The 55,181-nt window shown below is 71.9% G+C and carries 55 protein-coding genes (2 of these 55 cut by a window edge); 21 read left to right on the top strand and 34 right to left on the bottom strand.

The genetic code is table 11. The features are described 5' to 3' along the window. The 3 genes from MB828_RS29195 to MB828_RS29185 all read right to left on the bottom strand — a co-directional run. Positions 1-583 carry the 5' portion of an aldo/keto reductase gene (locus MB828_RS29195; protein WP_301650802.1) on the bottom strand. 389 nt of this gene lie to the left of the window's left edge, so only the first 583 of its 972 coding nucleotides appear in the window; its start codon is at positions 581-583; the stop codon falls past the left edge of the window. Between the two features lie 137 nt (positions 584-720). Next, positions 721-2,154, bottom strand: coding sequence for an argininosuccinate lyase (argH, locus tag MB828_RS29190; RefSeq protein ID WP_301650801.1), 1,434 nt, complete (start codon positions 2,152-2,154; stop codon positions 721-723). A gap of 99 nt (positions 2,155-2,253) precedes the next feature. Beyond that, positions 2,254-3,450 (bottom strand): argininosuccinate synthase, encoded by a 1,197-nt coding sequence (locus tag MB828_RS29185; protein WP_301650800.1) that lies wholly within the window; start codon positions 3,448-3,450, stop codon positions 2,254-2,256. 189 nt (positions 3,451-3,639) lie between these two features. Here MB828_RS29185 and MB828_RS29180 point away from each other — a divergent pair, with 189 nt between their 5' ends. The 3 genes from MB828_RS29180 (at position 3,640) to MB828_RS29170 (ending at position 5,921) form a co-directional block, all read left to right on the top strand. Continuing rightward, complete coding sequence (locus MB828_RS29180) at positions 3,640-4,506, top strand: hypothetical protein (protein WP_301650799.1); 867 nt, start codon at positions 3,640-3,642, stop codon at positions 4,504-4,506. Positions 4,507-4,625: 119 nt separating this feature from the next. Continuing rightward, entirely contained in the window at positions 4,626-5,213 is a 588-nt protein-coding gene (locus MB828_RS29175) for a pyridoxamine 5'-phosphate oxidase family protein (protein WP_301650798.1), read from the top strand. A 3-nt stretch (positions 5,214-5,216) separates the two neighbouring features. Beyond that, positions 5,217-5,921 carry a L,D-transpeptidase family protein gene (locus MB828_RS29170; protein ID WP_301650797.1) on the top strand — a complete coding sequence of 235 codons (705 nt, stop codon included), beginning with the start codon at positions 5,217-5,219 and terminating at the stop codon, positions 5,919-5,921. Positions 5,922-6,000: 79 nt separating this feature from the next. Here the strand turns inward: MB828_RS29170 and MB828_RS29165 are convergent, their stop codons facing one another. Both MB828_RS29165 and MB828_RS29160 read right to left on the bottom strand, forming a co-directional pair. Next, positions 6,001-7,506: a sensor histidine kinase gene (locus MB828_RS29165; RefSeq protein ID WP_301650796.1), complete on the bottom strand. Its 1,506-nt coding sequence runs from the start codon at positions 7,504-7,506 to the stop codon at positions 6,001-6,003. Beyond that, a complete protein-coding gene (locus MB828_RS29160; protein ID WP_133025938.1) occupies positions 7,503-8,243 on the bottom strand; it encodes a response regulator transcription factor in 741 nt (246 codons plus the stop codon). Before MB828_RS29160 ends, MB828_RS29165 begins: the two co-directional genes overlap by 4 nt. Before the next feature lie 150 nt (positions 8,244-8,393). Here MB828_RS29160 and MB828_RS29155 point away from each other — a divergent pair, with 150 nt between their 5' ends. The 8 genes from MB828_RS29155 to MB828_RS29120 all read left to right on the top strand — a co-directional run bounded on the left by MB828_RS29155 (position 8,394) and on the right by MB828_RS29120 (position 16,415). Continuing rightward, positions 8,394-9,749 carry a ferredoxin reductase family protein gene (locus tag MB828_RS29155; RefSeq protein WP_301650795.1) on the top strand — a complete coding sequence of 452 codons (1,356 nt, stop codon included), beginning with the start codon at positions 8,394-8,396 and terminating at the stop codon, positions 9,747-9,749. Between the two features lie 10 nt (positions 9,750-9,759). Continuing rightward, positions 9,760-10,263, top strand: a complete 504-nt coding sequence (locus MB828_RS29150; RefSeq protein ID WP_301650794.1) for an FMN-binding protein — start codon at positions 9,760-9,762, stop codon at positions 10,261-10,263. A 59-nt stretch (positions 10,264-10,322) separates the two neighbouring features. After that, positions 10,323-11,705 carry a ferredoxin reductase family protein gene (locus MB828_RS29145; protein WP_301650793.1) on the top strand — a complete coding sequence of 461 codons (1,383 nt, stop codon included), beginning with the start codon at positions 10,323-10,325 and terminating at the stop codon, positions 11,703-11,705. Positions 11,706-11,751: 46 nt separating this feature from the next. Next, the gene (locus MB828_RS29140) at positions 11,752-12,555 is read left to right on the top strand and encodes an FMN-binding protein (RefSeq protein WP_301650792.1); all 804 of its coding nucleotides are present in this window, start codon (positions 11,752-11,754) and stop codon (positions 12,553-12,555) included. Positions 12,556-12,610: 55 nt separating this feature from the next. Then, complete coding sequence (locus MB828_RS29135) at positions 12,611-13,351, top strand: FAD:protein FMN transferase (protein WP_430381445.1); 741 nt, start codon at positions 12,611-12,613, stop codon at positions 13,349-13,351. Between the two features lie 104 nt (positions 13,352-13,455). After that, a complete protein-coding gene (locus MB828_RS29130) occupies positions 13,456-13,644 on the top strand; it encodes a hypothetical protein (protein ID WP_301650790.1) in 189 nt (62 codons plus the stop codon). A gap of 156 nt (positions 13,645-13,800) precedes the next feature. Beyond that, positions 13,801-15,597, top strand: a complete 1,797-nt coding sequence (locus MB828_RS29125; protein ID WP_301650789.1) for an ABC transporter ATP-binding protein — start codon at positions 13,801-13,803, stop codon at positions 15,595-15,597. Next, positions 15,594-16,415 carry a serine/threonine-protein kinase gene (locus MB828_RS29120; RefSeq protein ID WP_301650788.1) on the top strand — a complete coding sequence of 274 codons (822 nt, stop codon included), beginning with the start codon at positions 15,594-15,596 and terminating at the stop codon, positions 16,413-16,415. Before MB828_RS29125 ends, MB828_RS29120 begins: the two co-directional genes overlap by 4 nt. 1 nt (position 16,416) lies before the next feature. Here MB828_RS29120 and MB828_RS29115 read toward each other — a convergent pair whose 3' ends face one another. The 8 genes from MB828_RS29115 to MB828_RS29080 all read right to left on the bottom strand — a co-directional run bounded on the left by MB828_RS29115 (position 16,417) and on the right by MB828_RS29080 (position 23,829). Further along, entirely contained in the window at positions 16,417-17,166 is a 750-nt protein-coding gene (locus tag MB828_RS29115; RefSeq protein WP_301650787.1) for a zf-HC2 domain-containing protein, read from the bottom strand. Then, positions 17,156-17,743, bottom strand: a complete 588-nt coding sequence (locus tag MB828_RS29110) for an RNA polymerase sigma factor (RefSeq protein ID WP_133025932.1) — start codon at positions 17,741-17,743, stop codon at positions 17,156-17,158. The genes MB828_RS29115 and MB828_RS29110 overlap by 11 nt, the downstream gene beginning before the upstream one ends. A 109-nt stretch (positions 17,744-17,852) precedes the next feature. Further along, positions 17,853-18,398, bottom strand: coding sequence for an arginine repressor (locus MB828_RS29105; protein WP_046726675.1), 546 nt, complete (start codon positions 18,396-18,398; stop codon positions 17,853-17,855). A 7-nt stretch (positions 18,399-18,405) separates the two neighbouring features. Beyond that, positions 18,406-19,602 carry an acetylornithine transaminase gene (locus MB828_RS29100; RefSeq protein ID WP_133025931.1) on the bottom strand — a complete coding sequence of 399 codons (1,197 nt, stop codon included), beginning with the start codon at positions 19,600-19,602 and terminating at the stop codon, positions 18,406-18,408. Continuing rightward, the gene (gene argB / locus MB828_RS29095) at positions 19,599-20,501 is read right to left on the bottom strand and encodes an acetylglutamate kinase (RefSeq protein ID WP_301650786.1); all 903 of its coding nucleotides are present in this window, start codon (positions 20,499-20,501) and stop codon (positions 19,599-19,601) included. The genes MB828_RS29100 and argB overlap by 4 nt, the downstream gene beginning before the upstream one ends. Continuing rightward, complete coding sequence (argJ, locus tag MB828_RS29090; RefSeq protein ID WP_301650785.1) at positions 20,498-21,673, bottom strand: bifunctional glutamate N-acetyltransferase/amino-acid acetyltransferase ArgJ; 1,176 nt, start codon at positions 21,671-21,673, stop codon at positions 20,498-20,500. Before argJ ends, argB begins: the two co-directional genes overlap by 4 nt. Then, positions 21,670-22,698, bottom strand: a complete 1,029-nt coding sequence (gene argC / locus MB828_RS29085) for an N-acetyl-gamma-glutamyl-phosphate reductase (protein WP_133025928.1) — start codon at positions 22,696-22,698, stop codon at positions 21,670-21,672. Before argC ends, argJ begins: the two co-directional genes overlap by 4 nt. A 45-nt stretch (positions 22,699-22,743) precedes the next feature. Next, positions 22,744-23,829, bottom strand: a complete 1,086-nt coding sequence (locus MB828_RS29080; protein WP_301650784.1) for a Glu/Leu/Phe/Val dehydrogenase dimerization domain-containing protein — start codon at positions 23,827-23,829, stop codon at positions 22,744-22,746. Positions 23,830-23,909: 80 nt separating this feature from the next. Here MB828_RS29080 and MB828_RS29075 point away from each other — a divergent pair, with 80 nt between their 5' ends. Further along, the gene (locus MB828_RS29075) at positions 23,910-24,368 is read left to right on the top strand and encodes an Lrp/AsnC family transcriptional regulator (protein WP_301650783.1); all 459 of its coding nucleotides are present in this window, start codon (positions 23,910-23,912) and stop codon (positions 24,366-24,368) included. A 13-nt stretch (positions 24,369-24,381) separates the two neighbouring features. On the opposite strand, the gene MB828_RS29070 is transcribed toward MB828_RS29075, so the two are convergent. From MB828_RS29070 to MB828_RS29055, 4 genes are all read right to left on the bottom strand, one after another. Beyond that, entirely contained in the window at positions 24,382-24,801 is a 420-nt protein-coding gene (locus tag MB828_RS29070) for a GtrA family protein (protein WP_301650782.1), read from the bottom strand. Then, on the bottom strand, positions 24,801-25,775 hold the full coding sequence (locus tag MB828_RS29065) for a glycosyltransferase family 2 protein (protein WP_133025923.1): 975 nt from the start codon (positions 25,773-25,775) through the stop codon (positions 24,801-24,803). The genes MB828_RS29070 and MB828_RS29065 overlap by 1 nt, the downstream gene beginning before the upstream one ends. Positions 25,776-25,800: 25 nt before the next feature. Then, positions 25,801-28,437, bottom strand: a complete 2,637-nt coding sequence (locus tag MB828_RS29060) for a YfhO family protein (RefSeq protein ID WP_301650781.1) — start codon at positions 28,435-28,437, stop codon at positions 25,801-25,803. Positions 28,438-28,632: 195 nt separating this feature from the next. Next, complete coding sequence (locus tag MB828_RS29055; RefSeq protein ID WP_301650780.1) at positions 28,633-29,544, bottom strand: DMT family transporter; 912 nt, start codon at positions 29,542-29,544, stop codon at positions 28,633-28,635. An 81-nt stretch (positions 29,545-29,625) separates the two neighbouring features. Between MB828_RS29055 and MB828_RS29050 the strand changes: the two genes are divergently transcribed. After that, entirely contained in the window at positions 29,626-30,534 is a 909-nt protein-coding gene (locus MB828_RS29050; protein WP_301650779.1) for a LysR family transcriptional regulator, read from the top strand. A 144-nt stretch (positions 30,535-30,678) separates the two neighbouring features. After that, the gene (locus tag MB828_RS29045) at positions 30,679-31,113 is read left to right on the top strand and encodes a carboxymuconolactone decarboxylase family protein (protein ID WP_301650778.1); all 435 of its coding nucleotides are present in this window, start codon (positions 30,679-30,681) and stop codon (positions 31,111-31,113) included. On the opposite strand, the gene MB828_RS29040 is transcribed toward MB828_RS29045, so the two are convergent. Further along, a complete protein-coding gene (locus MB828_RS29040) occupies positions 31,100-33,595 on the bottom strand; it encodes an alpha-L-arabinofuranosidase C-terminal domain-containing protein (protein WP_301650777.1) in 2,496 nt (831 codons plus the stop codon). The two genes, MB828_RS29045 and MB828_RS29040, sit on opposite strands and share 14 nt — an antisense overlap. Before the next feature lie 146 nt (positions 33,596-33,741). On the opposite strand from MB828_RS29040, the gene MB828_RS29035 reads away from it, so the two are divergent. Further along, positions 33,742-34,185, top strand: a complete 444-nt coding sequence (locus MB828_RS29035) for a DUF6314 family protein (protein ID WP_301650939.1) — start codon at positions 33,742-33,744, stop codon at positions 34,183-34,185. 70 nt (positions 34,186-34,255) lie between these two features. On the opposite strand, the gene MB828_RS29030 is transcribed toward MB828_RS29035, so the two are convergent. The 3 genes from MB828_RS29030 to MB828_RS29020 all read right to left on the bottom strand — a co-directional run bounded on the left by MB828_RS29030 (position 34,256) and on the right by MB828_RS29020 (position 36,918). Further along, positions 34,256-34,849: a histidine phosphatase family protein gene (locus MB828_RS29030; protein WP_133025916.1), complete on the bottom strand. Its 594-nt coding sequence runs from the start codon at positions 34,847-34,849 to the stop codon at positions 34,256-34,258. Between the two features lie 116 nt (positions 34,850-34,965). Further along, entirely contained in the window at positions 34,966-35,412 is a 447-nt protein-coding gene (locus MB828_RS29025; protein WP_301650776.1) for a GNAT family N-acetyltransferase, read from the bottom strand. Between the two features lie 60 nt (positions 35,413-35,472). Further along, complete coding sequence (locus MB828_RS29020; RefSeq protein WP_301650775.1) at positions 35,473-36,918, bottom strand: PLP-dependent aminotransferase family protein; 1,446 nt, start codon at positions 36,916-36,918, stop codon at positions 35,473-35,475. Between MB828_RS29020 and MB828_RS29015 the strand changes: the two genes are divergently transcribed. Both MB828_RS29015 and MB828_RS29010 read left to right on the top strand, forming a co-directional pair. Further along, the gene (locus tag MB828_RS29015; protein WP_301650774.1) at positions 36,917-37,858 is read left to right on the top strand and encodes a DMT family transporter; all 942 of its coding nucleotides are present in this window, start codon (positions 36,917-36,919) and stop codon (positions 37,856-37,858) included. The two genes, MB828_RS29020 and MB828_RS29015, sit on opposite strands and share 2 nt — an antisense overlap. A gap of 13 nt (positions 37,859-37,871) precedes the next feature. After that, complete coding sequence (locus tag MB828_RS29010) at positions 37,872-38,072, top strand: DUF1918 domain-containing protein (RefSeq protein WP_046726688.1); 201 nt, start codon at positions 37,872-37,874, stop codon at positions 38,070-38,072. A 19-nt stretch (positions 38,073-38,091) separates the two neighbouring features. Here MB828_RS29010 and MB828_RS29005 read toward each other — a convergent pair whose 3' ends face one another. Beyond that, complete coding sequence (locus tag MB828_RS29005; RefSeq protein WP_301650773.1) at positions 38,092-39,321, bottom strand: glycoside hydrolase family 10 protein; 1,230 nt, start codon at positions 39,319-39,321, stop codon at positions 38,092-38,094. A gap of 171 nt (positions 39,322-39,492) precedes the next feature. Between MB828_RS29005 and MB828_RS29000 the strand changes: the two genes are divergently transcribed. Both MB828_RS29000 and MB828_RS28995 read left to right on the top strand, forming a co-directional pair. Further along, positions 39,493-40,353 (top strand): 3-hydroxybutyryl-CoA dehydrogenase, encoded by an 861-nt coding sequence (locus MB828_RS29000; RefSeq protein WP_046726690.1) that lies wholly within the window; start codon positions 39,493-39,495, stop codon positions 40,351-40,353. 219 nt (positions 40,354-40,572) lie between these two features. Continuing rightward, the gene (locus MB828_RS28995; protein ID WP_133025912.1) at positions 40,573-40,830 is read left to right on the top strand and encodes a hypothetical protein; all 258 of its coding nucleotides are present in this window, start codon (positions 40,573-40,575) and stop codon (positions 40,828-40,830) included. On the opposite strand, the gene MB828_RS28990 is transcribed toward MB828_RS28995, so the two are convergent. From MB828_RS28990 to infC, 10 genes are all read right to left on the bottom strand, one after another. After that, positions 40,827-41,372, bottom strand: a complete 546-nt coding sequence (locus tag MB828_RS28990; protein ID WP_301650772.1) for an NUDIX hydrolase — start codon at positions 41,370-41,372, stop codon at positions 40,827-40,829. The genes MB828_RS28995 and MB828_RS28990 overlap by 4 nt on opposite strands. 56 nt (positions 41,373-41,428) lie before the next feature. Beyond that, positions 41,429-42,778, bottom strand: coding sequence for a transcriptional regulator (locus MB828_RS28985; protein ID WP_301650771.1), 1,350 nt, complete (start codon positions 42,776-42,778; stop codon positions 41,429-41,431). 207 nt (positions 42,779-42,985) lie between these two features. Continuing rightward, a complete protein-coding gene (locus tag MB828_RS28980; protein WP_301650770.1) occupies positions 42,986-44,095 on the bottom strand; it encodes a PP2C family protein-serine/threonine phosphatase in 1,110 nt (369 codons plus the stop codon). A gap of 244 nt (positions 44,096-44,339) precedes the next feature. Beyond that, positions 44,340-46,862, bottom strand: a complete 2,523-nt coding sequence (gene pheT, locus MB828_RS28975; protein ID WP_301650769.1) for a phenylalanine--tRNA ligase subunit beta — start codon at positions 46,860-46,862, stop codon at positions 44,340-44,342. After that, complete coding sequence (gene pheS, locus MB828_RS28970) at positions 46,862-47,983, bottom strand: phenylalanine--tRNA ligase subunit alpha (RefSeq protein ID WP_046726695.1); 1,122 nt, start codon at positions 47,981-47,983, stop codon at positions 46,862-46,864. The genes pheT and pheS overlap by 1 nt, the downstream gene beginning before the upstream one ends. A gap of 135 nt (positions 47,984-48,118) precedes the next feature. After that, positions 48,119-49,264, bottom strand: coding sequence for a sensor histidine kinase (locus tag MB828_RS28965; RefSeq protein ID WP_133025908.1), 1,146 nt, complete (start codon positions 49,262-49,264; stop codon positions 48,119-48,121). A gap of 54 nt (positions 49,265-49,318) precedes the next feature. Beyond that, on the bottom strand, positions 49,319-50,173 hold the full coding sequence (locus tag MB828_RS28960; RefSeq protein ID WP_301650768.1) for a TrmH family RNA methyltransferase: 855 nt from the start codon (positions 50,171-50,173) through the stop codon (positions 49,319-49,321). Between the two features lie 208 nt (positions 50,174-50,381). Further along, positions 50,382-50,765, bottom strand: a complete 384-nt coding sequence (gene rplT / locus MB828_RS28955; RefSeq protein ID WP_020938960.1) for a 50S ribosomal protein L20 — start codon at positions 50,763-50,765, stop codon at positions 50,382-50,384. Positions 50,766-50,866: 101 nt separating this feature from the next. Further along, positions 50,867-51,061, bottom strand: coding sequence for a 50S ribosomal protein L35 (rpmI, locus tag MB828_RS28950; protein ID WP_046726698.1), 195 nt, complete (start codon positions 51,059-51,061; stop codon positions 50,867-50,869). 133 nt (positions 51,062-51,194) lie between these two features. Beyond that, positions 51,195-51,902, bottom strand: coding sequence for a translation initiation factor IF-3 (gene infC / locus MB828_RS28945; RefSeq protein ID WP_301650767.1), 708 nt, complete (start codon positions 51,900-51,902; stop codon positions 51,195-51,197). 375 nt (positions 51,903-52,277) lie between these two features. Between infC and MB828_RS28940 the strand changes: the two genes are divergently transcribed. After that, positions 52,278-52,652, top strand: a complete 375-nt coding sequence (locus MB828_RS28940) for a DUF1844 domain-containing protein (RefSeq protein ID WP_133025906.1) — start codon at positions 52,278-52,280, stop codon at positions 52,650-52,652. Positions 52,653-52,659: 7 nt separating this feature from the next. On the opposite strand, the gene MB828_RS28935 is transcribed toward MB828_RS28940, so the two are convergent. Then, entirely contained in the window at positions 52,660-53,391 is a 732-nt protein-coding gene (locus MB828_RS28935; RefSeq protein WP_133025905.1) for an SseB family protein, read from the bottom strand. A gap of 150 nt (positions 53,392-53,541) precedes the next feature. Between MB828_RS28935 and MB828_RS28930 the strand changes: the two genes are divergently transcribed. Further along, positions 53,542-54,597, top strand: a complete 1,056-nt coding sequence (locus MB828_RS28930; RefSeq protein WP_301650766.1) for a serine hydrolase — start codon at positions 53,542-53,544, stop codon at positions 54,595-54,597. 104 nt (positions 54,598-54,701) lie between these two features. On the opposite strand, the gene mycP is transcribed toward MB828_RS28930, so the two are convergent. Continuing rightward, positions 54,702-55,181: the end of a type VII secretion-associated serine protease mycosin gene (mycP, locus tag MB828_RS28925; protein WP_301650765.1), read on the bottom strand. It continues 684 nt past the right edge of the window; only the last 480 of its 1,164 coding nucleotides appear in the window; the start codon falls outside the window, past its right edge; it ends in the stop codon at positions 54,702-54,704.

Here is a 55,181-nt window from a genome sequence, read left to right as displayed (position 1 = left end):
CGCCGTCGACCGTCACGGCGAGGGCGGCGCGGATGGCGTCGGCCTGGGCGGGACCGCTGGTGGAGAAGCCGACGGTGACGCCGGTGGCGGCGGCTTCGGCGAGCCGGGCGTGGAGTTCCTTGTCGGTGAGGGCGGGGCTGTCCGGGGTCACCGAGTGGATCTGGTAGAGGTCGAGGCGGTCGCCGATGAGCTCGGCGGTCTCGGCGCGCTGGCGGTCGTAGGTCTGGACGCTGTGGTCCTTGACCTCGTGCTTCTCGGCGTCCGTGGTCCAGTCGGCGGTGTAGGTGTAGCCCCACTTGCTGCCGACGACCACGTCGTCCACGCCGGGGTTCGCGGTGAGCCAGTCGGCCAGGAACTCCTCGGAGCGGCCGTAGGAGCGGGCCACGTCGAAGTAGCGGACGCCCTGAGCGTAGGCGGCGTCGAGGAGTTCGTGGGTGCGGGTGCGGAGGGCTTCGACGCTGCGGTCCGCGCCGAGGTCCTCCTCGCGGTTGAGGTTGATGTAGCCGGGGCGGCCGACTGCGGCGAGGCCGAGGCCGATGTGGCAGGTGGGGGTGGTCGCTGTTGCCAGTCGGGCGAAGGGCATCGCGGGCTCCGTTGGGTCGGCTCCGGTTCGGCTCCTGACCAACGTAACCCGTGATGACCTTCGCCCATGAGCTCGGGTGGTGCGGTGTGTTGGCGGGTGCGGACGCGATGTGGTCGCTCGCGCAGTTCCCCGCGCCCCTAAAGGGGCGCTTTCGCTGCCGCCCACTCGTGCTGGGTGGCCACGTTCGCCTTCACCTCTGTCAGCTGGACGGCGACCGCGCTCGGGGCCGTGCCGCCGCGGCCGTTGCGGGAGGCCAGGGCGCCGGGGACGTTGAGGACCGTGCGGACCTCGGGGGTCAGGTGGGCGGAGATCTTCGCGAACTGGTCGTCCGTCAGCTCGTCGAGTTCCTTGCCCTCGGCCTCCGCGGCCTTCACGCACTCGCCGGCCACCTCGTGGGCGACGCGGAACGGCACACCCTGCTTGACCAGCCACTCGGCGATGTCGGTGGCGAGGGAGAAGCCGGCCGGGGCCAGTTCCTCCATGCGCTCGCGGTTGACGGTGAGGGTGGCCATCATGCCGGTGAAGGCGGGGAGCAGGACCTCCAGCTGGTCGCAGGAGTCGAAGACCGGCTCCTTGTCCTCCTGGAGGTCGCGGTTGTAGGCGAGGGGCAGCGCCTTGAGGGTGGCGAGGAGTCCGGTGAGGTTGCCGATCAGGCGGCCGGACTTGCCGCGCGCCAGCTCCGCGATGTCCGGGTTCTTCTTCTGCGGCATGATCGACGAGCCCGTGGAGAACGCGTCGTGCAGCGTCACGAAGGAGAACTCCTTCGTGTTCCAGATGATGACCTCCTCGGCGATGCGGGAGAGGTTCACGCCGATCATCGCGGTGATGAAGGCGAACTCGGCGACGAAGTCGCGGGAGGCCGTGCCGTCGATGGAGTTGCCGACGCTGCCGTGCTCGAAGCCGAGGTCCGCCGCCACCGCCTCCGGGTCCAGGCCCAGGGAGGAGCCGGCGAGCGCGCCGGAGCCGTACGGGGAGACGGCCGTGCGGTCGTCCCACTGACGCAGCCGCTCCGCGTCCCGGGACAGGGACTGGACGTGGGCCAGGACATGGTGGGCGAAGAGCACCGGCTGGGCGTGCTGGAGGTGGGTGCGGCCGGGCATCGCCACGTCCGGGTGGGTCTCCGCGAGGCCGATCAGGGCGTCCTGGAGGTCGGCGATCAGGCCGCCGATGACGCGGGCGTGGTCGCGGAGGTACATCCGGAAGAGGGTGGCGACCTGGTCGTTGCGGGAACGGCCGGCGCGCAGCTTGCCGCCGAGGTCGGGGCCGAGGCGCTCCAGGAGGCCGCGCTCCAGGGCGGTGTGCACGTCCTCGTCGGCGATCGTGCCCACGAAGGAGCCGTCGGCGACGTCGGCCTCCAGCTGGTCGAGCCCGGCGATCATGCGCTGGAGCTCGTCCGCTGTGAGCAGGCCCGCCTTGTGCAGCACGCGCGCGTGGGCACGCGAACCGGCGATGTCGTAGGGCGCCAGCCGCCAGTCGAAGTGGACGGACGCGGACAGCTTCGCCAGGGCCTCGGCGGGACCGTCGGCGAAACGGCCGCCCCAGAGCCGTACGTCACCGCTGTTGCTGCTCACTTGCGTTGCTCCTAGAAGAGATACGGATGTGGCACCGCCTCCCCGGCCATGAACGGGGAGGCGGTCGTCACGTTACTGCTCAGGACAGGTCACGCCGGGCTACGCCCGCAGATCACGCCGTGCGGCGATCTTCGACGACAGGCTGTAGATGTCGATGAAGCCCTTGGCCGCGGCCTGGTCGAAGGTGTCGCCGGTGTCGTACGTGGCGAGGTTGAAGTCGTAGAGGGAGGACGCCGAGCGGCGGCCGGTGACGACCGCGCGGCCGCCGTGCAGGGTCATCCGGATGTCGCCGGTGACATGCTGGTTCGCCTCGTTGACGAAGCCGTCCAGGGCGCGCTTGAGCGGGGAGAACCACTGGCCGTCGTAGACGAGTTCGCCCCAGCGCTGTTCCACCTGCCGCTTGTAGCGGGCGAGTTCGCGCTCGACGGTGACGTTCTCCAGCTCCTGGTGGGCGGTGATCAGCGCGATCGCGCCCGGGGCCTCGTACACCTCGCGGGACTTGATGCCGACCAGACGGTCCTCGACCATGTCGATGCGGCCGACGCCCTGGGCGCCCGCGCGCTCGTTGAGTTCCTGGATCGCCTGGAGCACGGTGACCGGCCTGCCGTCGATCGCGACCGGGGCGCCCGCCTCGAAGGTGATGACCACCTCGTCGGCCTCGCGCGGGGTTGCCGGGTTCTGCGTGTACTCGTAGATGTCCTCGATCGGGCCGTTCCAGATGTCTTCCAGGAAGCCGGTCTCGACGGCTCGGCCGAAGACGTTCTGGTCGATGGAGTACGGGGACTTCTTGGTGGTGGCGATCGGGAGGTTCTTCGCCTCGCAGAAGGCGATGGCCCTGTCCCGGGTCATCGCGTAGTCGCGGACCGGGGCGATACAGGTCAGGTCGGGGGCTAGGGCGACGATGCCGGCCTCGAAGCGGACCTGGTCGTTGCCCTTTCCGGTGCAGCCGTGGGCGACCGTGGAGGCGCCGTGCTTGCGGGCGGCGGCCACCAGGTGCTTGACGATCGCCGGCCGGGAGAGCGCGGAGACCAGCGGGTAGCGGTCCATGTAGAGGGCGTTGGCCCTGATCGCCGGGAGGCAGTACTCCTCGGCGAACTCGTCCCTGGCGTCGGCGACCTCGGCCTCGACCGCACCACAGGCGAGGGCCCGCTTGCGGATGACGTCCAGGTTCTCGCCGCCCTGGCCGACGTCCACCGCGACGGCGATGACCTCGGCGTCCGTCTCCTCGGCGATCCAGCCGATGGCGACGGAGGTGTCCAGCCCGCCCGAGTAGGCGAGTACGACGCGCTCGGTCATGGGTCCCTCCTCTCGTACATCCGCTTGCTATGCATGAGTATGCAGAGCTCTGCATGATTCGTCAATCCGTCCCGGCCGCGGACAGGATTCCGAAAGAGGCTTGAACAAACGAAACCGCTTTCCCGTACCCATCCCTGAACGCTGGCGCCGCGTTTGTAAACCCACCTCTGACCCAAGTGAGGCATCCGCATGTCCAGGGCTCTTCCGAAGTACAACAAGCGTCGTGTCGCGCTCATCGGCGGCGCTGCCGCCGTGGCGCTGTCCGGTGCGGTCATCGCCGGTTCGGCCCTCGCCGGAACGCCGGACAAGAGCAGCGACACCAGCAATGCCCGCACCCTCGCCGCCTCGCCCGGCACGATCACCTGCCCGGACGTCGCCTCCAAGCTGCCGGCGATCCCCGCCACCGCGCAGGCCGAGGTCACCCGCAACCTCACACTCCTCCAGACGCAGATCGACGAGGCCAACAAGCGGCTGGTCGACACCGTGGGCCAGGGTGGGCCCAACTTTGTGAACAACGCGATCCTCGGTCCCCTCAAGGACAAGCGCGTCGCCACCATCAACCGGATCGCGACCGCGATCGGCCGCACCGCGGCCAAGCCGACCGGCCTGGACTCGCTGGCGCCGTGCACCCTGAACGCGAGCGGGACCAGCACGAACACCGGCAGCGGTACGGCGACGGGGGCGGCCTCCGCGGCGCCCAGCACGGCGGCCACCCAGCAGCAGTCGACCGGCGGCACCGGCACGAACACGGGCAGCACCGCCGTCGGCACGATCACCTGCCCGGACGTCGCCTCGAAGCTGCCGGCGATCCCCGCGTCCGCGCAGGCCGAGGTCACCCGTAACCTGACGCTCCTCCAGACGCAGATCCAGGAGGCCAACAACCGGCTCCAGAGCACGGTCGGCCAGGGCGGCCCGAACTTCGTGCAGAACGCGATCCTCGGCCCGCTGGCGGACAAGCGGAAGTCGACCATCGACCGGATCGCCATCGCGATCGGCCGCACCTCCACCAAGCCGACCGGCCTCGACTCCCTGGCCGCCTGCACGCTCACCAAGTGACGTGACAGGCAGCCGTGGCCGCCCCGTGTACAGCGCCGGCCGGGGCGGCCACGGTGGACCCTGTCCGGATCCCGGAAACCCTTAGACGGGCGAAGTAACCGCGCGGATAATTTCCGGGTATGGGAAAGACCTACGAACGCATCGACGGCAGGCTCCGCACGTTCATCGAGGAACAGCCCCTGTTCTTCACCGCCACCGCCCCGCTCGCGGGCGACGGCACGGTCAACCTCTCACCCAAGGGGCTCAAGGGCTCCTTCGTCGTACTGGACGAACTCACCTTCGCCTACCTGGACTTCGCCGGCTCCAACGCGGAGACCATCGCCCATCTGCGGGAGAACGGCCGCATCACCCTGATGTGGTGCGCGTTCCAGGGCCCGCCGAACATCGTGCGGGTGCACGGCCGCGGTGAGCCGGTCTTCGGTGACGATCCCCGTTTCGGGGACCTCCTCAGCCGTTTCCCGGACATCGACCCGACCCGGCACGGTCTGCGCGCGGTCATCGTCGTGCACGCCGAACTCATCCGGGACAGCTGTGGTTACGCGGTCCCCTACATGGCCTACGACGCCGACCGCGAGCTGCACGAGAAGCGCTTCGCGCGCGAGGACGACGCCTCGCTGAGCGCGTACTTCGAGAAGAAGGAACACATCGCGCTGAGCCTGGACGGCCTACCCGGGCTGCCGTTGCCGCTGCCTCCGTCTAGCGTCTGAGCCATGCGCCCAGTCCTTGCCGTGACCCTTGTCTCCGCCTCCCTGCTGCTGCTCGGTGCGGCCCGCGGGGACGGGGACGCGTCGCCGCTGCCCGCCCGGATGGCCGACACGGGCGGCGGCAGCCAGCTGATCACCGCCGAGGCGTCCGCGACGAGCTCGACGTCGGGGACGCTGACGTGGTGGGAGCGGCAGGACGGGACGTGGGTGAAGGTGGGGTCCGCCGACGCCCGGTTCGGGGCGAAGGGGCTGGTCGAGGGGGCCGGGCGGCAGCAGGGTACGAACACGACGCCGACGGGGCTGTACGACCTGCCGTTCGGGTTCGGCATCAGGGCGGCGCCGGCGGGGACCTCCGTCGAGTACCGGCCGGTGACGGCGGAGTCGTGGTGGTGCCAGGACAACGACTCGGCGTCCTACAACCGTTGGGTGCAACCGCTGCCGTCCGACTGCCGGGCCGCGGAGTCGGAGAAGCTGTCCTCGTACACGACGCAGTACGGGTACGCGCTGGTGATCGGGTTCAACTACGCGCAGCCCGTGCGGGGGCGGGGGGCCGGGATCTTCCTGCACGTCAACGGGGCGGGGGCGACGGCGGGGTGCGTGTCGGTGCCGGAGGACGCGATGCGGCGGATTCTGGAGTGGGCGGATCCGAAGAAGGGGCCGCATATTGCCATTGGGACGGTGGGCGGGGATACCGCTCTTACCCGGTACTGAGGTTGCGTTGCGCCGTAGGGGTACGGGTGCGTTGGCGGGTGCCGGTGCGTCGTGGCTGGTCGCGCAGTTCCCCGCGCCCCTAGGTGGGTGACCCTAGCGTCAGCCGCACAGTGAACGTCGTTGAGCCCGGGTGGCTCTCCACGGTCACCGTTCCCCCGTGTGCCTCTGTCACCGCTGCCACGATCGACAGGCCCAGGCCCGCTCCCGCGCCCGTCGCGTCCGGGCGGCGGCGGTGTTCGGCTCGGGTGAAGCGTTCGAAGACGCCGGGCTGGATGTCCTCCGGGATGCCCGGGCCGTCGTCGTGGACCCGGAGGACCGCCGCCGCGGCGTCCGTCTCCAGGGTCACCGTCACCTTCGTGCCGGCAGGTGTGTGCAGGCGCGCGTTGGCCAGCAGGTTGGCCAGCACCTGATGGAGGCGGTGGGTGTCGCCGGTCACCGTGACCGGTTCCTCGGGGAGGTCCAGGGTCCAGCGGTGGTCGGGGCCCGCGGCGCGGGCGTCCGTGACCGCGTCCAGGACCAGCCGGGTGAGGTCGACCGGGTGACTCTCCAGGGGACGGCCCGCGTCCAGGCGGGCCAGCAGGAGGAGGTCGTCGACCATCTCGCCCATGCGGGAGGACTCGGCCGCGATGCGCTCCAGGGCCCGGGTGATCTCGGGGGGCACCGGGCCCGGGTGGAACAGGGCCAGCTCCGCGTGGCCGCGGACCGAGGCGACCGGGGTGCGCAGTTCGTGGCTGGCGTCGGCCGCGAAGCTGCGCAGGCGTTCCTCGCTGGCATGGCGCTTGGTGAGGGCGTCCTCGACATGGCCGAGCATGCGGTTGAACGCGGTGGCCATCCGGCCGACCTCGCTGCGGGGGTCGGACTCGGGGGCGCGGGGCGGCAGAGCCACCTCGCCGCTGGCGAGCGGGAGTTCACTGACCCGGGTGGCCGTGTCCGCGACGCGGCTCAGCGGGCGCAGGGACCACCGGACCCAGAGGGCGCCGGCCACCCCGGCCGCGGCGAGGGCGAGGCCGAAGACGGCCGCGGCGACCAGCTCCAGGCGGTGGACGGTGGCGTGTACCGGTTCCAGGGGCAGGCCGGTGATCAGGACGTCGCCGTCCCGGCCCGGCCAGGCCAGCAGCCGGTAGGCGCCGATCGAGGCGAGGCGGACCGTGTGACCGCGGCCGTCCACCGGCAGTCCGGCGAGCACGGCGCGGTCCCGGGCCGTGAGGGCGACGGTGAGGTCCGGGTCGGCTCCGGAGGGGATCAGGGCCGCGTTGGTGACCCGGCCCTTCAGCAGGCGGGCGCCGAAGGTGCCGGAGGCCTGGCGGCGGGTGTCGCCGTGCTCGTCGCCGTCCCGGTCACTGGGCTTGTACTTCCCGTGTTCCAGGGACTGCGGGAAGCTCGGACCGGCCTGCTGGAGCTGCTGGTCCAGGCGCCCCGTGAGGAAGCCGTCCAGTTCGACCACGGCCGCGACACCCACCGCCGCGCAGCTCACCGCGAGCAGCACCACCAGGCCCGCGGTGAGGCGGGCGCGGAGGGTGCGGGGGCGGGGCAGGCGTCGGATCAGGTGCCGAAGCGGGTGCCGGAGCCGTCGTGGCGGGTTCATCGGGTCACCGGTTTGAGGACGTACCCGGCGCCGCGGACCGTGTGGATCATGGGCTCGCGGCCCGCGTCCACCTTCTTGCGCAGGTAGGAGATGTACAGCTCGACAACGTGGGCACGGCCGCCGAAATCGTAGGACCACACCCGGTCGAGTATCTGTGCCTTGCTGAGGACGCGGCGCGGGTTGCGCATCAGGAAGCGGAGGAGTTCGAACTCGGTCGGGGAGAGCTCGATCAGCTCGCCGGCCCGGGTCACCTCGCGGGCCTCCTCGTCCATGGTGAGATCGCCGACGGTCAGCCGGGGGCCGTCCTCCTGCTGGCGGGCCATGCCCGCGCGGCGCAGCAGGCCGCGCAGCCGGGCGACGACCTCCTCCAGGCTGAAGGGCTTGGTGACGTAGTCGTCACCGCCCGCGGTGATGCCGGCGATCCGGTCCTCCACGGCGTCCCGGGCGGTGAGGAAGAGCACACAGACGTCCGGCTTGACCTGGTGGAGAGAGCGCAGGACCGCGAAGCCGTCGGTGTCCGGGAGCATCACGTCCAGGACCACCGCGTCCGGCAGCAGCTCGCGGGCCGCGGCCAGCGCGGCCGCGCCGTCGCCGGCCGCCCGGACCTCCCAGCCCTCGTAGCGCAGGGCGCCGGTGAGCACCTCCGCGAGGTCCGGGTCGTCGTCGACGACGAGGACGCGGAGCGGGGTGCCGTCGGGTCGGGTGAGGGCGGGGCGGCCGGAGCGGGTCGTGTTCATCGCGCCTCCCAGCATCCCTCCTGCCGGGAGCGGGGAGTGACCGCGGGTGCTCTGAGTTTCCTCTGAGCCGGCTCAGCAGGCCCCGTTCAGAAGAGGCTCAGAGGTTCGGGTCGCACAGTGGGCGTTCCGGACGGAGAAAGGACACGACCCATGACGACCGTGGACGAACGGCGCACGGCACCCGCCGTGCCCGTGGCCACGCGCCGCTCCCCCGCGGGCGCCGTGCTCGCCCTGCTGTGGGCCGGTGCGGCGGCCGTGGTGCTGCTCTGGTGGTCGGACACCGGCTCGGTCGTGGGAGCGGCGGGCTGGCTGACCGGGGCGGGGCGGATCGCGGGCCTGCTGTGCGGATACGCCTGCGCGGTGCTCGTCGGCCTGATGGCACGGGTGCCGCTGCTGGAGGTGCGGGTCGGCTCGGACCGGGTCGCCCGGTGGCACGCCATGGCCGGCCGGTACACGGTGTGCCTGCTGGTCGCGCACGTGGTGCTGATCCTCACCGGGTACGCGGCCCAGGACCACGCCTCGATCGTCCACGAGACGCTGGACGTCGTCCTGAACTACCCCGACATGCTCAAGGCGACCGCCGGCACGGTGATCCTCTTCGCCGTCGGCATCACCTCGATGCGCGCGGCGCGCCGCCGGACCAGCTACGAGTTCTGGTACTACGTCCACCTGCTCACCTACGCGGCCGTCTTCCTCGCCTTCTTCCACCAGCTGGCGCTGGGCAACGACCTCAACGGCAAGCCGGTCGCCACCGCCTTCTGGTACGCGCTTTACCTCGGGGTCGCCGCGCTGGTGCTGTGGTTCCGGATCCTGGTGCCCGTGCGGCTCAACCTGCGGCACCGGCTACGGGTGCACTCGGTGCAGAAGGAGGCGCCGGGCGTGTACTCGGTGGTCGTCCAGGGCCGGCGGATCGGGGAGCTGGGCGCGCGGGCCGGGCAGTTCTTCCGCTGGCGGTTCCTCGGCGGTGACGGCATGGGCTGGGCGTCGACCCCGTACTCCCTGTCGGCCCCGCCGCGCGGCGACCTGCTGCGGATCACGGTCAAGGCGCTGGGCGACCACAGCGCGGCCGTGCCACTGCTGCGCCCCGGTACCCGGGTGTGGGCGGAGGGTCCGTACGGCTCCCTCACCGCGGACCGGGCGAGCGGCCACCGCACCCTGCTGATCGCGGCCGGCGTAGGCGTCACCCCGCTGCGGGCGCTCTTCGAGACCCTGCCCGGAGAGGTCACGCTGCTCTACCGGGCACGGACCGCCGAGGACCTGGCGCTGGGCGCCGAGCTGGAGGCCATCGCGCGCTGGCGCGGGGCCGAGGTGCGCTACGCCCTCAACGGCCCGCGGGGCGAGCGCCCCGCGCTGACCGCCGAGTCGCTGCGGGCGGCCTTCCCGGGCCTCGCCGGTTACGACGTGTACCTCTGCGGTCCGCACGGCTTCGCCCAGGAGCTCTACGGGGCGCTGCGCGCCGCCGGGGTGCCCGACCGCCGTATCCACCACGAGTCCTTCGAGCTGTGAGGCCCCTGCCGTGCACGCACTGAACAAGAACCGCCCACTGCGCCGCGTCGTGCTGGCGAGCGCCGCGACCGTCTCCGGAATGGTGATGCTGCTGGCGCTGAAGCCGCACACCGCCCCGACCGTGATCACCGACTCGGCGGCTCCCGCGCCGTCGGCGAGCGCGAGCGCCTCACCGGGCGCGACCAGCGGCTCAAGCGACTCCAGCGGCTCCGGCAAGTCCGGGAGCGGCAGCACCGGCACCAGGACCGTCACCGGGGACACCGTGCAGACCCGCTGGGGACCCGTCCAGGTCAGGGTGACCGTCAAGAACGGCAAGATCACCGACGTCACGGCGGTGCAGTACCCGACGGAGAACCCCCGGGACCAGCAGATCAACAGCTACGCCATCCCGCAGCTGCGCAGCGAGGCGCTGGCGGCGCAGAGCGCGAGCATCGACACCGTCTCCGGGGCCACCTACACCAGCGAGGGTTACCAGCAGTCACTCCAGTCCGCACTGGACTCCGCGGGACTCTGAACGCTCGGGCATCACGGCACGTACCTGTGGGCCAAGGGTCAAGTCCCTACGGAGGAACCGTGACCACCACGCTCGCAGGCGGACGTGCCGCCCGCCGCCAGACGATGCGCCGCATCCGCCCGCGCCGCTCCCCGGCCGTACCGCTGCTGCTCGCCGTGTGGGCGGGCGCGGCGGCCGTGCTCTGGCTGTGGTGGCACAACACCCCGTCCATCGCCGACCAGAACGGCAAGATCCTCAACGCGGGCCGCATCACCGGCCTGCTGGCCGGCTACCTGATGGCACTCGTGGTGCTCCAGATGGCCCGGGTGCCGGCGCTGGAACGGCGGGTCGGCTCCGACCGCGTCGCCCGCTGGCACGCGATGAGCGGCCGCTACACGCTCTGCCTGGTCTTCGCGCACGTCTTCCTCATCATGTGGGGCTACGCGCTCCAGGCGGGCAAGACGCTGAACGACATCGTCCAGCAGACCATCGACTCCGTGAACCAGCTCCCCGACATGGGCAAGGCGGCCATCGGCACCGGCCTGTTCGTCGTCATCGGCCTGACCTCGATCGGCCCGGTCCGGCGCAGGCTGCCGTACGACACCTGGTACCACGTGCACGTGCTCACGTACGCGGCGGTGTTCCTGACGTTCTGGCACCAGATCACCACCGGCAACGACTTCGCCCTCACCCCGATGGCCAAGACCTTCTGGTACGGCCTGTACGGCGCCGTCACCGCGCTGGTCGTCTGGTACCGGATCCTCACCCCGATCCGGCTCAACCTGCGGCACCGGATGCGGGTCGAGGCGGTCATCGAGGAGACGCCGGGCATCGTGTCGGTGCTGATCGGCGGGCGCAAGCTGCACCGGATGGGCGCGGAGGCCGGCCAGTTCTTCCGCTGGCGGTTCCTGGCGCCCGGGATGCGGTTCAGCTCGCACCCGTACTCCCTGTCGGCGGCCCCCCGCCCCGACATGTTGCGGATCACCGTCAAGGCGATCGGCGACCACAGCGCGCGGCTGCGCGAACTGCGGCCCGGAACCAAGGTGTGGGCCGAAGGGCCGTACGGGGCGATGACCGCGTCCCGGCGCAGCCGCGGCAAGGTCCTGCTGGTGGCGGGCGGCGTCGGGATCACGCCCATGCGGGCGCTGTTCGAGACGCTGCCCGGCGCCGCGGGCGACCTGACCCTGCTCTACCGGGCCAACACCACCCAGGACCTGGCGCTCTGGGACGAGCTCGCGAAGATCGCCGACGAGCGCGGGGCCCGGCTGATGTACGCGGTCAACAGCCCGGAGGGCGAGCGTCCTGACATCTCCGCGGAGAACCTCCAGCGGAAGATCCCGGACATCGACGACCACGACGTCTTCATGTGCGGCCCGCCCGGGTTCGCGCAGGGAGTGTACGAAGCGCTGCGCGGCGCGGGGGTCCCCGCCCGCCGCATCCATCACGAGTCGTTCGAGATGTGAGCGACGGGACCACACGGGAATCCAGGGAATCGGGAGTTCGGGAACGATGAGGAAGAGTCACCCCATCAGGCGTGTGGTGCTGGCCACCGCGGCGACCGTGTCCGGTGTCGTGCTGCTGCTGTCGCTGAAGCCGACCTCGGACCCGGCGTCCGCGTCGGCGGCGGGCGCGGCTCCGTCGGCCGCGGCGGCGGGGCAGGAGTCGCCGCAGGGCGGCACCGGTGCGGCCGGGACCACCACGGTGGACGGGGACGCGACGCAGACGCAGTACGGGGTCGTACAGGTCCGGCTGACCGTGGCGAACGGGAAGATCACCCAGGCCCAGGCGATCCAGGCGCCGAAGGGCGGCACCAGCGACCAGAAGACCGCGTTGTCGGTGCCGCAGCTCAACAAGGAGACGGTGGCGGCGCAGAGCGCGAACATCGACTCGGTGTCCGGGGCGACGTACACCAGCACCGGGTACAAGCAGTCACTGCAGTCGGCGCTGGACAAGATGAAGGAGGCGGCGTCCTCGTCGTCCTCATCGGGGTCCTCTTCGTCGGGCTCGTCCTCGGGTTCCTCCTCGTCGGGGTCCGCGCAGGCCAAGACGGTGACCGGGCAGGTCGCGCAGACCCAGTACGGGGCCGTCCAGGTCCGGATCACCGTCGCGGGCGGGAAGATCACCAAGGCGGAGGCGGTACAGGCGCCCAAGGGCGGGCTCAGCGACCAGAAGACCGCGCTGGCGGTGCCGAAGCTCAACCAGGAGGCGGTGGCGGCCGGCAACGCCAACATCGACTCGGTCTCCGGAGCCACCTACACCAGCACCGGCTACAAGCAGTCCCTCCAGTCGGCACTGGACCAGGCAGGTGGCTGAGGCGGTGGCGGAGTCCGCGGAGGCTCCCGCCGCGGTGCGTCACGCGGAGGAGGTCATGGGGACCGTCTTCTCCTTCGACGTCCGCGGCGGGGATCCGGACGCGGTACGCGCGGCCCTCGACGAGGCGGTCGCCGGGCTGCACCGGGTCGACGAGGTGTTCAGCACCTACCGCGAGAACAGCCAGGTGTCCCGCCTGGCGCGGGAGGAGATCGGCGTCGCGGAGTGCGATCCCGAGGTCGCCGAGGTGCTGGAACTGGCCGCCGAGGCGGAGCGGGTGAGCGACGGCTGGTTCAGCACGCGCTACCGGGGGCGGCTCGACCCCACCGGCATCGTCAAGGGCTGGTCGGCGGAGCGGGCGGCGCGGGCGCTGGCGCGGGTGGCCGGGGTGAGCGGCGTCAGCGTGAACGGTGGCGGCGACGTCCAGATGTTCGGCGCGCCGGAGCCGACGCGGGCGTGGCGGGTGGGGATCGCGGATCCGCTGCGGCCGGGCGGGCTGGCGGCGGTGATCTCGGCGGCGGGCGTGGCCGAGCTGTCGGTCGCGACGTCGGGAACGGCGGAACGGGGCGCGCACATCGTCGACCCGCGGACCGGCAAGTCGGCGGTGACGGACCTGGTGGCGGTGACCGTGGTGGGTCCGCGGCTGACGTGGGTGGACTGCTGGGCCACGGCTGCGTTCGCGATGGGGTCGCGGGCCGGGCTGGCCTTCCTGGAGTCGTTGCCCGAGGTGGAAGGGCTGCTGATCACGGCGGGGGACGAGGTGCGGTGCACCGGGGGTCTCGCGTCGCGGCTGGGCTGAGGCGGGGGCCGGACGCGAAGTTTTCCCACTTTTCTCCCCCGGACCGCCATCCAAATTCCCTCCTCCCCCGTATCCCCTGTGAAGCAAGTTTCGGGAGGAACACCATGGCCATCTTCAGCAATCTCCTGCCCGCCATGCATCGCGACCGCGACGACCGTTCGTCCGGCCACGGCGACGACCGGTTCGGGGACCGGCACGGCGACCGGCACGGGCACGACCACGACCACGGCCACTTCGGTGGCGACCACCACGGCCACGGCCACGGCGACCGTCACGGCCACAACGGCTACTGACCGCGGAGGGAAGGGTGAGCGGACCGGCAACCGGAGCGGCCGGTCCGCTCAGCGGTGGCCGGCGGCCGACGGTCGGCCGTCTGGCGGTCGGCCACCGGCTGTCGGCCGTCTGACTGCCGGATGTCGGCCGTCGGCTGTCGGTGAGGAGCCCGTGCCATGGGAGAGGTGCCCGTCGTGGGAGAGGTGCCCGTCGTGGCGGCCGCGCCCCCGGTCTCCCCGCGCGAGGTGTTCCGGCGGTTCTGGCCGTACACCCGCGGGGGCCGCCGCTGGCTCGTGCCCGTCGTGCTGCTGAGCCTCACCGCGCCCGTCGTGGACGCGGCCGAGCTCTGGCTCTTCAAGATCCTCGTCGACGACGTGCTGGTCGCCCGGGAGCTGCGGCCGTTCCTGTGGATCGCGCCCGCCTTCCTGGGCCTCGTCGTCTGTTCCGGCGTGCTCGGCTTCGCCGACGAGGTGACGTCCACCTGGGTCGGCGAACGCTTCCTGCTCGCGCTGCGCTGCGACGTGTTCCGGCATGTCCAGGGGCTGTCGCTCGGCTTCTTCGAGCGCCGCCGGCTCGGCGACGTGCTGTCCCGCGTCACGGGTGACGTCGACGCGGTCGAGACGTTCCTGCTCTCCGGCGTCGCCGACGCCCTCTACTACGTGATCCGGCTCGCCGTCTTCCTCGGTCTGCTGTGCTACCTGCGCTGGGACCTGACGCTGGTCTCCCTCGCCGTCGTACCGCTCTTCTGGGGCTGCGCCCGGCACTTCTCCCGCCTGATCAAGGACGCGTCACGGGAGCGCAGACAGCGCACCGGCTCGCTCAGCGCGATCGCCGAGGAGTCCCTGGGCAACGTCGTGCTGGTGCAGGCGTACAACCGGCAGGGCTGGGAGGCGCACCGGTTCGAGCGGGAGAGCGTCGGCAGGTTCCGGGCGACGATGACCTCCGCGCGGATCCGGGCCGTGTACGCGCCCGTGGTCGAGTTCGTCGAGGTGGCGGGCGGTCTCGCGGTACTGGGCCTGGGCACCTGGGAGCTGGCCAGGGGCCGGCTCACGCTCGGCGGGCTGCTGGTGTTCCTCGCCCTGATCGGCAAGCTGTACGGCCCGGTCCACGGGCTGTCCGGGCTGGGCACCACCTTCTACGCGGCCTCCGCCTCGGCGGAACGGATCATCGAACTGCTCGACCAGCGGCCCCAGGTGGCCGAGGCGCCGCACGCCCGGCGGATCCGGCGGGCGCGCGGCGCGGTGGAGTTCGACGGGGTGTGGTTCGGTTATCCCGGTGCGGCGGCCCCCGCGCTGTCGGACGTGTCCTTCCGGGTGGCGCCCGGCGAGACCCTGGCGCTGGTCGGGGCGAGCGGGGCGGGCAAGTCCACGGTCGCGAAGCTCCAGTTGCGGTTCTACGACCCCGACCGGGGCGCGGTCCGCCTCGACGGGACCGATCTGCGCGAGCTGTGCCTGGCCGACGTGCGCGACAGTGTGGCGGTGCTGCTCCAGGAGACGCTCGTCTTCCACGGCACCGTACGGGAGAACATCGCCTACGGCCGGCCCTCGGCCACCGACGCGGAGATCGTCGCGGCGGCCCGGGCCGCGGACGCGCACGAGTTCGTCGAACGGCTCCCGGAGGGCTACGACACCCTCGTGGGCCAGCGCGGCCGGACGCTCTCCGGCGGCCAGTGCCAGCGGCTGGCGATCGCCCGCGCGATGATCCGGGACGCTCCGGTGCTGCTGCTGGACGAGCCGACCGCCGGGCTCGACGTCCGGTCGGGCCGGCGGATCATGGAGCCGCTGCGCCGGCTGATGGCGGGCCGGACGACCGTGGTCATCTCCCATAACCTGCTGACCGTCCGCGACGCCACCCGGATCGTGGTCCTCGACCACGGCCGGGTCGTGGAGGACGGCGCGCCCGCCGATCTGCTCGCACGCGAGGGGCCGTACGCACGGCTGCACCGGTTGCAGGCGGGAGCGGTGCTGTCATGAGCCCCGCGGTCACGGTGCCGCCGCTGGCGCCGGGCACGGAACCGGTCCCGGGGTACGAGGTGCTGGCGCATCTCACGCGGACCGGGTGGCTGGACGTCCACGACGCCTGGAGCCGGGAGCGGTACTGCCGGTGTGTGATCAAGGTGGTGCGTCCCGACCGGCGGGACGAGCGGGCGCTGGCGGCGCGGCTGCTGCGGGAGGGCCGCTGGCTGCGGGAGTTCAGCCATCCGCATCTGGTCCGCGGGTACGAGGTGTTCGGCTCCCCCGAACCGCTGGTCGTCCTGGAGACGCTGACCGGTGAGACGCTCTCCCACCTGCTGCACCGGCTGCGGCGGCGGCCGGCCGCCGCCGACGTGGCGCTGCTCGGCGTGCAGTTGTGCTCGGCGGTGCACTACCTGCACGGCCGGGGCCTGCTGCACCTGGACCTCAAGCCGGCCAACGTGGTGGTGGACCGCGGGCACGCCAAGGTGTTCGACCTGAGCGTGGCCCGGCGGCCCGGCCCCGCCCCCGCCGGGCTCGGCACCCGCGGCTACCGCGCTCCCGAGCAGGCCCGCGGCGGGACGCTCACGGCCGCCACCGATGTGTGGGGCATCGGCGTCACCCTGTTCGAAGCGGCCTGCAGAGCCGGACCGTTCGGTGACGGCGGGGCCGTCGCGGAGCACCGGGCGCCGCCTCTCTCGTCCCGGCGGCGGCTCCCCCGCGCGCTCGCCGCCGCCGTGGACGGCTGTCTGCGGGAGGATCCCGCGGCCCGTCCCACCGTCGCCGGTCTGGCCGCCGCCCTGGAGGCCGCGCTGCCGGCCCCGGTCCCCGGCCGGTGAGTCACGCCACGGGTGTCACCACCTTGGCCTGCGCCAGCCGGGCGGTGGCGAGCACGGTCCCGTCGGCGCTGGTCAGACGGGTGCTGGAGTACCGGGTGAGGTCGACGGGGACCGCCACCCCCCAGTTGCCGCGTCCGTCCCGTACGGGGAAGTCGCCGACCCTGGTGGTCGTGCCGTCGGCGCGTTGCAGGAGGCAGGTGATCCTGCCGTTGTAGGGGGTGCCGGGAAGGGCGACGGACACGAACATCCAGGCGGGGCTGCCGGGGTGGGCGTAGACCTCGCCGACGGGCTCCCCGCCGCCCGCCGGGATCATGTCCCCGACCAGCACGGGCTCGGACTCGACGGCGGCCGGTGGGGAGGCGGTGGCGCCCTCGACGACGGTGCCGATCCCCCAGCCGGCGAAGCCGACCGCGACGGCGAGGGCGGCGGCCGCCGCCGCGAGCCGCAGCCGGGCCCGCCGGGCGCGGCCGCGCAGGTGCTGGGGGGCACGCCGGGCGGCCCCCTCGGGCCCCGCCGCCTGCTCGCCGAGGCTGCGCGCCACCCGGGTCTCGAAGCCGGGCGGTGGCTCGCACTCCGGCAGCAGGCCGATCAACCGGTCGCCGATGCCGGTCAGTTGACGGACGTACTCCCGGCAGTCCGCGCACCCGTCCAGGTGGGCGACGGCCTCCGCCCGCTCACGGCCGGGCAGCACGCCCAGGGCCAGTTCGGCGCCGGCCTCCCGCAGCTTCTCGCAGTGTGCGTCACCGGACATGGTCGCCTCCCTCCGGAGCCGTGAGTGCGGTGCGGAGCCTCGCCATCGCCGTTCTGATCCGGGTCTTCGCGGTGCCCAGCGGGATCCCTTCAGCGTCGGCGACCTGCTGGGCCGTCATGCCGTGGATGCCCGCCATCAACAGGGCCCGCGCCTGTTCTCTGGGCAGCCGGCCGAGCGCGGCCCGGAGCTGGGTGGAGGCCTCGTCGGCCAGCGCCCACCGTTCGGGCGTCTCGGTGACGGCGTCGAGGAGGGGGTCGAGGTCCTCGGGTGCCATCGGCTCCGTCCGGCGGGCGCGGACGGCGTCGACGGCGAGGTTGTGCGCGATGGTCGTCAGCCAGGTGGTGACCGAGCCACGGCGCGAGTCGTAGATCTGGGCGTGCCGCCAGGCACGCTCGAAGGTCTGCTGGGCGATGTCCTCGGCGAGCTGCTGGTCCCCGGTGACGGCCATGGCGACCCCGAAGACCCGGTGCTGGAACCTCCGTACGAAGATCACCGCGAGCTCCGGGTCTCCGGTGGCCAGCCCGGACAGCAGAGCTTCGTCCGGGAGGCGGCCGACAGGGAACCGGAAGCCCGTCACACCTCTGTATACGTTCGACGGCCGCCAGGAGATTGCCCGCCCGCCTGACCGCTCGCCGCGGAAGATCACATAACCATTCTCCGTCGGCGGGCCGGACCCCGCACGCGGGTCAGTGGCCGTTCTGGGCCAGGCGCAGCAGATGCTCGGCGAGGGCCTGGCCGCCGGTCGGCTCCCGGCTGATGAGCAGCAGGGTGTCGTCGCCGGCGATGGTCCCCAGGATGTCGTGCAGCTCGGCCTGGTCGATGGCCGAGGCCAGGAACTGGGCCGCGCCGGGCGGGGTGCGCAGGACGACCAGGTTCGCGGACGCCTCGGCCGAGATCAGCAGTTCCTGGGAGAGGCGGCGCATCCGCTCCTCCTTGGCCGACTCCCCCAGCGGGGCGCGGGGGGTGCGGAAGCCGCCCTCGCTGGGGACCGCGTAGATGAGCTCGCCGTCGGTGTTGCGGATCTTCACCGCGTTCAGCTCGTCGAGGTCCCGGGACAGGGTCGCCTGGGTGACCGTGAGCCCGTCGTCGGCGAGCAGCTTGGCGAGCTGGCTCTGTGAGCGCACCGGCTGCCGGTTGAGGATGTCCACGATCCGGCGGTGCCGGGCGGTCCGGGTCTGCGGCACCGCGGGCCCCGCCCCGCCGGACTGGTCGAACTCCTGCGCGTGGCTCATCGTCGTCTCATTCTCCGGATCGTCCGTCCCCGCTCGCTGCGTCGAGGATGCCGGGCAGGGCCCCGAGCAGGGCGTCCGCCTCGGCGTCGCGGAGGTTCAGCGGCGGCATCAGCCGTACGACGTCGGGAGCGGGCGCGTTCACCAGGAACCCGGCCTCCTGAGCCGCCTGCTGCACCTGTACCGCGCGCGGCTCGGTGAGCACGATACCCAGGAGGAGACCCGTCCCCCGGACATAATCGATCAACCCGTGACCGAGACCCTCGATTCCGTCCCGCAACCTGCCGCTCTGCCGCTTGACGTTCTCCAGCAACCCCTCGTTCTCGATGGTGTCGAGGACGGCGAGCCCGGCGGCGCAGGCGACCGGGTTGCCGCCGAAGGTGGTGCCGTGGTGGCCCGGCTGGAGCAGTTCGGCGGCACGGCCGAAGGCCACGGTGGCGCCCAGCGGCAGTCCGCCGCCGAGTTGCTTGGCGAGGGTGACGACATCGGGCAGCACGCCCTCGTGGGCCTGGTACTCGAACCAGGTGCCGGTGCGGCCGATGCCGGTCTGCACCTCGTCGAGGACGAGCAGGGCGCCGGTGGCGGCGGTGATCGCGCGGGCCGCCTTGAGGTAGCCGGCCGGGGGCACGACCACACCGTTCTCGCCCTGGACGGGCTCGATGACGACGAGGGCGGTCTCCTCGGTGACCGCGGCGGCCAGCGCCTGCGCGTCCCCGTAGGGCACGTGCGTGACGTCGGCGGGCAGCGGGCGGAACGGGTCCTGCTTGGCGGGCTGGCCGGTGAGCGCGAGGGCGCCCATGGTACGGCCGTGGAAGCCGCCGTCGGTGGCGACCATGTGGGTCCGCCCGGTCAGCCGGCCGATCTTGAAGGCGGCCTCGTTGGCCTCGGCGCCGGAGTTGCAGAAGAAGACCCTGCCGTCCCGGCCGAAGAGCTGGAGCAGCCGTTCGGCGAGGGCGACGGTGGGCTCGGCCATGAAGAAGTTGGAGATGTGGCCGAGTGAGGCGATCTGGCCGCTCACGGCCTCGACGATCGCCGGGTGGGCGTGGCCGAGCGCGTTGGTGGCGATGCCGCCGACGAAGTCGAGGTACTCCCGGCCGTCGGTGTCCCAGACCTTGACGCCCGCACCGCGCACCAGGGGCAGCCGCGGGGTGCCGTAGTTGTTCATGAGCGCGCCCTGCCAGCGCGAGGTCAGTTCCTGGTTGCTCATGAGTCCCCCTCCGCGTCCGGCACGACCATCGTGCCGATGCCTTCGTCCGTGAAGATCTCCAGCAGGATCGAGTGCTGGACCCGGCCGTCGATGACCCGGGCGGTCTGCACGCCGCCCCGCACGGCGTGCAGGCAGCCCTCCATCTTCGGCACCATGCCGGCGCTCAACTCCGGCAGCAGCTTCTCCAGCTGGGAAGCGGTGAGCCGGCTGATCACCTCGTCGGAGTTCGGCCAGTCCTCGTAGAGGCCCTCGACGTCGGTGAGGACCATGAGGGTTTCGGCGCCCAGAGCAGCAGCGAGTGCCGCAGCCGCCGTATCAGCATTGACGTTGTAGACATGCCCGTCGTCCTGGGAGCGGGCGATGGAGGACACGACCGGGATCCGGCCGTCGGCGAGCAGTGCCTCGATCGCGCCCGTGTCGATCGCGGTGATCTCGCCGACCCGCCCGATGTCGATCAACTCGCCGTCGATCGTGGGCTGGTGCTTGGTCGCGGTGATGGTGTGGGCGTCCTCGCCGGTCAGTCCGACGGCGAGCGGCCCGTGCTGGTTGAGCAGGTTGACCAGCTCGCGCTGGACCTGCCCGGCGAGCACCATCCGTACGACGTCCATGGCGTCCTCGGTGGTGACCCGGAGGCCGGCCTTGAACTCGCTGACGATGCCGTGCTTGTCGAGGGCGGCGCTGATCTGCGGGCCGCCGCCGTGCACGACGACCGGCTTGAGGCCGGCGTGGTGCAGGAAGACGACGTCCTGGGCGAAGGCGGCCTTCAGGTCCTCGTCGATCATGGCGTTGCCGCCGAACTTGATCACGACGGTCCTGCCGTTGTGACGGACCAGCCAGGGCAGCGCCTCGATGAGGGTCTGCGCCTTGGGCAGCGCGGTGTGCTTACGCGTGATGCTCATGACGAATACGCGCTGTTCTCGTGGACGTAGTCGGCGGTCAGGTCGTTGGTCCAGATCGTCGCGGTCTCGGCGCCCGCGGCGAGGTCGGCGACGATGTGCACCTCGCGGTAGCGCATGTCGACCTTCTCGCGGTCCTCGCCCACCCCGCCGTCCTTGCAGACCCAGACGCCGTTGATGGCGACGTTCAGCTGGTCGGGCTCGAAGGCGGCCCGGGTGGTGCCGATCGCGGAGAGCACCCGGCCCCAGTTGGGGTCCTCGCCGTGGATGGCGCACTTGAGGAGGTTGTTGCGGGCGATGGACCGGCCCACCTCGACGGCGTCGTCCTCGGAGGCGGCGTTGACCACCTCGATCTTGATGTCCTTGCTGGCGCCCTCGGCGTCGCGGATCAGCTGCTGCCCGAGGTCGTCGCAGACGGCACGCACGGCCTCGGCGAACTCCGCGTACTCCGGGGTGACTTCGGAGGCGCCGGAGGCGAGCAGCAGCACGGTGTCGTTGGTGGACATGCAGCCGTCGGAGTCGACGCGGTCGAAGGTGGTGCGGGTGGCGGCCCGGAGCGCCTTGTCCAGGTCCTCGCTCCCGACGACCGCGTCCGTGGTGAGGACGACCAGCATGGTGGCGAGGCCGGGGGCGAGCATGCCCGCGCCCTTGGCCATGCCGCCGACCGTCCAGCCTCCCCCAGACTCCGTCCGGGGGGACCCCCAGGTCACGACGGACGTCTTGTGCACGGTGTCGGTGGTCTTGATGGCGATGGCGGCCTTCTCACCGCCGTGCTCGGAGAGCTGGGCGGCGGCGGTCTCGACACCGGGCAGCAGCTTGTCCATGGGCAGCAGCACGCCGATCAGGCCGGTCGAGCAAACGGCCACCTCGATGGCGCCGCGCCCCAGCACCTCGGCGACCTTCTCGGCGGTCGCGTGGGTGTCCTGGAAGCCCTTGGGACCCGTACAGGCGTTGGCGCCGCCGGAGTTGAGGACGACGGCCGAGACCTGGCCGCTCCTGAGCACCTGCTCGGACCAGAGCACCGGCGCGGCCTTCACACGGTTGGAGGTGAAGACGCCCGCGGCGGCACGGCGGGGTCCGGTGTTGACCACGAGGGCCAGGTCCGGGTTGCCGTTCTCCTTGATCCCGGCGGCGATGCCCGCCGCCGTGAATCCCTTCGCTGCCGTCACGCTCACGGCGCAACTCCGATCGTGGTCAGCCCGGTGGTCTCGGCGAGACCCAGGGCGAGGTTCATGCTCTGGACGGCACCGCCGGCGGTGCCCTTGGTCAGGTTGTCGATGGCGCTGATCGCGATGATGCGGCCGACGGCCTCGTCGTACGCGACCTGCACCTGAACGGCGTTGGAACCGTAGACGGACGCCGTGGCGGGCCACTGGCCCTCGGGGAGCAGGTGGACGAAGGGCTCGTCGGCGTAGGCCTTCTCGTAGGCGGCGCGGACGGACTCCGCGGTCACGCCGTCCTTCGCCGCGGCACTGCACGTGGCGAGGATGCCCCGGGGCATCGGCGCGAGCGTCGGCGTGAAGGAGACGGCGACCCGCTCCCCCGCCGCGGCGCTGAGGTTCTGGATCATCTCGGGGGTGTGCCGGTGGCCGCCGCCCACGCCGTACGGCGTCATGGAGCCCATGACCTCACTGCCCAGCAGGTGCGGCTTGGGCGCCTTCCCCGCGCCGGAGGTGCCGGACGCGGCGACGATCACCGCCTCGGGCCCGGCGATCCCGGCGGCGTAGGCCGGGTACAGGGCCAGGGAGACGGCGGTGGGGTAGCAACCGGGTACCGCGATGCGCTTGGACCCCTCCAGCGCGGCGCGGGCACCCGGCAGTTCGGGAAGGCCGTAGGGCCAGGTGCCGGCGTGCGGAGAGCCGTAGAAGCGCTCCCAGTCGGCCGGGTCCTTCAGGCGGAAGTCGGCGCCCATGTCGACGACGAGGACGTCCGGGCCGAGCCGCTCGGCGACGGCGGCGGACTGGCCGTGCGGCAGCGCGAGGAAGACGACGTCGTGCCCGGCCAGGGCCTCGGGGGTCGTCTCCGCGAGCACCCGGTCGGCCAGCGGCAGCAGGTGCGGCTGGAGCGCGCCCAGGCGCTGGCCCGCGTTGGAGTTGCCGGTCAGGGTGCCGATCTCGACCTCGGGGTGCGCGAGGAGCAGCCGCAGGACCTCTCCGCCCGCGTACCCGCTCGCTCCGGCCACCGCCGCACGTACCGCCATGTCCATCCTCCTCCTGATGGCATGACTATACGGTTCGCTGCACTTTTATGCAATGTATGCGGAGGAGGAGGGGCGAGACCGCGCCGGTCGTGCGGGTGCCGCGGCGAGCCGGGCCTCGGCGATGCGGCGGGCGGCCGCCAGCGGGGTGACACCGGCCGAACGCGCCAGGCCGAGCACCTGGCCGACGGTGTCGCCGATGCCCTCCACCCGCCGGTGGGCGGCCTCGTGGTCGTGGTTCTCCGACTCCCGGCTGAGCGCGTAGACGATGCCGCCGGCACCGGCCACGTAGTCGGGGATCCACACGACGCCGTGTTCCGCGAGGTCGTCGGCGACGGACTCGTGGGTGAGCTGGTTGTTGGCCGGGCCGACGACCAGAGGCGCGGCAAGCCGGCGCACGGCCGCCGCGTCGAGGACGCCGCCGACGGCGGCGGGAACGAGGATGTCGGCGGGCGCGGACAGCGCGCGGTCAGGCTCGACCCAGCCGTACCCGCTCGCCAGGGCCGCGCCCTTGCGGGACTTGTCCACGTCCGACACCACGACGCGCGCGCCTTCGGCGGCCAGGCCGGCCGCGACTTTGCCGCCGACCGAACCGAAACCGCTGATGACCACCGTGCGCCCGGCACAGGAGGCGTCGCCGAACACGTGCCGGGCTCCGGCCCGCAGCGCGGCCAGCACACCGGTCGCGGTGGGTCCGCCGGAGTCGCCGGTCCCGCCGTGCCCGGCGGGCGCGCAGTACGCGTACGGCGAGAAACGCTTCAGGACCACCATGTCCTGCGGTCCGGTGCCGATGTCGGGGCCGGTCCGGTACGACCCCGCCAGCGACGCGATCAGCTCGCCCAGGTCCTCCAGGGCGGCCTCGCGCAGTTCCGCGGTGAGTCCGGTGTCCCGGCCGAGGGCGATGACGCTCTTGCCGCCGCCGAAGTCCAGCCCGGCCACCGCGGCCTTGTAGGTCATGGCCTCCGACAGGCGCAGCGCGTCCGTCAGCCCGTCCTGCCAGGTGTCGTAGCGGCGCAGCCGGCACCCGCCGACCGCCGGGCCCAGAACGCGGGAGTGGACGGCGACGATCAGCGGCAGCCCCGACCGGCGACCGCGACGGACGACGACCTCTTCATGCTCGAATGCTTGGCTCATGCGCCCCGAAGCTAGGGTGATGCACGGATCACAGGGCATCGGGCCGAACTAAATTCGGCACGAGGGGTGTGGAGGCAGTCATGGACGAAGTTGATTCGGCGATCGTGCACCATCTGCAGGTGGACGGTCGGCTGTCCAACCGCGCGCTCGCCGAGCGGCTGGGCATCGCGCCCTCCACGTGCCTGGAGCGGACCAGACTGCTGCACCGGCGCGGTGTCATCCAGGGCTACCGGGCGCAGATCTCCCTGCGGGCGCTCAACCGCCCGGTGCAGGCGATGGTGGCCACGCAGATCCGGCCGCTGCGCCGGGACGTCGTCGCGGCCTTCGAGCAGTCGGTGACCCGACTGCCGGAGGTCGTGTCCGTCTACACGATGGCCGGCAGCGACGACTTCCTCGTCCACGTCACGGCCCAGGACATCGACCATCTGCACGCTTTCCTGCTGGACCAGTTCACCGACCGGCGCGAGATCGTCGGCTTCCGCACGTCGATCATCTACCAGCACCTGACCAACCCGGTGCTGGACCCGTTGCCCGAGTGAGGCCCGCGGCGGGCTAGGCCGCCTCGACCTTCGGCAGCATGACCCACCGCGACACCACGAACGTCACCGGAATCGCCGCCGCCGACGCCATCAGCGGCGCGAACTCGCTGCCCACGTGAAGTACGTCGACGATCACGTACACACCCACAGTGGTGATCACGAAATTCGTCGCGTTGGTCAGCGGGAAGAGCAGGAATTTCCGCCAGGTGGGACGGATCCGGTAAGTGAACTTGGCATTGAGGAAAAACGAGCCGACCATGCTCAGCACAAAGGCGACGACGTGCGCGGCGAGGTACGGCAAATACCTGAGAAGAAGCAGGTAAAGGCCGTAGTACGTGGCCGTGTTGACGACACCCACCACCGCGAAGGTGATGATCTGCCCGGATATCGGGCGGGTGGGTCCCGTGGTGGTCGACAGGGTGGCGTTCGGCATCAGGGGATGAGGTCCTTCGTCGTGCCGCGGGTGCGGTCTTCCGTACGGTCCACGTTCGTCGCCTTCACCAGGAAGTGCGGGCGCCCCTTGACCTCGTAGTAGATCCGGCCGGTGTACTCCCCGATGACCCCGAGCATGATCATCTGGACGCCGGCCAGGGCGGTGACGGCTGTAATGATGGTGACATAGCCGGGCGTCTGCACGCCGTGGATCATCGCCGCGCCCACGATCCACGCCGTGTACACGCCGGCCAGGGCCAGCAGGGTCATACCGAGATAGAGCGCGGCGCGCAGCGGGCGGTTGTTGAAGGAGAGCAGCCCGTCCAGTCCGTAGTTGAGCAGACTGCGGAACGACCAGGAGCTGGTGCCGTGTTCGCGCACCGCGTTCTCGTACTCGAAGGTGGTGCTGGGGAACCCGACCCAGGCGAACAGGCCCTTGGAGAAGCGGTTGTACTCGGTGAGGTCCACGATCGCGTCCACCACCCGGCGTGACATCAGCCGGAAGTCGCCCACGCCGTCCACGAGTTCGACGTCGACGAGCCGGTTGATCAGCCGGTAGTAGAGACGGGCCGTGAGGGTCCGGGTGAAGCGGTCGCCCTGCCGGGTCCGCCTGGCGATGACCTGGTCGTAGCCCTCGGCGCGCAGTTCGACCATGCGTTTGATCAGCTCCGGCGGGTGCTGGAGGTCGGCGTCCATGACGATCACGCAGTCACCCGTCGCGTGCTTCAGACCGGCGAGCAGGGCCGACTCCTTGCCGAAGTTGCGGCTGAAGGAGACGTACCGGACGCGGGAGTCGCCGTCGGCGATCCGGCTCAGCAGGGTCAGCGTGCGGTCGCGGCTGCCGTCGTCGACGTACACGAACTCCATGTCGTGGCCGAGCGGCAGGAGTTCGTTGGCGATCCTCTGGACCTGCTCGTGGAAGCGCTCGATGACGTCTTCCTCGTTGTAGCAGGGCGCCACGATCGATATCAGCATCGGTTCTTCTCCCCCTGGGGACGGGTCAGTGAGCGGTGGTCGTGGGCCCGGTGGCCGTCGGCTCGCCGGAGCGGGCGGCGGATCTCCGGCGTACGGCCGTGACGGCGCCGAGCAGGAGCAGGGCCAGCAGCGAGGCGCCGCCGACTGCGCTGCCCAGGCGCAGACCGGGCGGGTGGAAGGTGCAGGTGAGGCTGGTCGAGGAGCCGTGCAGGGGGACGGCGATCAGGCCGTAGTACTCGCCCGCCGGGGTCTCGGCGCCGCCCGTGGAGCACCGCCAGCCGGCGATCCGGGGGGCGGCCACCACGGCGGTGCCCTCGCTGCCGGCGGGGAGCCGGGCGTGCAGCGTGCCGTCGGAGACGGTCACCTCCGTCGCGGCGGACGCCGTCAACCGCCGTACGGCGTCCCGCAGTCGGGCCGTGTCGAGGCAGCCGACGGCGCCCCGCGCCGGAACCCGGCTGAGCCGGTCGGGCTTCAGCTCGATGCGGACCTGCCCGGCGGCGGGAACCGTGCCGAGCGGCTGCATCGCGGCGATCCTGGTGCCCTCGGCGTCCGACCGGTACAGCTTCTGTCCGCCGTCGCCGGGGAGTCGGGCGGTACCCGAGTAGTGCGGCGCCCACAGGAAGACCGAGTCGCCGGGCCGGCAGCGCGCGGTGAGCGTCCGCTCCCCGTCCACCAGCAGCCCCCGTACCTCGTCGCCTTTCCGGGCCCCGCTGAGGGCGGTGGCGGGCAGCGTGTAGACGCGGGCGCCCAGCAGCAGTTCCTGGTTGCGGTAGGGCGAGGGGCCGAAGGCGGCGGGCGTGGACCGGGCCGCGGCCGGCCGCACGGTCACCAGCGGCGGGACGTCCTCGCGGGTCAGGGTCGACGGGCCGCCGCCCTGGGGCAGCCACTTCTGGTGCGGGTCCGGCGGGTTGTGTACCCGGGCGCCCACCGAGAACACCGCGTCGGTGACCGGATTGTCGAGGCTCTGCAGGCTGCGGCCGCGCGAGGTCCAGCCGTCGCCGAGCGCGGTGAGGGTGCGGCCGAGGACGTCGGAGGTGAGGCTGCTGTAGTACTGGGCGCCCTGTCCGCCGACCGTCATCGGGTCGTTGGCGACCGTCTGCTCCCGGCCGGGTTCCGTGCGGTACTTCGGCCAGGCGTCCGCCCGGGCCACGGCCTCCGCCTCGCGCCGCTGGCGGTCGCCCCAGGGGGCGTAGTCGTCCATCTCGCCCAGGCGCCGGTGGGTGGCCACCGCGGAGGTGGCGGCGGCCTCGCCGAACTGCGCGCCGATCAGCAGCAGCGCGGCGAGCCCGACCAGCGCGGGCCGCCCGTTCCCGCGGGCGAGGAGGGCGAGCCCGCCGAGGGTGCCCACGGCGGCGAGCGCCACGACCGGCCAGGTGAGGTGGGAGTGCCGCTGGGTCAGGGAGCTGCGGCTCGCGACCGCCGCGACCAGGACCAGCAGCACGGCCGCCGCGCCCAGCGCCCGCCGGTCCGGCAGACCGTGGGCGAGTGCGTGCCAGGCGGCGATCACCAGCAGGGCGCAGAACACGAAGGCCTGGCGGTAGGAGCTGCCGTTCGGGGCGGCGAAGGCGTGCCAGACCAGGCTGGTCGGTGCCCACTGAAGGGAGAGGCCGACCGCCAGGACCAGCACGGTCCAGCCGGCCCGTACCCGGACCGGGACCGCCCGGTGGAACGGCAGGGCCAGGGCCAGCAGCAGGGCCGTCATGCCGACGTAGAGGGCCGGGGAGCTGTAGCTGTAGGTGGTCGGCAGCAGCCGGGCGAGCAGGTCCTCGGTGCCGACCGGGGCGAAGTGGCCCTCGCGGCCCGGGTAGGCGTGCTTGGTGCCGGAGTACACGACGACCACCAGCGGCGCGGCCAGTCCGACGCCGAGCCCGACGGTCACCGCGGCCCGGCCCACGACCGCGAGGGCGCGGCGCCACGGCGGTTCGGCCAGCACCAGCCGGAGCAGCAGCACCAGGGCGGCGCCCAGGGTGGCCATGTAGGCGGTGTAGAAGTTGGCGGTCCAGGCGAGCGCGACGACCACCACGCCGAGCAGCGGGCGCCGGCCGGCCATGATCCACTCACCGGCCAGGCAGAGCAGCGGCAGCGCGATCAGGCCGTCGAGCCACATCGGGTTGTACGAGGCGAGCGCCAGGCTCCAGCCGCACAGGGCGTAGGAGGCGCCCAGCAGGCCGGCCGCCCACCAGCGGCCCGGGCGCAGACTGAGCAGCAGCCAGGCCATGGCGGCGCCGGCCGTCGCCGTCTTCAGCACGGTGATCGCGTACACCGCGAGGTCGATCTCGTCGCGCGGGAACACCGCGACCAGGAGGGCGAACGGGCTGCTGAGATAGGTGCCGACGTCCGGCAGGAAGCTGGAGCCGTAGCCCGACTGCCAGTTGACGAGGAGCCCGCCGTCGGCCCTGCCGTGCAGCAGGTCCCACAGGTGGGCGTGGAAGGGCACGTACTGGTTGCCGAGGTCGTTGACGCTGCGGGTACGGGGGCCGAACGGGTAGCTGCGGGCGGCGGCGTCGGCGGCACAGAAGGCGACGGTGGTGAGCAGGGCCGCGAGCAGGGCGGCGGCCGTCCGGGGGCGGGCACCGAGCCGCCCCGCGGGACCGGATTCCTGCTCTGCCTCCCCCGCCGGTCTCACCCCCTGTTCACGCCCGGTCAGGGTGGTGCGAATCATTCTGTGCGGCCCCCAGAGAAAAACCGGGGGTGTTACTCCCCGATGGTCTTTGTTTCGCCGACTTAGACGGGGAGAGGTCGCTGACGGTTGTGTCTCGCCTGTGAAGTAATAAGCCGAATTCCGAATCCCCGTGCGATAAGGAAAGAATTCACGACCTCAGGGGAAACGAAAGTTTTCCGGGGAATGTTTTTCAGGTTAACGCGTCTGTGAGAGGTCGGTGGCGGCGCCGAGCGGGGCCGCCGGCACGGCTCCTGACCGCCGGGCGCTTTCGATGGACCGGCCCCAGTACGTTCCGGTCACGACCAGTGCGGCTCCCAGCGCGGCGAGCACGGTGAGGTGTTCGCCGCCGAGCCCGACGCCGACCAGCAGGGCCCACACCGGTTCGGTGCCGAGGAGCAGCCCGGCGCGGGTCGCGGAGGTGCGCTGGATCGCCCAGGTCTGGGCGAGGAAGGCGAACAGACCGCAGCAGAGGGCGAGGTAGAGGAGTTGCGCCCAGGTGCCGGGGGCGGTCCGGGAGAGCGCCGGGAGACCGGGCGCCGCGGGCCCGAGGAAGAGGACCGCACCGACCACGCTCTGCACGGCCGTCAGCGGCAGCGGGCGCAGGGACCGGCCCGCGGTCACCCGTCCGACCAGCACCACATGGCCGGCCCGGGCCACCGCCGCCGCGAGCATCAGCAGGTCACCGGCCCCGGGGGCGTGCAGCCCGTTGCCTGACACCAGCAACGCGACCCCGGCGAGGCACACTCCGGCGGCGAGGAAGAACCTCCCCGGCAGCGGCGCGCGGTCCAGGACCGGCGTGAGCACCAGGGTGAGGCTGATGATCAGGCCCGCGTTCCCGGCGCTGGTGTGGGCGACGCCGTACGTCTCCAGGACCAGGACGGCGGCCTGGGTGAGGCCGAGCAGCCCGCCACAGCGCCTCTCGTCGCGGCTCGGGGCACCGGGGCCGCGGAACACGGGGACACAGGCAAGTGCGGCGATCGCGTGGCGCAGGAAGAGGACGGTGAGCACGGGTAGGGCGTCCGTGGCCGTCTTCGCCGTCAGATAGCTGGAGCCCCAGACGACGGCGACGGCCAGCAGCACCCCATCGGTACGGCGGGTGGCGGGCATGCCGTCCACCCTCGCGGACCTGCACGTTGAAGTAAACGACGACTTGCTCAACCGATCCTTTAGCGAAGCTACACTGACGTGGTGGACGAACGGCAGCTGCGGGTCCTCCGGGAGCTGGGCGAACTGGGCAGCGTCACGGCGGTCGCCGAGGCGCTGCGCGTGACGCCCTCGGCGATCTCGCAGCAACTGCGCCTGCTCCAGCGTTCGGTCCCGGTCCCGCTCACCGAACGCGCCGGGCGCCGACTGGTCCTCACGGCGGCCGGACAGGCCCTGGCCGAGGCGGCGATCGGTGTGGAGACGGCGCTGGCCCGGGCCCGCCACACCATCGAGGAGTACGTCGACGAGCCCGCGGGCACCGTGTCGCTGGCCGCCTTCCACAGCGGGGCCGCCGCGTTCTACCCGCTGCTGCTGCGACGGCTGCGGACCCCGGGCGCCCCGCGGCTCGCCCTGCACGACGAGGACGTGCCCCAGGCCGGTTTCCCGCCCCTGACCCGGAGCTACGACCTGGTCGTCGCCCACCGCCTCGACCACGCCCCGCCGTGGCCGCGGACCACCGTCGTCACCCCGCTGCTGCGCGAGCCGCTGGACATCGCGCTGCCCGTCGGCCACCCGCTGGCCGGCCGGTCCGCCCTGACCGCGCGGGACGTCGCCGACGAGCCCTGGATCAGCGTGCACGACGGCTTTCCGCTCCTCGCGACCGTCGACGCCGTCTCCGCCGCGGCCGGCCGCCGGGTCGAGATCGTCCACCGGGTCAACGAGATCTCGGTGGTCGCCGAGGTGGTCGCCGCGGGTGGCGGAATCGCCCTGATGCCCCGCTGGACGTCCCGTCCGCACCCCGGTGTGGTGCTCAGACCGCTCAGCGGTATCGGGGCGCACCGCCACGTCGACGTCCTCCACCGCCCCGAGAGCGCGGCGCGCGGAGCGGTGCGGACCGTCCTGGGTGAACTCCTCGCCGCCGCGCGGGCCATCCGGAGCCGGGACACCGGCTGAGCGGACCCCGTGTTCTCGGCTGCTCTCCCGACCCCCTCCGCACGGGGGCCGGGCTGCCAGTGAAACCGGCTTGACCTGGAGCGCGCTCCAGCTCCTAGCGTTCTTCTGGTCGTGACCGGATCCGAGGAGAACGGAAGAGCTGACATGAGCGAGAGCACCACACGCGAAGAACGTTTCGCCCACGGCCTGGAGGTCCTGCGGAAGGTCGACGGAGAGGTCGGGCAGCGGGTCATCGACTCGCTGGCCGACATCAACCCCGAGCTGGGCCACCAGGTCGTCGCCTGGGGCTTCGGCGAGATCTACAGCCGCCCCGGACTCGCGCCCCGGGACCGGCAGTTGGTGACCCTGGGCATGCTCACCGCACTGGGCGGCTGCGAGCCGCAGCTGGAGGTGCACGTCAACGCGTCCCTGAACATGGGCCTGACCCCCGAGGAGATCGTCGAGGCCCTGCTGCACTCCGCCGGGTACTGCGGCTTCCCGAAGGCCCTCAACGCCACCTCGGTCGCGAAGAAGGTGTTCGCCGAGCGCGGGCTGCTGCCGGTGGCCCAGCAGCCCGCGCCGGACGCTACTTCTGCCTGATCCGCAGGAAGGTGACCGAGTTCGCCGGGAAGGTGTAGGTGAACCGGTCGGCGACCCCCGTGAAGGTGGACGTGACCGGGGCGACCGCGGTGGACGTCTCCGTGTTCACCGCGTCCGGCGCCGCGGCGAGCGTGGTCACCCGCGCCTTTCGCGACACCTTGGCGTCACCGAGGTCGACGGCCGTGCGGGCGGCCGTGGACTGGGCGTTGACGACCTTGACGATCAGGTCGCCGGTCTTCCGGTCCTCGGTGACGACCTGCCGGAAGGGCTCGGCCGGCTTGTCGTCCTTGAAGCTGCCCCACTCCTGGCCGTCGAGGTAGAGGGTGACCTGCCGGCCCCGCACCTTGATGTCGACGTCGTAGGTCCGGCCGGTCTCGACCGACCCGGCCTTGGCGATCAGCGTGGACTTGCCGCCGTCCACGGCCTGTTCGACGGCGGTCTGGGTGTTGTTCCAGCCGCCGATGTTCCACCAGTAGTAGTTCCCGGTGTCCTTGACGCCGAAGGCGACCAGGAAGCCCTCCTTGCCGGACCTCTTGGTGGCCTTCACGTGCAGGTCGTAGTCGTGCCAGGCCGGGTCGCCGGCCTGGACCATGGTGTTCTCGGCGGTGTCGGAGGTCTCGACGTACTGGCCGTCCTGGACCGCCCAGCTGCCGCCGCCGGTGTGCGTCCACTGTGCGGCGTCACCGGAGAAGTCGTCGCTGAGCAGGGTCGCGCCGTCCGCGCCGGTCACCTTGACGTCGTCGTAGGCGGCGCTGGTGTTCCAGGTGGACAGGCCGACGGCGCCGGAGATCGGGGCGAGCAGCGACGGTGTGCCGGTCGCGGTGGAGGGCACCACCCGGTCGCCGACGTTGTTCATGAAGAGCTTCTGCACCTCGTAGTCCGCCGAGCCCCAGGAGGCGTGGTTGTTGAACCACACCATGTCCGGGCGCCACTGGACGTAGTCCTCGTTGGCGAACAGCGGTGCGCAGGAAGCGAGTTTGACGACGTCCGCGTTGCGTTCCAGGCCGGTCATGTAGGCGGCTTCGGCGAGGCCGTTCTTGAAGGCGTTGCCGCCGGAGGCGTACTCGCCGACGAAGACCTTCGGGCCGCTGCGGTCGTAGGAGTCGTAGCGGTCGTTGTTCTGCAGGAACCACTGCGGGCTGTTGTAGTAGTGCTCGTCGACCATGTCGACCTTGGCGTCCCTGTTGAGCTGCCAGGCCGTGTCGAAGGTCGTACCGGAGTCGTCGGGGCCGGAGTTGGAGATGACCCGCATGTACGGGTACTTCGCCTGGACGGCCGACCGGAACCGCGTGAAGCGGGCGAAGAACTCGGTGGGCAGGTTCTCCTCGTTGCCGACCTCGATGTGGGTGAGGTGGAACGGCTCGGGGTGGCCCATCCGGGCCCGCACGCTGCCCCACTTCGAGGTCGCCGGGCCGTTGGCGAACTCGATGAGGTCGAGGGTGTCCTGGATGTGCCGCTTCAGCAGCGCGTCGTCGTCCACCGCCCTGTTCTGGCCGCAGCCCGTGACCAGGGCCGGCACGACGGGCAGCGGCATGGCGCCGACGTCCTCGGCGAAGCGGAAGTACTCGTAGTAGCCGAGGCCGTAACTCTGGTTGTATCCCCAGAAGTTGGCGTTGGTGGCACGGGTCTCGACCGGGCCGACGGTGTCCTTCCACTGGTACGACCGCTTGCGCTGGTAGCCGGAGGCCTCGCTGTAGTCCTGCATGGAGCCGGTGTTGACCAGGCAGCCGCCGGGGAAGCGGACGAAGCCGGGGTGCAGGGCGGCGATCTTCTCGGCGAGGTCCTTGCGCAGGCCGTTGGGCTCGTGCTTGTAGGTGTCGCGGGGGAAGAGCGAGACCATGTCGAGCGCGGCGGCCGCCGAACTGACAACGGTGAGGCGGCCGGTGGAGCTGGTGCGGGTCGCGGTGAAGGCCGCCCGGTACCTGGCCCAGCCGTTCTTCCGCACGGCCACCCGGCGGGCGGCGCTGAGCGTGCCGCCGGCGTCCTGGAGGCTGACGGTCAGGGTGGTGCCGGCGTCGGCGCGGGCCCAGACCGAGAAGTCGTACTTCTTGCCGTCCTCGACGCGGATGCCGGTGTTGTAGCCGGAGTTGGTGACGGCGGAACCGGCGGCGAGGGCGAGGTAGTCGCGGTTGCGGTCGTTGAGGCGGCCGGCGTCGTTCACGACCTGGGCGGTGCCGGTGACCGTCCACGCGGTGAGCGGGGTGTACGACGTGTTGTCGTCGGTCGTGTACTCGAAGGACCGGTTCTGGACCAGTTCCGCGTACAGACCGCCGTCGGCGGCACGGTTGATGTCCTCGAAGAAGACGCCGTACATCGTCTTGTCGATCTCCGCGCCCCGGGTCGTGGGGTCGACGGTGATCGCGTAGTCGGTGGCGTCCTCGGCGTGGGCGGGGGCCGGGACGAGGCCGGCCGCGAGCAGGAAGGCGCTCGCCCCGAGGATGTGTCTCAGGCGGCGCGGCCGGGTGCGGGTGGTGCGTGACATAAGTACTCCGCGGCTCGTGGAGGAGTTGAGGGAGTTGCTCATTCTTGTTCGATATATCGGACAGTGGTCAGCACTTCGAACGGAAAGATAGGTACGGGGCATGAGCGCGTCAATGGGGCGGGCGTAGGGTCGGTGAGGTGAGCGACATGGACGGGTTCTGGCCGGTGCCGGACGCGCTGGCGCATCTGGCCGGGCGGTGGCGGGTCGAGCGGACCGTGCGGGACCTGGCGCGCGGGGACACGGGGCGGTTCGAGGGGACCACCGTGTTCCGGCCGCTGGACGGGGGCGGGCTCCTGCACGAGGAGTCGGGGACGTTCACCTGGCAGGGCGTGGCGCGGCCCGCCGAGCGGACACTGCGGTTCCTGCCGGGCGCGCGTCCGGGGACCGTGGACGTGCGGTTCGCCGACGGGCGGTTCTTCCACGACCTGGATCTGACGTCGGGGCGGTACGTCGCCGACCATCCCTGCGCGGCTGACCTCTACCGGGGCGAGTTCACGGTCCGCGACGCCGACCGCTGGCGGACGGAGTGGCGCGTGGGCGGCCCGGCGAAGGACCTGGTCCTGACGACCGACTACACGCGCGAGGGCTGACCGCGACGGGCCCCGGGGACGCCGGGGCCGGCCGTCGTGACGTCTGCGTCGATCCGGTCAGGGGGCGTGGTCAAGGGCGCGTGGACTGCGCCGCGACGGCGTCGAAGCGCAGGTTCCAGCGACCGGCGAGGCCCGTGACCGTGGTCGTCGACAGCGGGCGCACGTCGATGTTCCAGTAGGTCGAGGGCGGCGCCTTGAGGGCGTACACGACGGCGGCGCGGATCACCGAGGGCTCGGCGACGGCGACGATCCGGCCGCCGTCGCCCACCGGACGGGTGTCCAGCCAGCCGCCGACCCGGGCGATGAACCCCAGCAGCGACTCGCCGCCGTGCGGGGTGGCGCGCGGGTCGGCGAGCCAGGCGTCCACCTGGTCCGGTTCCCGCGCCATCGCCTCACCCAGGGTCAGCCCGCGCCAGCGGCCCATGTCGCAGTCGCGCAGGGCGAGCTGGACCAGCGGGGCGTAGCCCAGGCCCTCCCCGGTCGCCCGGCTGCGCGGGGTGGGCGAGCAGTAGCGCAGCTCGGCCGCCGCCAGCGGCAGCAGTTCGCCGATGACGCGCTGCACCTCCTGCCAGCCCGCCTGGTCCAGCGGGCGGTCGTCCTCGAAACGCTCGGCGAGCAGCGGTGAGCTGCGCGCGGCTGCGACGAACGTGACCCGAAGTGACATGCGGCGATGGTGTGACGCCCATGTGCGCAGGTCAAGAGCGTTCGGGCGGCGACTTGGCGGAGGTGGAGGAAATGTTACCCAGTGGTCCGGAGGTGTCCGACAAGTCGCCCCGAATGTCACTCCGGTGCGGGGTAGTAGAGCGCCATCCACTGGTCCGGGTGTTCGAGCGGGGCGAATCCGACCTTCTCGTAGACGCCGTGCGCGTCGTGGGTGGCCAGCAGGACCCGCCGCACCCCGGACGGCCGCAGGTGTTCACGGATCGCCCCGACCATGGCGGTGCCCACACCCTTGCCGCGCACCACCGGGTCGACGTAGACGTCGGCGAGCCAGGCGAACAGCGCGTGGTCGGTCACCACGCGCGCGTACGCCACCTGCTCCCCGGTGACGGTGTCGTACACCCCGAAGTTGAGGGAGCCCGCCATCGCCCGTCGCTGCTGGTCCAGCGGACGGCCGGTCGCCCAGTAGGCGTCGGTGGACAGCCAGCGGTGGACGCGTTCGACGTCCACCCGGTCGGTGTCGGCGGAGAACTCGTAGCCCTCGGGGAGGCCGGATGCATCGTTCATGCGGCGATCCTCGCCGGTCGCGCGCGCCGCCGTCGATCGCATTTCCGGGTCTGGTTCCGGTCAGGTTCCGGGTCTCAGCACCTCGTCGCAGGCCGTGCGCAGCCGTCGTACGCCCTCGGTGAGCTCGCCCGCTCCGGCGACCGCCGCGAAGCTCAGCCGGACGTGGGCGGCCGGGGCCTCGGCGCTGAAGTAGGGGCGGCCGGGGGTGATGGCGACGCCCGCGCGGAGCGCGGCGCCGGTCAGGGCCGCGTCGTCGGTGCCGTCGGGCAGGCGCAGCCAGAGGTGGTAGCCGCCGGACGGGATGTACGGGAGGGCCAGTTCGGGGAGGTGCTGGGCGACGGCGCCGGTGAGCGTGTCGCGGCGGGTCTTCAGCTCGGCCGACAGACCGCGCAGGTGGCGGGGCCAGGCCGGGGAACCGACGAGTTCGAGGGCGGCCTCCTGGAGCGGGCGCGGGACGAAGAAGGTGTCGACGATCTGGATGGCGCGCAGCCGTTCCAGGACCGGGCCGCGGGCGGCCAGGGCGGCCACCCGGAAGCTGGGGGACGTCGCCTTGGTCAGCGAGCCCACGTAGACGACCACGCCGTCCGGGTCGTCGGCCACCAGCGGGCGGGGCAGCGGGCCCGCGTCCGTGTGCACCAGCCGTCGTACGAAGTCGTCCTCGACGACGAAGGCACCGGCAGCGCGGGCGATGCGCAGCACCTCGGCGCGGCGGTCGGCGGCGAGGACGGCACCGGTCGGGTTCTGGAAGAGGGGCTGGCAGACGAAGACCCGGGCGCCGGTCGCGCGGAAGGCGTCGCTGAGCAGTTCCGGTTTCACGCCGTCGGGGTCGACGGGGACCGGGACCGGGCGCTGGCCGGCGGCGCGGGCGATGGCCAGCATGCCGGGGTAGGTGGGCGACTCGACGAGGACCGGGGCGCCGGGCGGGGCGAGCGCGCGCAGGGCGGTGGCCAGGGCTGACTGGCCGCCGGTCGCGATCAGCACCTCGGCGGCGGTGACGGCGCCGCCGATGTCGCGGGCGAACCACTCACGCAGCTCCGGCAGTCCGTCGAGCGGCGGCCGTCCCCAGGCGCCCGGCCGCCGGCCGGCCCGCGCCAGCGCCGCCGCCATGGCGCGCTCCGGTTCCAGGGAGGCGTGCAGGTAGCCGCCACTGAGTTCCAGGACGCCGGGCGGCGGGGCGGCCAGGCAGACCGTCACACCGGAGACGTCGACCGTGCGCGGGACCACGTCGAGGGCCCCGTCGGCGCTGAGCGCGACCTCCTGCCAGGAGGTGTCCCCGGCGGGCGCGGGCGTGGTGCGCGGCCTGGCCCGGAAGGCGCCGGCGCCGGGCCGGGTGACGACCAGGCCCTCCGCGACCAGCTGGGCCAGTGCCCGCGAGACGGTCACCGGGCTCACCCGGAACCGCTCCACGAGGGCACGGCTGGACGGGAGCTTTCCACCAGGTGAGTAGCGGTCCAGATCCCGTCGCAGCTGTTCCGCCAGTTCAGCCACGCTGCTACGCTCTTGCATGAGAGCACAGAGTAGCGCTACCGACCCGAGTTCGATAGCGGTCAGCACCTCCCCGGTGGCTCCCGGGGCTGCCGCTCCCTCCTCGCACCGGCTGGGCACCGCGCAGGCGGCCCTCGGTGTCGTCGCCTTCTCCCTCACCTTTCCGGCCACCGCCTGGGGCCTGGAGGGCTTCGGCCCCTGGGCCCTGGTGGCGGTGCGCAGCGTGCTCGCGGCGGCCCTGGCCGGCAGCTGTCTGCTGGTCCTGCGGATACGGCTGCCCGAGCGCCGGCACTGGGCGGGGCTGGCCGTGGTCGCGCTCGGCGTCGTGCTGGGCTTCCCGATGCTGACCACGCTCGCCCTGGAGACCTCCACCACCTCGCACGCGGCCGTGGTGGTGGGTCTGCTCCCGCTGACCACCGCCCTCTTCTCGGCCCTGCGCATGGGCGTCCGCCCGTCCCGCACCTTCTGGGCGGCGGCCCTGGCGGGTGCGGTGGCCGTGCTTGCGTTCACGGTCGCCCAGAGCGGCGGGGCGCTCACGGCCGCCGACGGCTACCTGTTCGGCGCGCTGGTGGTGTGCGCGGCCGGTTACACCGAGGGCGGCCGGCTGGCCCGGGTCATGCCGGGGTGGCAGGTGATCGGCTGGGCTCTGGTGTGCTGTCTGCCGCTCACCGTGCCGGTCGCGGCGGTCGCGCTGGCGTACGAGCCGGTGGTGTGGAGCGTGCACGGGGTGGCCGGCCTGCTGTGGGTGGCGGTGGGCTCGCAGTTCTTCGGCCTGGTGGTCTGGTACCGGGGCATGGCGGCCGTCGGCATCCCGAAGGCCAGCCAGTTGCAGTTGGCGCAGCCGCTGCTCACACTGGTGTGGTCGGTGCTGCTGCTGGGCGAGCACCTCACCGCGGCCGCTCCACTCACGGCCGCCGCCGTGCTCGTGTGCATCGCCGTCACCCAACGATCGCGATCGTGAGGAGGCCCTGGAGATGCGTGCATCCGAGGGCGACCAGCTTGTCCAGCACGGCAGGGTGGTCGGACAGCACGACCAGGTCTCGACCGTCGTCAAGGTACTGGGCCCCGAGGGCAACCCGCCCTACCGGGTCCGCTTCGAGGACGGCCACGAGGCCATCATGTCCCCCGGTCCCGACTGCCAGGTCAGGCACCAGGAGACCCATCAACAGTTCTGAGCCCGACGGGGCCCGCGGGTCAGTCCGGCGGGGTCGCCGACTGCCGGTAGTGGTCGGCGGCCACCCGCGACAGGGCCCCGAGGGGGTCGGCGGCCACCTCCTTGGCCGCGAAGTAGACGTGCCCGCCGACCTCCGCGTACCTGCCTGCGAGGGTGAGATGCCGGGACAGTTCGGCCGGGTCCTGCCAGGCCGCGGGCGCGCCGGCGGCGCCGGCCCGGTACAGGGCCTCGCCGATGTACAGCCGGGTGCCGGTCCCCCTGGCCACGCCCGCCCACCAGTCGACGACCTCGGCGTAGTCGGCCGCGGAGTTGCCGATCTGCCAGTACACCTGCGGGACGACGTAGTCGATCCAGTTCTTCAGGACCCACTTCCGGGTGTCCGCGTACAGGTCGTCGTACGTCTCGACGCCCGCCCTGGTGTCCGAACCGCGGGAGTCGGTGGCGGCGTTGCGCCACACCGCGAACGGGCTGATCCCGAACCGCGTGCCCGGGCGGAGCTTCCTGATCCCGGCGGCGGTCTCGGTCACCAGCTTGTCGATGTTGTCCCGCCGCCAGGCCGCCCGGGAGGAGAAGGCGGCGCCGTGGGCGTCGTAGGCGTCGTCGTCGTCGAAGGTCTGGCCGGCCACCGGGTACGGGTAGAAGTAGTCGTCGAAGTGGACGGCGTCCACGGGATACCTGGCGACCGCGTCCAGGATCGCCTTTTCCACGAAGGCGCGGACGGCCGGCAGGCCCGGGTTGTAGTAGAGCTTGCCGCCGTAGCGCACCACCCAGTCCGGGTGCTTGCGCGCCGGGTGCGAGGCGACCAGCCGGCCCGGGTCGGTGTGGTTGGCGATCCGGTACGGGTTGAACCAGGCGTGCAGGCGCAGGCCCCGGGCGTGGGCCTCCTTCACGGCCACACCCAGCGGGTCCCAGCCGGGGTTCCTGCCCTGGGTGCCGGTGAGGTACTGCGACCAGGGCTCGTACGGCGAGGGCCAGAGGGCGTCGGCGGTGGGCCGTACCTGGAGCATCACCGTGTTGAGCCGGAAGTGGACCGCCCGGTCGAGGATGTCGGTCAGCTCCCTGCGCTGGTCCGAGGCGGTGAGGCCGGCCCGCGAGGGCCAGTCACGGTTGGAGACGGTCGCCAGCCACATGCCCCGCATCTCGGTGGCCGCCCGGTGCGGGCGTCGCGCGGCGGCCGCCGCGCCCGGGGCAGCCGACGTCAGCGTGGACAGCGCCGCCCACGCGAACGCCCTGCGGGACAACCGTGCCATCGTGAGCCCCTCTGACTCTGCGGATCCGCGCGGTCACGGATCGCCTCCGCGGCACAGGATGCCCCCACCCGCACGATCGATCATCGATACTTACGGGTAACGTGCACGAACGGAGCAGGCACCGGATCCGGAGGTCCTGCCGGCCGCCCGTAGATCAGCGAAAGGGACGATGTGACCGACATCGAGAAGGTCGGAGTCGTGGGCTGCGGCCAGATGGGCGCGGGCATCGCCGAGGTGTGCGCCCGCGCGGGTCTGGACGTCAGGGTCGCCGAGACCACCGGCGAGGCCCTGGAGATCGGCCGCACCCGGCTGTACAACTCCCTGGGCAAGGCCGCCGAACGCGGCAAGATCTCCGCCGAGGAGCGGGACGCCACGCTGGCGCGGCTGAGCTTCACCACGGACCTCGGCGAGTTCGCGGACCGCGACCTGGTGATCGAGGCCGTCGTGGAGAGCGAGCAGGTGAAGACGGAGATCTTCCAGGTGCTCGACCAGGTGGTGACACGCCCGGACGCGATCCTGGCCTCCAACACCTCCTCCATCCCGCTGGTCAAGCTGGCGGTCGCGACCTCCCGCCCCGACCACGTGATCGGCATCCACTTCTTCAACCCGGCGCCGGTGCAGAAGCTGGTCGAGCTGATCCCCGCGCTCACCACCTCGGAGGGCACGCTCAGCCGCGCCCAGATGTTCGCGGAGAAGGTGCTCGGCAAGCACGCGATCCGCGCCCAGGACCGCTCCGGCTTCGTGGTCAACGCACTGCTGGTGCCGTACCTGCTCTCGTCCATCCGGATGTTCGAGTCCGGCATCGCGAGCCGTGAGGACATCGACAACGGCATGGAGATGGGCTGCGCGCACCCGATGGGCCCGCTGCGACTGTCCGACCTGATCGGCCTGGACACCATCGTCTCCATCGCGAACAGCATGTACGCCGAGTACAAGGAGCCGCTGTACGCCGCTCCCCCGCTGCTCCAGCGCATGGTCGAGGCGGGCCGGCTGGGCCGGAAGACCGGGTCGGGCTTCTACGCCTACGGCTGACCGCCACCCCGGCTTCCGCGGCCGGCTACAGGAAGCGATGCTCCACGGGCCCGGCACCGTCATCGGTGCCGGGCCCGTGTGTTTCACACTCCGTGTGCACGCCGGGCACGCATATGCCCTTCGCACACTCTCCCCACGCGCTCACCAGGCGAGTTCACTCTTCATGCGCATGCAAAGGGATGCGGAACAACGCCTTCGACTACGCAAAGGAGCGGACTCGTGACCACCGAACCGGAGCATCCCGTGGTCCAAGGAGAACTCGCAGAGTTACGTCGTCGCCTCGATGTGGCCTACGCGCAGGTCGAGGGAGGGCTGAACCTGCTCAGCCACCGCACCAAGGAGACGGCCAAGGAACTCGACGACCTGAACACCCGCCTGTCCTCGCTGGAGCACGCCCGCTGGCCGCTGCCCTCACTCGCCGCGCTCACCGCGCTGGGCGCCCTGGTCGTCACGGTCTGGCAGGCGCTGGCCCGTTAGGCTCCCTGGTCGTCGGCGAGCCTCGCGTGGTGCAGCAGGAGTAACGCGGCCGCCATGTTGGCGGCCGGGACCTCCCCGCGGGCGATCATGTCCGGGACGAGCTTGAGGGGGACCCACTCCCGGCGGTCCGACTCGAAGTCGTCCACGGGGTGTCCGACGTACTCGCCCTCGTCGGACCAGTAGATGTGGTGCCGGGCGTCGGTGAGGCCGTTGGACGGCTCCACGGTCATGAGGTGGTGCAGGGTTCCCGGCCGCCAGCCGGTCTCCTCCTCCAGTTCCCTGGCGGCCGCGACGGCGATGTCCTCGCCGTCCTCCACGACTCCCGCCGCGAGTTCCCAGCCCCAGCTGTCGGTGATGAAACGGTGGCGCCACAGGAGGAGGACCTCGTCCGCCTCGTTGACCACCGTCGCCACGGCCACGGGCCGCAGCCTGATCAGGAAGTGGTCGAGGTGCCGGCCGTCCGGCAGCTCGACATCTGCGAGATTGACGCTGAACCAGCGGTTTTCATACACAGTTTGTTCGTTCTGTTTCGTCCACTGCACGGTTCTGCCACCTTCCGCCGAGTAAGTGGCAATATCGCAGCAGGGACTCGTCAGGCCTACCGGGCCTGGAGCGGTACGCGCAGTGCGCCGTCGATGAGTTCGGCGGCCTCGGCGGTTCCGGCACCGCCGCTGCGCACCAGGTGGTCGCGTACCGCGCGGAGTCTGTCACGCAGCCGCTGGGACTCCATTCCGCGGGCCTGCTCGGCCATCTGCACCGCCGTGGCCACCGCGTTGTCGGCGTTTCCCTGGCGCAGTTCGATGGTGCTCAGCATGGCGAGCCGGTGCACCCGGCCCCGGTCGTGCGCCGGGTTGTCGACGGCGGCCGCGGCGTGCTCCCGGGCGGCGGCCAGTTCGCCGAGGCTGAGCAGCGCCTCGGCCACCTGTACGTTGACCAGTCCCGGCTGGACATAGCCGGTCTCGTCGGGTTCGTGGCCCCGCCGGATACGCTCGGCGGCCGTCTCGGCCCGCCGGATGCAGGACAGCGCGCTCGTGCCGTCGCCGAGGTGCGCGTACGCCTTGGCCTGCATCGCGTACAGGTCGGAGGCGAGGGCGGGGGTGATGTGCTTGCCCGCGGTCCGCAGCGCGGCCTCCGCGAAGGCGACGGCCTGCCTGAACTCCCGCATGAACAGCGACTGGTTGACGAGCAGCGCGATGACGTAGGCGCCGAGTCCGCGGTCCCCGCTGGCCTTCGCCAGCCGCAGCGCCTGGTGGAAGTAGCGCTGGGCGAGGCCGTGGGCGTCGGAGTCGTACGCGCAGATGCCCGCGATGGCGACCAGACCGCCCGTCGCGCGGTGCAGTTGGCGTCCGGTGGCGTCCGTGTAGCCGCCGCGCAGCAGCGGGGCCGCCTCGGCGTTGAGGAAGCCCACGATCCGGGTGCGGGTCGCCATGCCGCCGGCCTTGCGGTACATCTGCTCGTAGTGGGCGCGGGCGGCGCGCAGCATCTCCAGGTCGGCGTGGGTGACCCGGTGCCGTCCGCCGCGCGAGACGTCCACGTCCTCGGGCGGGTTCTCCCACTCCCACACCGGCATCACGGCGGGCGTGCCGGTGACGGCGGGGGCGCCGAGTATGTGCGGCCGCTGCTGTTCGTCGGAGCGCCACAGCGCGGTGGCCCGTTCGACGAAACCGGAGAGCGAGGTGGCGTGCGGGACGCTGGGCTGGCCCGGGACACCGAGACCGATGTCGTCGAGGGTGACCGGACGGTGCAGCCGGCCCGCGAGCACCTCGCAGATCAGGTCGGGCACCTGGCCCCTGGGCCGCTGGCCCTTCAGCCATCGGGCGACGGCGGTGTGTTCGTAGCGCAGTGAGAGTCCACGGGCCCGGCCCGCCTGGTTGACGTGGGCGGCGAGTCCGGCGTGCGAGATCCCCGCCTCGTCCAGGATCGCGTCGAGCAGTGAGTTGGGCTGCATGGATGCCCCCTGGGTGGCCTGGTGCCGTCAGCGTAGTGCGTGGGCGTTCACACGGGGTGTGAACCGAGTGCGCGGATCCGTAGCGTGTGCGCGCTGTCGCGGAGAGTGCCGGTCCGGTTGACTGAACTGCCTCGCAAGAGGCCGGCCGGGCCGCCGGCTCCCCCTCGTACAGTGCGGTGGCCTGGCCGGCGGCTGGGAGAGGGGCCGTCAAAGGTAGTTCGTCGACTGCGGGTGTGCGGGGGTTGCTCGCGCAGTTCCCCGCGCCCCCAAGAAAGGGCGTTGGTGCTGGCGTTCGTTGCGAAGTACCAGGAGTGCGATGTCGTCCGTGGGACGGCCGTTCGTGTGACGGAGCAGGGCGGTGAAGACCGCGCGCAGAATGGCCTGCGGGAAGGCCGGGCGGTCTCGTACCGACTCTGCCAGGGCCTCCGGCAGGGAGAAGAAGGCCCCCTTCACGTCTCTCGCGTCCTCCGCGCCGTCCGTGTACAGGACGAGGGACTCCTCGGGGTGCAGGCGTCCGCAGTCGGTGGCGGTCAGGTCTGCCGGGAGCGGGAACAGGCCGAGGGGCGGCAGCGGATCGGCCCGCGACAGGGGCTCCACTCGCGGGCCGCTCAGCAGATACGGCCACGGATGGCCGCAGTTGATCGCCCGTAGTTCGCCGTCCCCCGTGATCTCCAGGAGCAGTACGGTGACGAACTCCTCAGCGACTGGGCTGTCCGGGTCCTGCCCGCCGCCGGACGGGTGCTCGGCCCTGGCTCGTTCGCGCAGGTGTCTGGCCAGGGCGCGGTCCAACCGGCCCAGGACACGGCCCAGTTCGGGCTCGTCATGGGCTGCCTCACGGAAGCTGCCGAGGACGGCGGCGACGGTGCCGACGGCGGACAGCCCGTGGCCGCGGACGTCGCCCATCACGACCCGGACACCGTGTTCGGTGGCGACGGCCTCGTAGAGATCGCCGCCGATGCTCGCGCCCCGGTCGGCGGAGAGCTGGGCGGCGGCCACGTGCAGCCCGGCCAGGCGCGGCGGCAACGGCCGCAGCAGCACGCTCTGCGCGACACCGGCGACCTTGCGGGCCTGCCGCAACTCCCTGAGCAGGGTTCGGCGGACATGGAGTACGAGACCGGTGCCGACCGCGAAGAACACGGCGCTGGTGACGATCCGCGCGCCGAGCGCGTTCTGCTCGGCCAGCGGGCAGCCGAACCTGTAGCCGACCGCGACGGCACCCCATGCCGTGGGCAACGCCAGGGTGAGGGTACGGCGCCCGGGCCGTGAGTTCGTCCGGGGCCGCCTGCTGCGGGGAACCCCAGCCTTGATGCGGATCATGCCGATGGCCCCCATGTAGGCCCTGCCAGACGGAATCGGACCGACCCCTAAAGGCCGGTCCGATTCTGTCGACGGCATGCCCCGAAACGCCCATGTCCGGGTTGGATCTCACCCGAATGAGTGACGATCACCGCGGTGCCCGCATTTATGCAGGTGGCAGTGCACGTTTCACGCCGCGAGGGGCAGCGCCCCGTCGGGGGCGCTGGGGGTACCCCCGGCCGATACGCGCGACCCCTTACGGCGGCTAGCCCCGCAGCACCGCCCCCGTACGCTCCCCGGCAAGGGCGACCGCCGCATCCCGCGCGGCCGAAGCCTCGTCGACCGTCAGCGTGCGATCGGACGCCCGGAACCGCAGCGCGTACGCCAGCGACTTCTTCCCGTCGCCCAGCTGCTCGTCGTTGACATACACGTCGAACAGCCGGATGGCCTCCAGGAGTTCACCCGCACCCTCGCGCAGGGCCGCCTCGACCTCCGCCGCCGGCACCGGCTTGTCGACCACGAGGGCGACATCCTGCGTGGCCACCGGGAACGTGGAGATGTGCGGCGCCTGCGGGGTGCCGTCCCCGGCCCGCTCGACCGTGTCCAGGTCCAGCTCCATCGCGCAGGTGCGCGCGGGCAGCCCCAGCGCCTTCACGACACGCGGGTGCAGCTCACCGGCGTGGCCCACGACCCGCTCGGTGCCGTCGGCGACGACCACCAGCTCGGCGCACCGGCCGGGGTGCCACGGTCCGTACTGGCCGGACCGCACGGTCAGCTCGACCCCGGCCTCACGGGCGACCGCCCGCCCTGCCTCGACCGCGTCGGCCCAGTCGGCCGGACGGCCCTTGCCCCACCAGCCGGCCTGCTCGCGGGCGCCCGAGAGGACGACGGCGACATGGCGCGGCTGCTCGGGCAGCACGGCGTTCAGCGCGGCGAGTTCCGCGTCGGTCGGGCGCCGGTCGACCGGCAGGTGACCGGCGATGCCCTGCTCCGCGCGCGGCAGGAAGACCAGGCCGGTCTCGAACAGCGCCAGGTCGTGCGTACCACGTCCGTCGTTGCGCCGGAGCGCTCCGAGCAGGCCCGGCAGCAGCGAGGTACGGAGCGCGGGCTCCTCGTCGTTGAGCGGGTTGGTGAGCTTCACGACACGGCGGGCCGGGTCGTCGGCGGCCAGACCGAGCTGGTCGAAGACGCCCTCGCCGACGAACGGGTAGTTCGGCGCCTCGACGTAGCCGGCCCCGGCGAGCGCCCGGCCGACCCGGCGGTGCAGGCGCTGCCGGGCGGTCAGGCCCCGGCCGGACGGCGGCTTGGGCAGCGTGGAGGGCAGGTTCTCGTAGCCCTCCAGCCGGATGACCTCTTCGGCCAGGTCGTTCTGCTCGAACAGGTCCGGCCGCCAGGACGGCACGGTGACGATCAGCTCGTCCTGCCCGTAGACGTCGCAGCCGACCTCCTGGAGGCGGCGGACGACGGTCTCCCGGCCGTAGTCGACACCCGCGACCTTGTCGGGGTGGTTCGCCGCGAGGGTGATGGTGTGCGGCGCGGACGGCGCGATGACCTCGGTGACACCGGCCTCGGCGGTACCGCCGGCGAGCAGCACCAGCAGGTCGACGGTGCGCTGCGCGGCGGCGGCCGCGGCCTGCGGGTCGACCCCGCGCTCGAAGCGGCGGGAGGCCTCCGAGGACAGCTTGTGCCGGCGGGCGGTGCGCGCGATGGTGACGGCGTCGAAGTGGGCCGCCTCGATGACCACGTCGGTCGTGGCGTCCGCCCCGTTCTCGCCGGCATCGTGGTCGGCGATCTCGGTGTTGGCGCCGCCCATGACGCCCGCCAGGCCGATGGGGCCGCGGTCGTCGGTGATGACCAGGTCCTCGGCGTGCAGCTTCCGCTCGACGCCGTCGAGGGTGACGATCTTCTCGCCCTCGGCCGCGCGGCGGACGCCGATGGGGCCCTGGACCAGGTTGCGGTCGTAGGCGTGCAGCGGCTGGCCGAGCTCCATCATCACGTAGTTGGTGACGTCGACCGCGAGGGAGATCGGGCGCATGCCGACCTTCTGGAGCCGGCGCTGGAGCCAGATCGGCGAGCGGGCCTCGGGGCTCAGGCCGATGACGGTGCGCGCGGTGAAGCGGTCGCAGCCGAGCGGGTCGGAGACCTGGACCGGGTAGCCGAAGGCGTTCGGGCCGGGCACGTCGAGGAGGGCCGGGTCGCTCAGCGGCAGGCCGTAGGCGATGGCGGTCTCGCGGGCCACGCCGCGGATGGACAGGCAGTCGCCGCGGTTGGCGGTGACGGCGATGTCCAGGACCTCGTCGACCAGTTCGAGCAACTCGATGGCGTCCTTGCCGACCTCGGTCTCCGGCGGCAGCACGATGATGCCGTGGGTGCCGTCGTCGCCCATGCCCAGCTCGCCGCTGGAGCAGATCATGCCGTGGGAGGTCTTGCCGTACGTCTTGCGGGCGCTGATCGAGAACCCGCCCGGGAGCACGGCGCCGGGGAGGACCACGACGACCTTGTCGCCGACGGCGAAGTTGCGGGCGCCGCAGACGATCTCCTGCGGTTCGCCGGTGCCGTTGGCGGAGCCGACGTCGACGGTGCAGAAGCGGATCGGCTTCTTGAAGCCCTCCAGCTCCTCGATGGTGAGCACCTGGCCGACGACCAGGGGGCCCTTGAGGCCGTCGCCGAGCTGCTCGACGGTCTCGACCTCGAGGCCGGCCGAGATGAGCTTGGCCTGCACGTCGCGGCCGGTCTCGGTGGCCGGCAGGTCGACGTACTCCCGCAGCCAGGAAAGCGGGACCCGCATCAGATCTCCATCCCGAACGGCCGGGTGAACCGGACGTCACCCTCGACCATGTCTCGCATGTCCTCGACGTTGTGGCGGAACATCAGCATCCGCTCGATGCCGAACCCGAAGGCGAAGCCGCTGTACTTTTCCGGGTCGACGCCGCAGGCGGTCAGCACCCGCGGGTTGACCATGCCGCAGCCGCCCAGCTCGATCCAGCCCTCGGAGGAGCAGGTACGGCAGGGGCGGTCCGGGTTGCCGACGGACTCGCCCTTGCAGACGTAGCAGAGCATGTCCATCTCGGCGGACGGCTCGGTGAAGGGGAAGAAGTTCGGCCGCAGCCGGGTCTTCATGCCCTCTCCGAACAGGGACTGGACCATGTGGTCCAGGGTGCCCTTGAGGTCCGCCATGGTCAGGCCCTCGTCCACGGCGAGCAGCTCGACCTGGTGGAAGACCGGGGTGTGGGTGGCGTCCAGCTCGTCGGTGCGGTAGACCCGGCCCGGGCAGATCACGTAGACCGGCAGCTCGCGGTCGAGCAGCGAGCGGATCTGCACCGGCGAGGTGTGGGTGCGCAGCACGACACCGGACTCGGTGCCGCCCTCGGGACCCTGCACGAAGAAGGTGTCCGCCTCGCCGCGCGCCGGGTGGTCCGGGCCGATGTTCAGGGCGTCGAAGTTGAACCACTCGGCCTCGACCTGGGGGCCCTCGGCGACCTCGTAGCCCATGGCCACGAAGATGTCCTCGATGCGCTCCGAGAGCGTGGTCAGCGGGTGCCGGGCACCGGCCGGGACGCGGTCGTAGGGCAGTGTGACGTCCACCGCCTCCTCGACCAGCACCCGGGTGTCGCGCTCGGCCTCCAGCTCCTCCTGGCGGCCGGCGAGCGCCTTGTTCACGGCGCCGCGGGCCTGGCCGACGAGCTTGCCGGCGGCGGCCTTGGCGTGCGGGGGCAGGGCGCCGATCTCGCGGTTGGCGAGGGCCAGCGGGGAGGTGCCGCCGGTGTGGGCGACCTTGGCCTCCTGGAGCGCGTCGAGGGAGTCCGCGGCGGCGAAGGCGGCGAGCGCCTCGTCCCGCATGCGCTCGATCTCTTCCGGTTTCAACGCCTCGACCTCTACAGGGTCGTACGACTTATTCGGTGCCGACATCTCTTCCCGTGCTTCCGATTACTGGCGGATGGTCCCCGTGACCGTCGGTGGCCGTGTGCAGGACACAAAGGTGCCAAAGGCCGAGTCTAACGGGGTGGAGGTGTACGAATGCGCCCGCGGGCCGCCCGGCCGCTCTCAGGTGAGATAGGCCGGCGTGCTCACGGGCAACGTAAATCGGAACTCGGCGCCGCCGCCGGGGGCGCGTCCGACGGTGATGGTGCCGCCATGGGCCTCGACGATGCCCTTGACGATGTACAGCCCGAGGCCGGTGCCACCGCGCTTGCTGCCCCGCCAGAAGCGGGTGAAGACGCGGTTCATGGACTCCTCCGGGATGCCGGGCCCCTCGTCGCTCACCGTGACCGACGTGGCTGCGTTCTCAGGGCCTTCCCCGTCCCGCGGGGACGCCGTGGCCGTGATGTCGATGGTGACAGTTCCCTCGCCGTGCCGCACGGCGTTTTCGATGAGGTTGCTGAGCACCTGGTCGACCTTGTCCGGGTCGGCCCACAGGGCGGGCAGCGGCTGCTCGATGCGGAGCAGGAACCGGTCGGCGGGCTGCCCGGCGGCGACGTACGCCTGGATGTGCCGTCCGACGGCGGCACCTATGTCCACGGGCTGGCGGCGCACCTCCAGCCGTCCGGAGTCGATCCGCGAGATGTCCAGCAGTTCGGCGATGAGCCGGGTGACCCGGTCGGCGTCCGCGTCCACCGTCTCCAGCATCAGGCGTTTCTGGTCGTCGGTGAACCGTTCCCACTTGGCGAGCAGGGTGGCGGTGAACCCCTTGACGGAGGTGAGCGGCGAGCGCAGCTCGTGGGCGACGGTGGCGATCAGCTCGGCGTGACTGCGTTCGGTACGGCGGCGGGCCTCGGTGTCCCGCAGCGACACGACGACCCGGCGCACCGGCCCGGTCGGCTCGGCGCGCACGTAGCGTGCCGACACCAGGACCTCACGGCCGCCGGGCAGCAGCAGGTTGCGCTCGGGCTGGCCGACCCGGATGGCGAGGCCGCCGTAGGGGTCGGTGAGCTGCCACCAGCGCCTGCCCTCCAGATCCTCCAAGGGCAGTGCCTTCTCCAGGCGCCTGCCGAGGGCGTCGGCGGGGGCGGTGGCGGTGATCCGGGCGGCGGCGGCGTTGAAGCAGACGACGACGCCGTGCTCGTCGGCGACCACCAGGCCGTCGGGCAGTTCGTCGGGGTCGACGGCGAGCCCGGTGAGGTCGCCGTGCCGGGGCGCGGGCACACGGCCGGTACCGCGGCCCCCCGGCGCGTTGCTGGTGCCGACACTCATACCCCGTACTCCACCTCTCAGACGGCGCAGCAGGCCCCCGAGCTCGTCACCCTACTAGCCCTTGGTGACGGAGCGGCATCCTCCGGAGGCGCGCTGTGCACGGGCCGATGCGTAGAGACATACGGCGGCGGCGGTGGCGAGGTTCAGGCTTTCCGCCTTCCCGTGGATCGGGACGCGCACGACGGCGTCCGCGAGCGCGCGGGTCTCCTCCGGGAGCCCCCACGCCTCGTTGCCGAACACCCAGGCGGTCGGCCCGCCCATGGTCCCCTTGTCGAGCTCGTCGTCGAGGTCGTCGGTACCGGCTCCGTCGGCGGCGACGATCCGGGCGCCGATGTCCTTGAGCCCGGCGACGGCCTGTTCGACGGGGACGCCGACGGCGACGGGCAGGTGGAAGTGGGAGCCGACGGAGGCGCGCACGGCCTTCGGGTTGTAGAGGTCGACGGACGCGTCGGTGAGGACGACGGCCTCGGCGCCGGCGGCGTCGGCGCACCGCAGCACGGTGCCGGCGTTGCCGGGGTCCCGGACGTTGGCGAGGACGGCGACGAGCCGGGGCCGGGCGGCCAGGACGTCCTCGAAGGGGGTGTCGAGGAACCGGCACACTCCGACCAGCCCCTGGGGGGTGACGGTGGTCGAGATGTCGGCGATGACGTCCTCGGCGGCGAGGTGGATCCGGGCGCCGGCCGCCCTGGCCTCCCCCACGATGTCGGCGTACCGCTCGGCGGCCTCGACGGTCGTGAACAGTTCGACGAGCGTCGGCAGGTCCGCGACCCGGTGCCCGGCCGCCTCCCGCACGGCCTGCGGCCCCTCGGCGAGGAACAGCCGGTCCTTCCCCCGGAAGTTCCGCTTGGCGAGCCGCCGCGCAGCGGCGACCCGCGTGGAACGGGGGGAGATCAGCTCAGGGCTGGACATCGTGTCGTCACTTTCAAGGAAACGCGGCGGAAAGGCGCCCCTTCAGGGGCGCTGGGGGTACCCCCGGCCGAAGGCTGGGGGAGGAACTGCGCGACAAGCCCCCCACCGGCCCGCGGCCGAACAACGAACCGCGGGCCTCAACAACAGGACCCGCAAGCTTTTCAGCCTGCGGGTCCTCACATCACGTCGGCCGAAGCCAGCCGCAGCGTCACGCCGCCTTGGGGGCGTTGACGTCCGACGGCAGCGCCTTCTGGGCCACCTCGACGAGCGCGGCGAACGCGTTCGCGTCGTTGACCGCCAGCTCGGCCAGGATCTTGCGGTCGACCTCGACGTTCGCGGCCTTCAGACCCTGGATGAAGCGGTTGTAGGTGATGCCGTTGGCGCGGGCAGCGGCGTTGATGCGCTGGATCCACAGCTGACGGAAGTCGCCCTTGCGCTTCTTGCGGTCGTTGTAGTTGTAGACCAGCGAGTGGGTGACCTGCTCCTTGGCCTTGCGGTACAGGCGCGAGCGCTGACCGCGGTAGCCGGAGGCCGCCTCGAGGATCGCCCGGCGCTTCTTGTGGGCGTTGACTGCCCGCTTGACGCGTGCCACTTGTTAACTCCTTGTAGCGGGGCCGCGGTTGGACTCACGCGGCCCGGAAACGACTGGGTCCCGGTTGCTCTGACTCAGGGGCGCGGCGAGGCGCCCGCGTGTCACTTACCGAGAAGCTTCTTGATCTTCGCGGTGTCACCCGGGGCCATCTCGGCGTTGCCGGTCAGGCGACGCGTCACGCGGGACGACTTGTGCTCGAGCAGGTGGCGCTTGCCGGCGCGCTCACGCAGCACCTTGCCGGAGCCGGTGACCTTGAAGCGCTTGCTGGCACCGCTGTGCGTCTTGTTCTTCGGCATAGCGCCGTTATCTCCTCGTCGGTGGCGTTCCGGTGCCCGGTCGTGAAACCGGGCACGGTGGAACGTCGCTCTTGTATCGGTTACATCCTGGGACTCGCGCCCCTGGTGCTGACCTGGGGCGTTGACCCCGGGATCACGCCTCGGCGTGTTCCTCGGCGGCTTCCTCGGCAGGCGCCTCGGCCGCTTCGACCTCGTCGGCCTCGACAGCGTCGAACTCGGCAGCGTTCTGCGAGCGGCCGGGGTTGGCCTTCGCATCCGCCTTGCGGGCCTCCTGCGCCTGACGGGCCTCGGCCATCGCCTCGGTCTTCTTCTTGTGCGGACCGAGAACCATGATCATGTTCCGGCCGTCCTGCTTCGGGTTCGACTCCACGAAACCGAGGTCCTGGACGTCCTCCGCGAGCCGCTGCAGCAGTCGGTAGCCCAGCTCGGGCCGGGACTGCTCACGGCCACGGAACATGATCGTGATCTTGACCTTGTCGCCCTGCTTGAGGAACCGGACGACGTGACCCTTCTTGGTGTCATAGTCGTGCGGGTCGATCTTCGGCCGGAGCTTCATTTCCTTGATGACCGTGTGCGCCTGGTTCTTGCGCGCCTCACGGGCCTTCATGGCCGACTCGTACTTGAACTTCCCGTAGTCCATGAGCTTGCACACGGGCGGACGGGCGTTCGCCGCGACCTCGACCAGGTCCAGGTCGTACTCCTGCGCAAGCTCCAGCGCCTTGGCAAGCGGGACAATCCCGACCTGCTCGCCGCTGGGACCGACAAGTCGCACCTCGGGAACGCGAATCCGGTCGTTGATGCGGGGCTCGGTGCTGATGGATCCTCCTCGGTAGCACCACACGACAGCCTGGCGGGCAGCCGCGTAACGTCTGTTTCCGTAAGACCTAACCGCACCGAAGCAGAAAAAATGCCCCGGACGATCACAGGCGGGGCTCCTCGAACTACCGGAGACACCGCCACGGGGATCGCGGGGCGCACTATCGGACGGAACGCTGTCGCCGAAGCGACACAGCGGCCGTCTGACCGGTGACCCGCCGCCCTGAGGGTGGTCGGGTGGGAGTTCGAAGCCTCCACTTGTGGGCCGGGTCGGTGAGCCGTGTGGCATACCTGTCCGGCCGGTCGTCACACCAGGCTAGCAGCTGACCGGAGAGAGGGCTAATCGGGGCGAGGCGGACCGCGGTCAGCGGCCGGCGCGGCTACGCCTATCGTGTGGGGCATGAGTGAGACGCCCCTTTCCGGCCCCGGCTCCACGGAGCAGCCCGACTTCGACGAGATGACCCGCGACATCGCCGAGGTCCCCGCCGTCGAGGTGATCGTGACGGTCGCCGTGAACCTGATGAGCGCGGCCGCCGTGAAGCTCGGTCTGACCGAGGAGGGCGACAAGTACAAGGACCTGGACGAGGCCCGCAAGCTGGTCACCGCGCTCGCCGGACTGCTCGACGCGTCCGCGACCGAGATCAGCTCCTTCCACGCGGCCCCGCTGCGGGACGGCCTGAAGTCGCTCCAGCTGGCCTTCCGCGAGGCCTCCCTCGTCCCCGACGAGCCCGGCCAGGGCCCCGGCGAGAAGTACACGGGACCGGTCTACGGCTAGCGGCGGCTCACCCTCGTACGAACAAGGGCTCGCCCGGAGGCGTGGTCCCGGCCGGCAGCAGTGCCAGGTCGAGGCCGTGCACCAGGCGGGCCCGCAGTGTTCCGTCGGCGGCGAGCCGCTCGGCGACCGAGCGGGCGGCGTCGGCGGGGGGCGCGGCCGGGTCGAGCACGAGGGCGAGGACGCCGTCGGCCCGCCCCGGCCCGAGGTGGGCGCGGAGCACGGCGGGCTCGGCGGCCACGGCCGTACGGACGGCGTCGAGCACGGCGGGATCCGCGAGCGGGTCGGTGCTCGTCCGTCCCTCGGCGAGGGCGAGCAGCGCGGCACCGGTCAGCTCGAACGGCACCGGCCCCGACAGGTCCAGCACCACCGTGTCCGCCTTCTCGTGGGCGGCGGCCTGGAGCGCTTGGTGCAGGGGTACGGCGACGGGCCGGGCCGCCGGGTCCCAGCGGGCCAGCGACTCGGTGGAGGTGAAGGCGGGCAGGGCGGTGCGCCCGCCGGCCTTCAGGGTGGGGACCGCCATGTCGCTGGTCTTCTCGCGGCGCAGTCCGTTCTCGTCCTCCTCCACCTCACCGAGCACGGCGACGACGGGGACCAGCAGCCGGGCGCCCTTCAGCGCCTCCAGGACGGGGTCCACGGCCGTACGGTCCTCGGCCCAGGCGGCCAGCGCGGCGGCCAGCCGGGGGTCGGCGGAGCCGTCGTCGTCGGAGTAGCCGGAGTCGGGAATGTTCTTGTTCGCCACGGTCCCCGACCCTATCGGGGGGATGCTGCTGCGGTTGTGCGGCCCCCGAAACCGGACCGACACGGCTTTCACACGAATCTCAGAATTCCCTGACCGTTCTCTAACTTCCAGCAAACGGCCCGCACAGTCCCCGCCCCGAGCATCACGGGCATGGAGTCCCCCAGAGCCACTTCCGGTTCCCGCCGCGGCCGGCGCCGCGCCCGGCCCCGGCGCCGGGCCGTTCTCTACGTCTCCCTCGCCACGGCCGCCGTCGTCGGCGCGACGGCGGCGGGGACCGTGTACGTGCAGGCGCACGCCCGTGACGGCGCCGTATCCTCGACCTCGTCGCCGTCGCCCTCCCTCTCGGCCTCGGCGGACGGGGAGGCATCAGTGGAGCCCGTGACGGAACCGGCGGCCGTGGACCGGGACGCGCTGCTGAGCACGGCGATGGCGAAGGTGACCGTGCCGGCGGGGGCGAAGGTGTCGGCGGCGGTGCTGGACCTGGACGCCGGTGACAGCGCGGTGTACGGCGACGCGGCCTTCGACACCGCGAGCATCGTCAAGGTCGACATCCTGGCGACGCTGCTGCTCCAGGCGCAGGACGCGGGGCGGCATCTGACGGCGACGGAGAAGGCGTACGCCACGAAGATGATCGAGAACAGCGACAACACGTCGGCGTCCGAGCTGTGGGACATCATCGGCAGGGCGGCGGGGCTGGACGCGGCGAACAAGCGGTTCGGGCTGACGTCGACCGAGGGGGGCGACGGGGCGCTGTGGGGGCTGACCCAGACCACGGCGGCGGACCAGCTCGTCCTGCTGCGGCAGGTGTTCGGGGACGGTTCGAAGCTGAGCGAGGCCTCGCGGGCGTATGTCCAGGGGCTGATGAAGACGGTCGAGTCCGACCAGCGGTGGGGGGTTTCCGCGGCAGGGGACGGTTCCGGGTTCGCGCTGAAGAACGGGTGGCTGGCGCGGAGCACGACCGGGCTGTGGGATGTCAACAGCATCGGGCGGGTGACGGTGGACGGGACGGACTACCTGCTGGCCGTGCTGTCGAAGGGGACCGTGAGCCAGGCGAAGGGGATCTCGCTGGTCGAGGCGGCTGCGAAGGCGGCGGTGGGGTCGTTCACGGGGGCGGATTCGTCGGCGTCGGTGTCGGCTTCGGCTTCGGCTTCGGCTTCGGCTTCGGCTTCGGCTTCGGCTGCAGATTCGGCTGCGGCTTCGCAGTAGGGGGAGGGTGCGGGGGTTCGTGGGCGGGTGCGGGCCCGGTGGGGGCTGGTCGCGCAGTTCCCCGCGCCCCTTTCGGGGCGCCTGACCTTGGGCGTGTCAGACGGTCAGGGTGTGCGGCGGCGGGATCGCCACAGGACTGTCGCGGCCACCAGGAGGACGCCGCCTGCGCCGCCCGCCAGGGGGGCCGCCCAGTCGGAGGCGTTCGTCGTGGTCTTCTCCGCGTCGGGGCCCGGTCCGAAGTACTTCTTCCCGTACGACGCCGCCGTCAGGTTCTCCGTCCTGAGCTTGGCCGCCGCCTTGATGGCCGCCGCCGGATCGATCATGCCGAAGCCCCGGGAGTCGTCGCGGCCGCCGGACGGGGCGTCGCGGGCGGTGTCCTCCACGAGCTTCTTGACCTGCGCCGGGGTGAGCCCCGGATGGGCGGCCTTGATCAGGGCCACGGCTCCTGAGACGAAGGCGGAGGCCGCGCTGGTCCCCCAGCCCTCGTAGTACTTGTGGTCCGGGTCCGCGATGACGATGTCGTCGCCGGGCGCGCTGACCGTGGCGTACCAGCGGCGGGTGGAGAAGGAGGCGCGGGTGCCGAA

Origin of the sequence: Streptomyces arenae (genome assembly GCF_022343545.1) — a bacterium.
GTDB classification, from domain to species: domain Bacteria; phylum Actinomycetota; class Actinomycetes; order Streptomycetales; family Streptomycetaceae; genus Streptomyces; species Streptomyces humi.
Note: the sequence above shows the minus strand (reverse complement) of the source record. Positions and strands in the feature narration are given on the sequence as shown.

What these genes read in the sequence shown, in the direction of transcription:
- MB828_RS29185 (WP_301650800.1), bottom strand. Translation starts at nt 3,450, where the DNA reads ATGACCGAGCGCGTCGTACTCGCCTACTCGGGCGGGCTGGACACCTCC.
- MB828_RS29180 (WP_301650799.1), top strand. Translation starts at nt 3,640, where the DNA reads ATGTCCAGGGCTCTTCCGAAGTACAACAAGCGTCGTGTCGCGCTCATC.
- MB828_RS29175 (WP_301650798.1), top strand. Translation starts at nt 4,626, where the DNA reads ATGGGAAAGACCTACGAACGCATCGACGGCAGGCTCCGCACGTTCATC.
- MB828_RS29170 (WP_301650797.1), top strand. Translation starts at nt 5,217, where the DNA reads ATGCGCCCAGTCCTTGCCGTGACCCTTGTCTCCGCCTCCCTGCTGCTG.
- MB828_RS29165 (WP_301650796.1), bottom strand. Translation starts at nt 7,506, where the DNA reads ATGAACCCGCCACGACGGCTCCGGCACCCGCTTCGGCACCTGATCCGA.
- MB828_RS29160 (WP_133025938.1), bottom strand. Translation starts at nt 8,243, where the DNA reads ATGAACACGACCCGCTCCGGCCGCCCCGCCCTCACCCGACCCGACGGC.
- MB828_RS29155 (WP_301650795.1), top strand. Translation starts at nt 8,394, where the DNA reads ATGACGACCGTGGACGAACGGCGCACGGCACCCGCCGTGCCCGTGGCC.
- MB828_RS29140 (WP_301650792.1), top strand. Translation starts at nt 11,752, where the DNA reads ATGAGGAAGAGTCACCCCATCAGGCGTGTGGTGCTGGCCACCGCGGCG.
- MB828_RS29135 (WP_430381445.1), top strand. Translation starts at nt 12,611, where the DNA reads ATGGGGACCGTCTTCTCCTTCGACGTCCGCGGCGGGGATCCGGACGCG.
- MB828_RS29130 (WP_301650790.1), top strand. Translation starts at nt 13,456, where the DNA reads ATGGCCATCTTCAGCAATCTCCTGCCCGCCATGCATCGCGACCGCGAC.
- MB828_RS29125 (WP_301650789.1), top strand. Translation starts at nt 13,801, where the DNA reads ATGGGAGAGGTGCCCGTCGTGGGAGAGGTGCCCGTCGTGGCGGCCGCG.
- MB828_RS29120 (WP_301650788.1), top strand. Translation starts at nt 15,594, where the DNA reads ATGAGCCCCGCGGTCACGGTGCCGCCGCTGGCGCCGGGCACGGAACCG.
- MB828_RS29115 (WP_301650787.1), bottom strand. Translation starts at nt 17,166, where the DNA reads ATGTCCGGTGACGCACACTGCGAGAAGCTGCGGGAGGCCGGCGCCGAA.
- MB828_RS29105 (WP_046726675.1), bottom strand. Translation starts at nt 18,398, where the DNA reads ATGAGCCACGCGCAGGAGTTCGACCAGTCCGGCGGGGCGGGGCCCGCG.
- MB828_RS29100 (WP_133025931.1), bottom strand. Translation starts at nt 19,602, where the DNA reads ATGAGCAACCAGGAACTGACCTCGCGCTGGCAGGGCGCGCTCATGAAC.
- argB (WP_301650786.1), bottom strand. Translation starts at nt 20,501, where the DNA reads ATGAGCATCACGCGTAAGCACACCGCGCTGCCCAAGGCGCAGACCCTC.
- argC (WP_133025928.1), bottom strand. Translation starts at nt 22,698, where the DNA reads ATGGCGGTACGTGCGGCGGTGGCCGGAGCGAGCGGGTACGCGGGCGGA.
- MB828_RS29080 (WP_301650784.1), bottom strand. Translation starts at nt 23,829, where the DNA reads ATGAGCCAAGCATTCGAGCATGAAGAGGTCGTCGTCCGTCGCGGTCGC.
- MB828_RS29075 (WP_301650783.1), top strand. Translation starts at nt 23,910, where the DNA reads ATGGACGAAGTTGATTCGGCGATCGTGCACCATCTGCAGGTGGACGGT.
- MB828_RS29070 (WP_301650782.1), bottom strand. Translation starts at nt 24,801, where the DNA reads ATGCCGAACGCCACCCTGTCGACCACCACGGGACCCACCCGCCCGATA.
- MB828_RS29065 (WP_133025923.1), bottom strand. Translation starts at nt 25,775, where the DNA reads ATGCTGATATCGATCGTGGCGCCCTGCTACAACGAGGAAGACGTCATC.
- MB828_RS29060 (WP_301650781.1), bottom strand. Translation starts at nt 28,437, where the DNA reads ATGATTCGCACCACCCTGACCGGGCGTGAACAGGGGGTGAGACCGGCG.
- MB828_RS29055 (WP_301650780.1), bottom strand. Translation starts at nt 29,544, where the DNA reads ATGCCCGCCACCCGCCGTACCGATGGGGTGCTGCTGGCCGTCGCCGTC.
- MB828_RS29045 (WP_301650778.1), top strand. Translation starts at nt 30,679, where the DNA reads ATGAGCGAGAGCACCACACGCGAAGAACGTTTCGCCCACGGCCTGGAG.
- MB828_RS29040 (WP_301650777.1), bottom strand. Translation starts at nt 33,595, where the DNA reads ATGTCACGCACCACCCGCACCCGGCCGCGCCGCCTGAGACACATCCTC.
- MB828_RS29035 (WP_301650939.1), top strand. Translation starts at nt 33,742, where the DNA reads ATGGACGGGTTCTGGCCGGTGCCGGACGCGCTGGCGCATCTGGCCGGG.
- MB828_RS29030 (WP_133025916.1), bottom strand. Translation starts at nt 34,849, where the DNA reads ATGTCACTTCGGGTCACGTTCGTCGCAGCCGCGCGCAGCTCACCGCTG.
- MB828_RS29025 (WP_301650776.1), bottom strand. Translation starts at nt 35,412, where the DNA reads ATGAACGATGCATCCGGCCTCCCCGAGGGCTACGAGTTCTCCGCCGAC.
- MB828_RS29015 (WP_301650774.1), top strand. Translation starts at nt 36,917, where the DNA reads ATGAGAGCACAGAGTAGCGCTACCGACCCGAGTTCGATAGCGGTCAGC.
- MB828_RS29020 (WP_301650775.1), bottom strand. Translation starts at nt 36,918, where the DNA reads ATGCAAGAGCGTAGCAGCGTGGCTGAACTGGCGGAACAGCTGCGACGG.
- MB828_RS29010 (WP_046726688.1), top strand. Translation starts at nt 37,872, where the DNA reads ATGCGTGCATCCGAGGGCGACCAGCTTGTCCAGCACGGCAGGGTGGTC.
- MB828_RS29005 (WP_301650773.1), bottom strand. Translation starts at nt 39,321, where the DNA reads ATGGCACGGTTGTCCCGCAGGGCGTTCGCGTGGGCGGCGCTGTCCACG.
- MB828_RS28985 (WP_301650771.1), bottom strand. Translation starts at nt 42,778, where the DNA reads ATGCAGCCCAACTCACTGCTCGACGCGATCCTGGACGAGGCGGGGATC.
- MB828_RS28980 (WP_301650770.1), bottom strand. Translation starts at nt 44,095, where the DNA reads ATGATCCGCATCAAGGCTGGGGTTCCCCGCAGCAGGCGGCCCCGGACG.
- pheT (WP_301650769.1), bottom strand. Translation starts at nt 46,862, where the DNA reads ATGCGGGTCCCGCTTTCCTGGCTGCGGGAGTACGTCGACCTGCCGGCC.
- pheS (WP_046726695.1), bottom strand. Translation starts at nt 47,983, where the DNA reads ATGTCGGCACCGAATAAGTCGTACGACCCTGTAGAGGTCGAGGCGTTG.
- MB828_RS28965 (WP_133025908.1), bottom strand. Translation starts at nt 49,264, where the DNA reads ATGAGTGTCGGCACCAGCAACGCGCCGGGGGGCCGCGGTACCGGCCGT.
- MB828_RS28960 (WP_301650768.1), bottom strand. Translation starts at nt 50,173, where the DNA reads ATGTCCAGCCCTGAGCTGATCTCCCCCCGTTCCACGCGGGTCGCCGCT.
- rpmI (WP_046726698.1), bottom strand. Translation starts at nt 51,061, where the DNA reads ATGCCGAAGAACAAGACGCACAGCGGTGCCAGCAAGCGCTTCAAGGTC.
- MB828_RS28940 (WP_133025906.1), top strand. Translation starts at nt 52,278, where the DNA reads ATGAGTGAGACGCCCCTTTCCGGCCCCGGCTCCACGGAGCAGCCCGAC.
- MB828_RS28930 (WP_301650766.1), top strand. Translation starts at nt 53,542, where the DNA reads ATGGAGTCCCCCAGAGCCACTTCCGGTTCCCGCCGCGGCCGGCGCCGC.